This window comes from Streptomyces gelaticus (assembly GCF_014649535.1).
Taxonomy (GTDB): domain Bacteria; phylum Actinomycetota; class Actinomycetes; order Streptomycetales; family Streptomycetaceae; genus Streptomyces; species Streptomyces gelaticus.
In genome coordinates, this window is record NZ_BMTF01000015.1 from 111,188 (window position 1) to 168,624 (window position 57,437).

Annotated in this window: 52 protein-coding genes and 1 pseudogene (2 of these 53 running past the window's edge); 30 read left to right on the top strand and 23 right to left on the bottom strand. The window is 70.0% G+C overall.

The features are described 5' to 3' along the window. Positions 1–832 carry the 5' portion of a mannosyltransferase family protein gene (locus tag IE107_RS21640; RefSeq protein ID WP_189545491.1) on the bottom strand. 371 nt of this gene lie to the left of the window's left edge, so only the first 832 of its 1,203 coding nucleotides appear in the window; the start codon lies at positions 830–832; the stop codon falls past the left edge of the window. A gap of 593 nt (positions 833–1,425) precedes the next feature. Between IE107_RS21640 and IE107_RS21645 the strand changes: the two genes are divergently transcribed. Together IE107_RS21645 and IE107_RS21650 are read left to right on the top strand one after the other, a co-directional pair. Then, positions 1,426–8,358: an RHS repeat-associated core domain-containing protein gene (locus IE107_RS21645; protein ID WP_189545492.1), complete on the top strand. Its 6,933-nt coding sequence runs from the start codon at positions 1,426–1,428 to the stop codon at positions 8,356–8,358. Between the two features lie 42 nt (positions 8,359–8,400). Further along, positions 8,401–8,880: a hypothetical protein gene (locus IE107_RS21650; RefSeq protein WP_189545493.1), complete on the top strand. Its 480-nt coding sequence runs from the start codon at positions 8,401–8,403 to the stop codon at positions 8,878–8,880. 433 nt (positions 8,881–9,313) lie between these two features. On the opposite strand, the pseudogene IE107_RS35185 reads toward IE107_RS21650, so the two are convergent. Then, positions 9,314–9,473 (bottom strand): annotated as a pseudogene (locus IE107_RS35185) (site-specific integrase); the annotation flags it as partial. A gap of 354 nt (positions 9,474–9,827) precedes the next feature. Between IE107_RS35185 and IE107_RS21655 the strand changes: the two are divergent. Then, a complete protein-coding gene (locus IE107_RS21655; RefSeq protein WP_189545494.1) occupies positions 9,828–10,169 on the top strand; it encodes a hypothetical protein in 342 nt (113 codons plus the stop codon). Between the two features lie 248 nt (positions 10,170–10,417). Here the strand turns inward: IE107_RS21655 and IE107_RS21660 are convergent, their stop codons facing one another. After that, a complete protein-coding gene (locus IE107_RS21660) occupies positions 10,418–11,503 on the bottom strand; it encodes a Dyp-type peroxidase (protein WP_229867149.1) in 1,086 nt (361 codons plus the stop codon). A 353-nt stretch (positions 11,504–11,856) separates the two neighbouring features. Between IE107_RS21660 and IE107_RS21665 the strand changes: the two genes are divergently transcribed. After that, positions 11,857–12,330 carry a hypothetical protein gene (locus IE107_RS21665; RefSeq protein ID WP_189545495.1) on the top strand — a complete coding sequence of 158 codons (474 nt, stop codon included), beginning with the start codon at positions 11,857–11,859 and terminating at the stop codon, positions 12,328–12,330. Positions 12,331–12,345: 15 nt separating this feature from the next. On the opposite strand, the gene IE107_RS21670 is transcribed toward IE107_RS21665, so the two are convergent. Both IE107_RS21670 and IE107_RS21675 read right to left on the bottom strand, forming a co-directional pair. Next, positions 12,346–12,546, bottom strand: a complete 201-nt coding sequence (locus tag IE107_RS21670; protein WP_189545496.1) for a DUF397 domain-containing protein — start codon at positions 12,544–12,546, stop codon at positions 12,346–12,348. Then, a complete protein-coding gene (locus IE107_RS21675; protein ID WP_189545497.1) occupies positions 12,503–13,381 on the bottom strand; it encodes a helix-turn-helix domain-containing protein in 879 nt (292 codons plus the stop codon). Before IE107_RS21675 ends, IE107_RS21670 begins: the two co-directional genes overlap by 44 nt. A 117-nt stretch (positions 13,382–13,498) precedes the next feature. On the opposite strand from IE107_RS21675, the gene IE107_RS21680 reads away from it, so the two are divergent. Both IE107_RS21680 and IE107_RS21685 read left to right on the top strand, forming a co-directional pair. Next, entirely contained in the window at positions 13,499–13,720 is a 222-nt protein-coding gene (locus tag IE107_RS21680; RefSeq protein ID WP_189545498.1) for a hypothetical protein, read from the top strand. Beyond that, positions 13,717–14,157, top strand: a complete 441-nt coding sequence (locus IE107_RS21685; protein WP_229867150.1) for an ATP-binding protein — start codon at positions 13,717–13,719, stop codon at positions 14,155–14,157. The genes IE107_RS21680 and IE107_RS21685 overlap by 4 nt, the downstream gene beginning before the upstream one ends. A 6-nt stretch (positions 14,158–14,163) precedes the next feature. On the opposite strand, the gene IE107_RS21690 is transcribed toward IE107_RS21685, so the two are convergent. From IE107_RS21690 to IE107_RS21700, 3 genes are all read right to left on the bottom strand, one after another. Then, the gene (locus IE107_RS21690) at positions 14,164–15,075 is read right to left on the bottom strand and encodes an RNA polymerase sigma-70 factor (protein WP_189545499.1); all 912 of its coding nucleotides are present in this window, start codon (positions 15,073–15,075) and stop codon (positions 14,164–14,166) included. A 55-nt stretch (positions 15,076–15,130) separates the two neighbouring features. Continuing rightward, entirely contained in the window at positions 15,131–16,288 is a 1,158-nt protein-coding gene (locus IE107_RS21695) for an NAD(P)/FAD-dependent oxidoreductase (protein WP_189545500.1), read from the bottom strand. A 118-nt stretch (positions 16,289–16,406) separates the two neighbouring features. After that, positions 16,407–19,697 carry a S41 family peptidase gene (locus IE107_RS21700; protein WP_189545501.1) on the bottom strand — a complete coding sequence of 1,097 codons (3,291 nt, stop codon included), beginning with the start codon at positions 19,695–19,697 and terminating at the stop codon, positions 16,407–16,409. A gap of 188 nt (positions 19,698–19,885) precedes the next feature. On the opposite strand from IE107_RS21700, the gene IE107_RS21705 reads away from it, so the two are divergent. Then, positions 19,886–20,458: a TetR/AcrR family transcriptional regulator gene (locus IE107_RS21705; RefSeq protein ID WP_189545502.1), complete on the top strand. Its 573-nt coding sequence runs from the start codon at positions 19,886–19,888 to the stop codon at positions 20,456–20,458. A 137-nt stretch (positions 20,459–20,595) separates the two neighbouring features. Then, complete coding sequence (locus IE107_RS21710; protein WP_189545503.1) at positions 20,596–22,812, top strand: MMPL family transporter; 2,217 nt, start codon at positions 20,596–20,598, stop codon at positions 22,810–22,812. A gap of 179 nt (positions 22,813–22,991) precedes the next feature. Here the strand turns inward: IE107_RS21710 and IE107_RS21715 are convergent, their stop codons facing one another. Continuing rightward, on the bottom strand, positions 22,992–23,339 hold the full coding sequence (locus tag IE107_RS21715) for an SsgA family sporulation/cell division regulator (protein ID WP_189545504.1): 348 nt from the start codon (positions 23,337–23,339) through the stop codon (positions 22,992–22,994). A gap of 178 nt (positions 23,340–23,517) precedes the next feature. Between IE107_RS21715 and IE107_RS21720 the strand changes: the two genes are divergently transcribed. The 5 genes from IE107_RS21720 to IE107_RS21740 all read left to right on the top strand — a co-directional run bounded on the left by IE107_RS21720 (position 23,518) and on the right by IE107_RS21740 (position 28,185). Beyond that, complete coding sequence (locus tag IE107_RS21720) at positions 23,518–24,576, top strand: energy-coupling factor ABC transporter permease (RefSeq protein WP_189545505.1); 1,059 nt, start codon at positions 23,518–23,520, stop codon at positions 24,574–24,576. 1 nt (position 24,577) lies between these two features. Continuing rightward, a complete protein-coding gene (gene cbiQ / locus IE107_RS21725) occupies positions 24,578–25,339 on the top strand; it encodes a cobalt ECF transporter T component CbiQ (RefSeq protein WP_189545506.1) in 762 nt (253 codons plus the stop codon). Next, positions 25,336–26,112, top strand: a complete 777-nt coding sequence (locus tag IE107_RS21730; RefSeq protein WP_189545507.1) for an energy-coupling factor ABC transporter ATP-binding protein — start codon at positions 25,336–25,338, stop codon at positions 26,110–26,112. Before cbiQ ends, IE107_RS21730 begins: the two co-directional genes overlap by 4 nt. A gap of 112 nt (positions 26,113–26,224) precedes the next feature. Continuing rightward, positions 26,225–27,388 (top strand): serine hydrolase domain-containing protein, encoded by a 1,164-nt coding sequence (locus IE107_RS21735; protein ID WP_189545568.1) that lies wholly within the window; start codon positions 26,225–26,227, stop codon positions 27,386–27,388. Continuing rightward, complete coding sequence (locus IE107_RS21740) at positions 27,385–28,185, top strand: SDR family NAD(P)-dependent oxidoreductase (protein ID WP_189545508.1); 801 nt, start codon at positions 27,385–27,387, stop codon at positions 28,183–28,185. The genes IE107_RS21735 and IE107_RS21740 overlap by 4 nt, the downstream gene beginning before the upstream one ends. 60 nt (positions 28,186–28,245) lie before the next feature. Here IE107_RS21740 and IE107_RS21745 read toward each other — a convergent pair whose 3' ends face one another. Next, complete coding sequence (locus IE107_RS21745; protein WP_189545509.1) at positions 28,246–29,256, bottom strand: glycoside hydrolase family 113 protein; 1,011 nt, start codon at positions 29,254–29,256, stop codon at positions 28,246–28,248. Between the two features lie 116 nt (positions 29,257–29,372). Here IE107_RS21745 and IE107_RS21750 point away from each other — a divergent pair, with 116 nt between their 5' ends. Then, a complete protein-coding gene (locus tag IE107_RS21750) occupies positions 29,373–30,029 on the top strand; it encodes a TetR/AcrR family transcriptional regulator (protein WP_189545510.1) in 657 nt (218 codons plus the stop codon). Positions 30,030–30,089: 60 nt separating this feature from the next. On the opposite strand, the gene IE107_RS21755 is transcribed toward IE107_RS21750, so the two are convergent. From IE107_RS21755 to IE107_RS21775, 5 genes are all read right to left on the bottom strand, one after another. Next, entirely contained in the window at positions 30,090–30,677 is a 588-nt protein-coding gene (locus tag IE107_RS21755) for an RICIN domain-containing protein (protein ID WP_189545511.1), read from the bottom strand. Positions 30,678–30,878: 201 nt separating this feature from the next. Continuing rightward, positions 30,879–31,730, bottom strand: a complete 852-nt coding sequence (locus IE107_RS21760; protein WP_189545512.1) for an EamA family transporter — start codon at positions 31,728–31,730, stop codon at positions 30,879–30,881. Beyond that, positions 31,727–32,227, bottom strand: a complete 501-nt coding sequence (locus tag IE107_RS21765; RefSeq protein ID WP_189545513.1) for a YbaK/EbsC family protein — start codon at positions 32,225–32,227, stop codon at positions 31,727–31,729. The genes IE107_RS21760 and IE107_RS21765 overlap by 4 nt, the downstream gene beginning before the upstream one ends. A 59-nt stretch (positions 32,228–32,286) precedes the next feature. Further along, positions 32,287–33,921: a penicillin-binding transpeptidase domain-containing protein gene (locus IE107_RS21770; protein WP_189545514.1), complete on the bottom strand. Its 1,635-nt coding sequence runs from the start codon at positions 33,919–33,921 to the stop codon at positions 32,287–32,289. Between the two features lie 160 nt (positions 33,922–34,081). Beyond that, complete coding sequence (locus IE107_RS21775) at positions 34,082–35,848, bottom strand: dolichyl-phosphate-mannose--protein mannosyltransferase (RefSeq protein ID WP_189545515.1); 1,767 nt, start codon at positions 35,846–35,848, stop codon at positions 34,082–34,084. Between the two features lie 181 nt (positions 35,849–36,029). Between IE107_RS21775 and rsmI the strand changes: the two genes are divergently transcribed. From rsmI to IE107_RS21800, 5 genes are all read left to right on the top strand, one after another. Further along, on the top strand, positions 36,030–36,917 hold the full coding sequence (gene rsmI / locus IE107_RS21780) for a 16S rRNA (cytidine(1402)-2'-O)-methyltransferase (RefSeq protein ID WP_189545516.1): 888 nt from the start codon (positions 36,030–36,032) through the stop codon (positions 36,915–36,917). 171 nt (positions 36,918–37,088) lie between these two features. Continuing rightward, a complete protein-coding gene (locus IE107_RS21785) occupies positions 37,089–37,457 on the top strand; it encodes a hypothetical protein (RefSeq protein ID WP_189545517.1) in 369 nt (122 codons plus the stop codon). An 80-nt stretch (positions 37,458–37,537) separates the two neighbouring features. Further along, positions 37,538–38,404 carry a TatD family hydrolase gene (locus tag IE107_RS21790; protein ID WP_189545518.1) on the top strand — a complete coding sequence of 289 codons (867 nt, stop codon included), beginning with the start codon at positions 37,538–37,540 and terminating at the stop codon, positions 38,402–38,404. Positions 38,405–38,452: 48 nt separating this feature from the next. After that, positions 38,453–39,376: a 16S rRNA (adenine(1518)-N(6)/adenine(1519)-N(6))-dimethyltransferase RsmA gene (gene rsmA / locus IE107_RS21795; protein ID WP_189545519.1), complete on the top strand. Its 924-nt coding sequence runs from the start codon at positions 38,453–38,455 to the stop codon at positions 39,374–39,376. After that, positions 39,373–40,272: a 4-(cytidine 5'-diphospho)-2-C-methyl-D-erythritol kinase gene (locus IE107_RS21800; protein ID WP_189545520.1), complete on the top strand. Its 900-nt coding sequence runs from the start codon at positions 39,373–39,375 to the stop codon at positions 40,270–40,272. Before rsmA ends, IE107_RS21800 begins: the two co-directional genes overlap by 4 nt. Here the strand turns inward: IE107_RS21800 and IE107_RS21805 are convergent. After that, on the bottom strand, positions 40,260–40,520 hold the full coding sequence (locus tag IE107_RS21805; RefSeq protein WP_189545521.1) for a Txe/YoeB family addiction module toxin: 261 nt from the start codon (positions 40,518–40,520) through the stop codon (positions 40,260–40,262). The two genes, IE107_RS21800 and IE107_RS21805, sit on opposite strands and share 13 nt — an antisense overlap. Then, entirely contained in the window at positions 40,517–40,768 is a 252-nt protein-coding gene (locus tag IE107_RS21810; protein WP_189545522.1) for a type II toxin-antitoxin system Phd/YefM family antitoxin, read from the bottom strand. Before IE107_RS21810 ends, IE107_RS21805 begins: the two co-directional genes overlap by 4 nt. 150 nt (positions 40,769–40,918) lie before the next feature. Here IE107_RS21810 and IE107_RS21815 point away from each other — a divergent pair, with 150 nt between their 5' ends. The 9 genes from IE107_RS21815 (at position 40,919) to IE107_RS21855 (ending at position 54,110) form a co-directional block, all read left to right on the top strand. Beyond that, entirely contained in the window at positions 40,919–42,736 is a 1,818-nt protein-coding gene (locus IE107_RS21815) for an ABC-F family ATP-binding cassette domain-containing protein (RefSeq protein ID WP_189545523.1), read from the top strand. A 108-nt stretch (positions 42,737–42,844) separates the two neighbouring features. Then, positions 42,845–44,605 (top strand): outer membrane protein assembly factor BamB family protein, encoded by a 1,761-nt coding sequence (locus IE107_RS21820; RefSeq protein ID WP_189545524.1) that lies wholly within the window; start codon positions 42,845–42,847, stop codon positions 44,603–44,605. Between the two features lie 246 nt (positions 44,606–44,851). Then, positions 44,852–46,633 carry an outer membrane protein assembly factor BamB family protein gene (locus IE107_RS21825; protein WP_189545525.1) on the top strand — a complete coding sequence of 594 codons (1,782 nt, stop codon included), beginning with the start codon at positions 44,852–44,854 and terminating at the stop codon, positions 46,631–46,633. Between the two features lie 133 nt (positions 46,634–46,766). Next, on the top strand, positions 46,767–48,665 hold the full coding sequence (locus tag IE107_RS21830) for an outer membrane protein assembly factor BamB family protein (protein ID WP_189545526.1): 1,899 nt from the start codon (positions 46,767–46,769) through the stop codon (positions 48,663–48,665). Positions 48,666–48,966: 301 nt separating this feature from the next. Then, positions 48,967–49,659 carry a helix-turn-helix transcriptional regulator gene (locus IE107_RS21835; protein WP_189545527.1) on the top strand — a complete coding sequence of 231 codons (693 nt, stop codon included), beginning with the start codon at positions 48,967–48,969 and terminating at the stop codon, positions 49,657–49,659. Between the two features lie 142 nt (positions 49,660–49,801). After that, positions 49,802–50,845: a galactose-1-phosphate uridylyltransferase gene (galT, locus tag IE107_RS21840; protein ID WP_189545528.1), complete on the top strand. Its 1,044-nt coding sequence runs from the start codon at positions 49,802–49,804 to the stop codon at positions 50,843–50,845. Continuing rightward, a complete protein-coding gene (gene galE / locus IE107_RS21845; protein ID WP_189545529.1) occupies positions 50,842–51,822 on the top strand; it encodes a UDP-glucose 4-epimerase GalE in 981 nt (326 codons plus the stop codon). Before galT ends, galE begins: the two co-directional genes overlap by 4 nt. Beyond that, a complete protein-coding gene (gene galK, locus IE107_RS21850) occupies positions 51,819–52,985 on the top strand; it encodes a galactokinase (RefSeq protein ID WP_189545530.1) in 1,167 nt (388 codons plus the stop codon). The genes galE and galK overlap by 4 nt, the downstream gene beginning before the upstream one ends. Before the next feature lie 327 nt (positions 52,986–53,312). After that, positions 53,313–54,110 (top strand): response regulator transcription factor, encoded by a 798-nt coding sequence (locus IE107_RS21855; RefSeq protein WP_189545531.1) that lies wholly within the window; start codon positions 53,313–53,315, stop codon positions 54,108–54,110. Here IE107_RS21855 and IE107_RS21860 read toward each other — a convergent pair. Continuing rightward, positions 54,069–54,566 (bottom strand): MarR family winged helix-turn-helix transcriptional regulator, encoded by a 498-nt coding sequence (locus IE107_RS21860; protein WP_189545532.1) that lies wholly within the window; start codon positions 54,564–54,566, stop codon positions 54,069–54,071. The genes IE107_RS21855 and IE107_RS21860 overlap by 42 nt on opposite strands. A gap of 88 nt (positions 54,567–54,654) precedes the next feature. On the opposite strand from IE107_RS21860, the gene IE107_RS21865 reads away from it, so the two are divergent. Both IE107_RS21865 and IE107_RS21870 read left to right on the top strand, forming a co-directional pair. Further along, the gene (locus IE107_RS21865) at positions 54,655–55,452 is read left to right on the top strand and encodes a trans-aconitate 2-methyltransferase (protein WP_189545533.1); all 798 of its coding nucleotides are present in this window, start codon (positions 54,655–54,657) and stop codon (positions 55,450–55,452) included. Then, the gene (locus IE107_RS21870; protein WP_189545534.1) at positions 55,452–55,814 is read left to right on the top strand and encodes a VOC family protein; all 363 of its coding nucleotides are present in this window, start codon (positions 55,452–55,454) and stop codon (positions 55,812–55,814) included. Before IE107_RS21865 ends, IE107_RS21870 begins: the two co-directional genes overlap by 1 nt. Positions 55,815–55,901: 87 nt before the next feature. On the opposite strand, the gene IE107_RS21875 is transcribed toward IE107_RS21870, so the two are convergent. The 5 genes from IE107_RS21875 to IE107_RS21895 all read right to left on the bottom strand — a co-directional run. Next, on the bottom strand, positions 55,902–56,252 hold the full coding sequence (locus IE107_RS21875; RefSeq protein WP_189545535.1) for a DUF6247 family protein: 351 nt from the start codon (positions 56,250–56,252) through the stop codon (positions 55,902–55,904). After that, entirely contained in the window at positions 56,249–56,794 is a 546-nt protein-coding gene (locus IE107_RS21880; RefSeq protein WP_189545536.1) for an ATP-binding protein, read from the bottom strand. Before IE107_RS21880 ends, IE107_RS21875 begins: the two co-directional genes overlap by 4 nt. Positions 56,795–56,807: 13 nt before the next feature. Further along, entirely contained in the window at positions 56,808–57,023 is a 216-nt protein-coding gene (locus IE107_RS21885; protein WP_308434248.1) for a hypothetical protein, read from the bottom strand. 70 nt (positions 57,024–57,093) lie between these two features. Further along, positions 57,094–57,258: a hypothetical protein gene (locus IE107_RS21890; RefSeq protein WP_189545571.1), complete on the bottom strand. Its 165-nt coding sequence runs from the start codon at positions 57,256–57,258 to the stop codon at positions 57,094–57,096. Then, positions 57,255–57,437: the 3' portion of a hypothetical protein gene (locus tag IE107_RS21895; RefSeq protein ID WP_189545537.1), read on the bottom strand. Its footprint extends 57 nt past the window's final position; the window shows 183 of its 240 coding nt (coding positions 58–240); the start codon falls outside the window, past its right edge — the gene reads right to left on this strand; it ends in the stop codon at positions 57,255–57,257. The genes IE107_RS21890 and IE107_RS21895 overlap by 4 nt, the downstream gene beginning before the upstream one ends.

Sequence of the window (57,437 nt, forward strand, 5' to 3'; positions counted from 1 at the left end):
TCCGGTTGTTCCAGTCCGCCTGGACGTCGAAGTACGCGAACGGGTGCCCCTCGCGCACGGCCACGAAGGCGATGTACGACAGCCAGCCCAGCGGGGCCAGGCAGGCACCCACCACCATCTGCAGCTGTGTCCGGAGCGGTTCACCTGCGCGCCATGCGGTGAACAGCCGCCATAGCGCCGTGACGCCGATCGCCGCGATCAGCGCGGCCGCGACCGGCCGGGTGAGCCCGGCGCCGACGCACAGCACCCCCGCCGTGATCCACCTGTCGGTCAGAACGGCGTACAACGCCCAGGCCGCCAGCGCCGTGAACAGCGTCTCGGTGTACGCCATGGACTGCACGAACGCCGTCGGGTACGCCCCCCAGAGCACGGCCAGCAGCACTCCTGCCCGGCGCCCGTACAGCCGCGCGCCCACGGCGAAGATGCCCCCGGCGGCGGCGAGCGAGGCGAGCCACGAGACCAACAGGCCCGCGCCGGCCACGCCGAGGGGCGGGATCAGGGCGGACAGCCCCCGCTCCAGCGCGGGCAGGAGCGGGAAGAAGGCCAGATCGGAGTGGAAGGTGCCATCCGGGAGGCGGACCTCGTAGCCGTATCCGTGCTCGGCGATCCGCTGGTACCAGACCGAGTCCCAGCGGCCCGCCAGCCGGTGCATTCCGTCCTTGCCGGTGGCGGAGGCGGCGATCAGGAGGATCGCGACGCCGGTGATCCGTACGGCGACGTAGCCCAGCAGTGCGGGCGCGGCGTAGCGGAGCGAGGCGGCCGACGGACGGGACGCGGAACCCGGCCGCGGGGCGGCAGCCCGGGAGAGGGGGACGGACTTGATCTCGGGCATGTCGGAAGTATCGCGCGTCGACGCCCGTCGGGCCGCACCGGCCTCGACGCGGGCGGCCAGGCTCCGGCCATCACGCCTTCACGCTACGAGGGGAGGGACACCGGCCGCCCGCCGCCTTCGAGATCGACGAGTGGGCGGGTGACATTGCGCCACAGGGCGACGACATCAAACAGATCGTTTTCTTCTCCCTGCCCGACGCCCCACAACGCTGGTGTGGATGTGTTGTGTTGGCGCGATCTCGTCTCTTTCGCTTTTCTGGTGACAGTTTGTGTGTACCTTGTGACCGCTCGCATGGGAAGTGTGGGTGTCGTGAGTCATTCGTGGCTCATGAGGGGGCCCTGGGGAGGGACGGCGTGCGCATGCGCGGCGAACGGTTCGGAACAGGTGTGTCCGCACGCCGACGGGCATTCACGGTGGGGTTGCTGGGACTGGCCTTATCGGTCGGGTTAGTGCCAGCAGAGGCAGCTCCATCCGCCCCCTCGTCGGGAGCGTCCACGCGGATTCAGAGCAGTGCCCTCGACGACGCGACGCCAGTTGGCAGCCCTGCGGGTCCGACTGCGCCCACGGCCGCCGAGCCGACCACGAACAACGCGGTGTATGCCTACGATGCGGCATCCCGCCTCGTCGGTGTCACGGACCCGGACGGCCAGACCGCGCGCTACCGCTACGATGCGGCGGGCAACCGCCTCGGTGTGGACCGTTTCGCATCGAGTGCCCTGTCGGTTCTTTCCTTGGTTCCTGTTCGTGCTGCGTCGGGTGAGAGCGTCACTCTTTCCGGCACAGGGTTCTCGACAACAGCGGCCTCCAATACGGTCTCGTTCGGGACGAAGACGGCTACGGTCACGTCGGCGTCGGCCACCCGGCTGGTGGTGACTGTTCCCGAAGGCGCGGCCAAGGGGCCGGTGTCAGTAACAGTCGGCGGTGCCAGCGCAGCGTCGATAGAGACCTTCACTCCGTCCCCGGGCAAGCCCAGCGTCACCTCGTATGCGCCGCCCTCCGGGCCGCCGGGCACAGAAGTGGTGCTCTCCGGGTCTGCTTTCGCGTCTGCGGCGACGGACAATGTCGTCCGTTTCAACGGTGGCAAGATCGCAGAAGTCGTCGAACGTACTGACACGGCCCTGACGGTGAAGGTCCCCGCAGGCGCTACGACAGGTCGGATCACGATTGAGACCCCTGACGGCCGGGGATCGGCTCCCGGCGACTTCAGTGTTCCCCTGGAGGGAAACGAATTCGAGACAACTGTTCGTACGTCGCCGACCGATGAAGACCCACCTTCAGTTTCGATCTCGGCCTCCGACAAGAGAGCCCGAGTGCTGATCGATGCCGACGCAGACGACTCTCTGAGCTTCCACCTCTCCGGCTCGACGTTCAAAGGCGACCTGCAGCTGAGGATGGTCTCTCCCCAGGACATCGAACTCGACCAGGTCCGGGTGAGCCCCGGCGAGCTCTTCGACTGGGATCTCACCAACCTGCCGGTCTCCGGAACGTATTCCCTGGTCATCGAGCCGTACAGCTCCCGTACCGGGGCGGGAGCCGTCACGGTCACCGCGTCTCAGGCCTTGGCGGTCGGCCGGCTCTCGCCGACCGATGCGGCGCCTGCCAGCATCAGCCTGAACAGGCCAGGGCGACTCGCGAAAGCCACCTTCGAGGCACAGAAAGGCGACGACCTCTCGATCGGCGCGCTCGACAGCACCTTCAGCGGTGGGGCCCACATCACGGTGCAGACACCGTCCGGTGAGCTTGTCGGCTGGGGAGGGACCTACGTCTCCGCCGGAGCCTCCGCAACAGTCGGGCTGGGAGACTTGCCGGAGACGGGAACCTACATCGTCACCGTAAACCCCGACCCAGGGGTCACAGGAACGCTGGGACTTCTCCTGTCGGCGGACGTCAAGGTATCTCTTTCGCCGGACGCGGCATCAGTACCCGTGGTGGTGACGCGGCGTGGGCAGCTGGCGCGAGCGGAGTTCACCGCCCCGCCCGGCGGAATTGTAGGGCTCGGCGTCACTGACGTGACGATCCCGATTAATTCGACCCTCCAGGCATGGGACGCCGACGGAAATATCGTCGAGCGCGCCGGAAACGTCTTCGCGAACAGCGACGGTACTCTGCACCTGAACGACCTGACCCCTGGAGACGACTACACAGCGGTCCTCCAGACGTATGCGGCCTCCACCGGGTCGGTGAAGTTCTGGCTTTCGACTCCGGTGACAACCACGCCCCTCAGAGTCGACAGCCCCAGCGCACAAGCGGAACTGACACGACCGGGCCAGCAGCTCATCGTTCCCGTCCTCGCCGCGGACAACAGCGGGATCTCGACCTTCGTGTCCGGACCGGTCGCACTGAAAGGCATGGCCACGGTCGCAAGGGCCACTCCCGACGGCCAAGTCGTGACAGGCATCGGCACGATAGGTACATCGGGAGAGACTAGGGTTGTTCTTCCCGCGCCCCTGCCCGAGGGAACACACCTGGTTCTGGTCCAACCCTGGCGCACAGCCATGGGCACCGTAACCGCATCACGGATAGCCGGGGTGAACGCCGGAACACTGACGCTGGGCGGGGCCAAACAGGCGGCAGTGATCTCCCAGCCGTACCAGCACGCCTACTTCACCTTCACAGTCGAGTCGGAGGAAGGGGCCCAACCCGATATCGAGGTCGAGGCACCGTCACCGTTCGCCTGGACCGCGACACTGGTTGATTCGTCAGGTGAGAACTGGAGCTCGGCATCCCTGTCCCAGTCGACTCTCTCAGCATCCTTGGACTTCGTCGAGCCAGGCACGTACACGTTGGTGGTCGCGCCGCAAGGCACGTCGACCGGTCAGATCACTCTCGGCCTCAAGGACGGATCCGCCGCCGCGGCGAGCAGCGGTGACGGCACGAGCGATGCAGCGGGGATCGCTCCCGAGGGGGCGGACGCCTGGCAGCCGGGCAAGCAGCAGAAAGCCGGCCGGGACTGGGTGACAGGCCGCGGGCAAGGGCCGAAAGCCCCTCAGAGCCTTCGATCTCCCCCGAACAAAACGGCGTTGACCGGTCACATGCTGAAGCTGGACGGGAAGCCCCTGGCCAAGGTCACTGTCTCCGTCGGCGACAAGACAGCCAGAACCGACTCCCGCGGCAGATTCCTGCTGGCCGGCATCAGTCCCGATGCGAAGACCCTGGTGGTCGACGGTTCGACGGCCAACACGAGGAAGCGACAGTACGGCCGCTTCGACATACACATCGGCCCGAAGCGCGGCCAGAGTGTCGATCTCGGGTTCCCGGTCTGGATGACGCCCCTCGACACCAGGAATACGGTGAGCTTCGCCGCCCCGGCGAAGTCCGACGTCGTGCTGAAGACCCCGAAGATTCCTGGGCTCGAAGTCCGCATCCCCAAGGGTTCGGTGGTCCGGGACGAGAAGGGCAAGCCGGTCACGGAGCTGGGAATCACGGCCATACCCATCGACCGGCCGCCGTTCCCGCTGCCCGAGAACAGCGTCGTGCCCGTGTACTTCACCGTGCAGCCGGGCGGCACATACGTCTTCCCCAAGGGCGCGCAGGTCATCTATCCGAACTACACACGCGAAGCCCCCGGCACCCGCGTGGAGTTCATGGACTACGACCCGAAGAAGAAGGGCTGGTACGTCTACGGGCACGGGAAGGTGTCCGAGGACGGCCGTCAGGTCGTGCCCGATGCCAAGACGCGGATCTGGGCCTTTCACGGCGCGATGTTCAACATCCCCGACTGGCTGCCCTGGGACCTGTCGTGGGTGAAGGACACTGTCGACTGGCTGTCCGGCGACCCCGTCGACCTGTCCACCGGAATGCTCACCGACTCACGTACCGACCTGGCCGTGTCCGACTCCCGCGGCTCGGCCGAAATCACCCGTACCTACTGGCAGGGCGACACACGAAGCCGCGCCTTTGGCATCGGACGCGACCTCTCCTACAACATCTTCCTGCACTCGAAGAAACAGTACGAACAGGTCGACCTGTACCTGCCGGGCGGCCAGTCGGTCCCCTTTGTGCGCACCTCGGACGGCACGGGCTACGCCGACGCAGTCTTCGAACCCTCCGGAACCCCATCCGGATTCCACGGCTCGAAGATTGTGTGGGACGACGGAGCGTGGCACATGAAGTTCCGTGACGGCACTACCTGGATCTTTCCTCAGTACGCACCTCTGAAGGAGATCCGGGACCGGCACGGCAACGCCGTTCAGCTGACCCGAGCCGGCAACAAGGGCGAGATCACACACATCGCCACCCCCGGCGGCCGCTGGATCTCCCTCGCCTACGACACCAAGAAGCGCGTTTCATCAATCCGGGACAACGCAGGCCGCACGACCGAATACACCTACGACACCACCGGACGCCTGTCCACCGTCAAGGACCCGGCAAACAAGATCAGCCGCTACACATACGACGGCACGTCCAACCGCATCAAAACAGCAGTGGACGCCCGCGGCATCACCTACATGACCAACGTCTACGAGGGCGGGCGGGTCAAGGAACAGACGCTCACCGAAGGCGCCAAGTATACCTTCGAGTACACGCTGACCGGCGCGGGCAAGGTGACCTCCACAACGGTCACGCAGCCCGGTGGGCCCCTGAGGCGGGTCGAATTCGACGCCGACGGCTTCGGAGTCAAGGACACCCAGGCCCACGGCAGCACCCTGGCCCGCACCACCCAGTACCACCGGGGGCCTCACCACCGCGTGGACGCGGTCACCGACCCGTATAACCGCCGCACCGAACTCACCTACGATGCCAACGGGTACATCACCCGCACCACCGAGCTCGCAGGCACGCCACAGGCACGCCAGTCCGGCACCGCGGTCTACGACGGTCTGTACGACCAGCCCACCGCCCTCACCGATCCGTTGAACAACACCACCATCCTCGGCTACGACGCCGTGGGCGACCTGCGGAAGATCACCGACCCCGAAAAGAGGGAAACCGCTCTCACCTACACCCCTGACGGGCAGGTGAAGACGGTGACCGACGCCTCCAACGCGGTGACCGAATACACCTACCTGAACGGTGAGGTGACATCGGTCAAGGACGCGGAGGGCCGCACCAGCAGCCAGTTCCTCGACGCGGCAGGACGGCCGTCCGCTCTGACCGACGCAGCAGGATCCCTCACGACTCTCACGTACGACTCTCTCAACCAGACCCGCAAGATCACCGATCCGCTCGGCCAGACCACTGCCCTGGATTACGACGAGAACGGCAACCTGACCACCCTCACCGACGCCCGCCAGAACACCACCATCTGGGAGTACGACAACGCCGACCGGGCCAAGTCGGCGAAGGATCCGCTGGGAGCACAGGCGCTGTTTGCCTATGACGCCGCAGGCAATCTGGCGAAGGTGACCAGCCGCTCGAACCAGGTCGCCACAGCCGAGTACGACCTGCTGGGACGGGCGAAGAACACCAAATACGGCGTGAACGTCGCCGGCACGGCCGAATCCACCGTCACCTACGCCTACGACGCGGTCGACCTACCGAAGACGATCACAGACACCCAGGCGGGGACCCAGACCTTCGAATACGACGCGTACGACCGGCCGAAGACAGTCACCGGACCCACCGGCACGGTCGCCTACGTCTACGACGCTGCGGATCGACGCAAGGAGATGACCGCAGCCGGGAAAACCACGCTCTACGGCTACGACACCTCAAGCATCCTCAAATCCGTTACCTCCGGCGATCAAACGGTCACCTTCGGCCTGGACGCGGTGGGCCGCGAGAAGACGGCCGCACTGCCGGGCGGGATCACCCGTACCACCACCCTGGACAAGACAGGCACCATCAAGAACATCAGCTACGCCAAGGATGCGGCTGACATCGGTGACCTCTCCTACACAAGGGACGTACGCGGCCTCCAGACCGGCCTGTCCGGCACTCTCGCCTCGGTGGCACTGCCGGCGGCAGAGACAGGCGCGGTGTTCGGGAAGGACAACCGGCTCACCACCTTCAACGGCCGCTCCTTCACCTACGACGCGGACGGCCGGCTCAAGACCGACGGGAAACGCACCTACACCTGGAACGCGCGCGGCCAACTGTCCGGGCTCACTGCCACCGGCGGAGCTTCGAGCCTGTTCACGTACGACGCACTGGGCACACGCGCCACCAAAACCCTCGGTGCCACCACCAAAAAGTTCCTGACCGACGGCTCCAACCCGCTCGTGGAACAAGACGCCACAGGAGCCGCAACAGCCACGGTCGCGACATCCGGCCTGGACGAGTACCTGACCCGGACCGAAAACAATGCGACGCAGATTTACCTCACCGACGCGCTGGGCACAGTCGTCGGTCTGGCCGACACCGATGGCACGGTCGTCACCCGCTACACCTACGACCCCAACGGCCAGTCCACCACCTCAGGGGCCGCATCCTCCAACCCCTACACCTTCACCGGACGCGAGTCCGATGGAACGGGGCTCCTGCACTACCGCAACCGCTACTACGACCCCGAGACCGGCCGTTTCATCTCCCAGGACCCGATCGGTCACGCGGGCGGGACCAACCTCTACCAGTACGCGCTCAGTTCACCCACCACCTACACCGACCCCTCGGGCAACAGCCCACTGCTCGCGGGTTGTGTCTTCGGCGGCCTCTCCGAAGCTGGCCTCGACTGGCTCGGCCAACGCCTGTCGGGCCGTAAAGTCGACTGGGGCCAGGTCGGCACCTCCGCCGCCATCGGCTGCGCAACCGGCATGCTCGGCGCCGGGGGCGCGACCAAGTGGGCATCCCTCGGCAAGTGCCGCAAGGTCGGCAACAGCTTCACCTCGGACACCACCGTTCTCCTCGCAGACGGCACCCGTAAACCGATCAAGGACGTTCAGATCGGCGACGAAGTCCTGGCCACCGACCCCGAAACCGGCGAAAGCGGCCCCCGTCCGGTCACGGCCCTGATCAAGGGCACAGGTGACAAACAACTGGTCGACATCACCCTCGACACGGGCGCATCCCACTCCCTGACGGCCACAGACGGCCACCCCTTCTGGGTCCCCGCTCTGAACCGCTGGATCGAAGCTGACGAGCTCACCGCCGGTCAGTGGCTCCAGACGAGTAGTGGCACCTGGGTACAGATCACTGCAGTCACCCGCCGCACCACATCCACCACGGTCTACAACCTCACCGTCGCAGATTTCCACACGTACTATGCGCTGGCGGGCGAGACTCCGGTGCTCGTCCACAACGCAGGCTGTGGGGTTGGCGGTGCCCTGAAGGGGTGGCGGAGCCAGAGCTTTACTTTCGGGGATAATTCCTTCCTTTTGAGAAAGCGGGACCTCACTCACATCCTTGAAGGCCATCACCCTGCCTACCTTCGGGGAAATTCGGGCGATAACACCCTCTTCGGCAAGGGGGTGAGCATTGATGACGTCCAGAGTGCGGTATCCGCAGTGATGAGGCAGAATCAACGCAAGCTGAGTAGTCCCGAATATGCTCAAGGGAAGTGGGGCAAGATATATGGCGAGTACCAAGGGCGCTCCTATGTTCTTGGTTTCGGGGATGGCGTGGTTGGCCAGTTCTTTCCACTTCCGTGATATTACCCCGAAGGCGGGATTGGTGAGATGTGCGGAAGCCTGATGGCAGCGGAAGTGAGAACCTTCGTTGTCTCTGACTCCGGGGAATTCATTCCGATTGAGAGTTGTGGAATCAGTTTCTCTCGAGATCGGCGCATTCAAGGGGCTATTGAGTTCTGTGTCGATGGTGTCCAGATCTTTGGGCGCAACGATATCGACACCATCGATGCTCTTTGGTCTCTGATCCTTACCTACCTCGAACATTTCATAGCAGGTGAGGGCGGGGTGCTAAATTTTCCGGAGCGTAGCTTTATGCTCGACCTGAAAAGAGTGTCTGGTGGAAATGTTGTAGTGAAGTTTGTGGGCCGAGATGAGAAGCGCACTGCTTTGAGTCGCGAGAAGGCCGTTCTAGGGGCCTTGGCGTCAGGTGCCGTAGAGTTCTTTAGTGCAGTTCTTAACTCCTCTCCAAAAGAGGAGTGGAGCTATAGGCGAGATCTCGGTGCGGCGGTTCGGTTGCATGAGGAGTACCCGTATATAGAGTGATCAGCCGGTCACCTCCTCGGCGAGTCTGGTTGGAGCACTTTCCAAGCTGGTCTGGAAACAACAGATCATGGGAGATGGCTGGTTCGATTATCCCCTGGTCGGGCCAGTCTCGGTTCGAGTCTCGGATGTGTCCACTGACGTCCAGTAGATCGACCGAGGAAAAAGCCCAGGCGTTTTCCCCGAGGGAAATCATTTGGCTCCGTAAAGGGGTTCCGTAGGGTGTTTGACGGCAACGTAGTCGGACGCCCGCGGCCCCCACGAGGTTTCTCGTGGGGGCCGCGGACGTCTTCGGTACGTCACCGCGTCGTTGTGGTAAGAGGAGGGTCGTCGGGACGGCCGTGCCCGTCGAGCGCGTTGCTCAGGGTGTCGATGGCTTGGCGTTGGAGGCGAAGCCTGACGTGGGCGTAGGCGCCGGCAGTGACGCCGATATCCGGTACGCGGTCACGCGGCCTTGCGCGGAGGGGACGGGGATGCCGCGGTTGCTGGCGGCGATCTTCTTGGTGAGTTTGGCCAGGGCCTATTTGCGGGTGGTGCCGTAGACGCGGACGCGGCGGCGCGTGCTGCCGGGGGGCGAGGACGTATCCGGCGGTCTGCGTCACCGGCGAAGAGCGCAACTGCGGGGCCACCTCAGGCACGCTGCACACCTCGGACGAACTGACCCTTTGGATCGCCGGACACTGCGCCTGGAGCGGAGCGGCCCGGAGTTCTACGAGCAGACCGTCCGCGCCCTCGTCCGCGCCGAGCCCGGCGCATGGCAGTAACGTCCCCCTGCGCCGACACCACGCCAGCAGTATCGCGACCGTGCGGCCCGAGCCCTTGACGGCAGTAGCGACGGCAACACCCACGGATTTCGCCGCACAACCACGGACACCAGCGGAACCCGAAACACGCGCTGACCTGCAAAGAAGCAGGCGTCGATCGATTAATTAAGGAGGTGAAGGAGATCGGTGTTCGTTGAAAGGTTCAACGTCGTAGCGCGGGCACTAGGCAGGAAAGCTTTGACGCCTAATCGATCTATTGAGTCATGGCTTCAGTTCGTCGAAAGCTGCGAGGAGGGCTACGAAGATAGTCTTGCTGAATACAGGAATGAATTGTCCATTCGGCGCTTCCTGCAAGCGGTGTTCGATGACTCACAGGTTCAGCGAACCTCGGATGCGCAGTGGTTCATCAGGGAAGTCGAGGCCATCGACGCGAAATTTTCATCGCTGCTTGAGGCCGGGTTTCAAGTCGCTGGAAGCTGGGGCTGGTGGGAACGTCGAATTCCCCGCGTCGGCGGTGGGTATTCCTGATCGATGTCCGAGATGCTTATGGCGTGGATTTGGAGCCGATCTGAACTGACGCCAATGTGCGTGTGGCTCAACAGCTCCTTGAGCATGACGAGTTCGATGTCCTGCTTCAGGAGTGGGGCGAGCACGTTCGGGTTGGGTGGCACGCCCCACTCCTGTTCACACGGTGACCGAAGACGGATCGCGGCTTCGTCAGAAGCCCTCTGGTCGGGACCCCGTCCGTCTGGACCCAGATACGGAGAGGGTAGCCGTTAGCTGAACGTGTCAATCCACTTGTTGCCGTGCGGGGGGACGAAGAAGTACCCGCCGCCCGTGGTCAGCAAGTACTTTGCCAGGGGTTCCCCTTCCAGGCGTTTCTGGGCTGCTTCGAACCCTTGGGTCAGATCTCGCTGGAAACAGGAGAAGATGATCCCCGTATCACCGTTGCCCCGGTCGTAGCTGTAACTGCGCCGCACGATCGGTGGGGGAGTGCGGCGGTCAGGGGCTGCGAGGCGTACATGGGAATCAAGCGGGGTGAGCCTGCCGGTCGGATCGGCCGCGAAGTTGGGCTGTTCGTCGGCCGGCGTGCCGTCGAGCCACCCCCCGTCGCGTCGGCGGCCGATGATCCGTTCCTGTTCTCGTACCGAGTCTTTGTCCCATAGGTCGGTCGCGAACCGGATGATGCGCACAACCTGGTAGCTGCCGCCCACAGCCCACTGTGGCTCGTTCTGATCGGCAGAAATGAGTGCGCGGCTGAGGGATTCCCTGTCGGTGCCCGGATTACCGAAGCCCTCGGTGAAGTGGAACGGGTTACGGGCCAGGCCCCTGCCGTCCTCGACCCGGTTGGCGGGACGAGAGCCATTGATGTGCCACCGAATCGTCCAGTGCGGGGAGGTGGTGTTCCTGAGGCGCTCAACGGTCTTCTGTATCGCCGCGGCCTTGTCGCTCGCGACGTGTGCAAGAACGTCTCCATGCGCCATGGCGGGATCAAGAAGGTCGCCGGTGAAGTGCGGCATGGCCTTGAGTCGGCGAGGAATCGACTTCTCAGGTCCGAAAAGTTTCGCCCCAAGGGCGAACCCCACAGACGTGTCCGGCTCGGCGGCGACACGAACCTGTTTCACCAGTTCTCTCAATGCGCCATGTGGCCGTCCGATATCGAGCGCGATCAACGCCACGTACTTTTCCGGCAAAATTCCACGCAACTGGACAGGAACGCCGACCGAGTCGTCAGAGCCGGCACTGTCCCCTGCAGCGCCCCTGTCTGCCAGCCCGTAGGCAGCCGCACCTCCACCTGCTAAAGCAACTGCCACGCCCGAAGCCATCAAGTTCCTGCGCCGTATCACTTCGACCTCGCTCACTTTGATGAGCCCGTTGCTTCATCAACTTCTCATCTTGTCAACCGCAGTACGTCCGCAACAGTCGTGCCCGGAGCCCGAGCTTCGGGAGCCAGGATTCGGATTTCGAGCTTCGGAGCGAGGTCGTTCACTCGTTCGTGGGTACGGGGAGGAGCTCGGGGCCGGGGCTTGATCTTCGGGCTCGGGGGTCGGGGTTCGAGCGCCGGGATTCGAGCGGTGTTGTTCAACTGGTTGGTTGAGGGTTTGGGGAAACCTTCTCCCGCACCTTCTGGTCGAGGGGCGCCCGTGACAACGAGTGGTGGGATGCCTTCCTCGCCGCGGGGGAACGCCGTTCCGCGCCGGGGACCGCAGAGGTCATGGAGACCGTGGAGGCTGCCGTGCCCGCCGTTTCCGTGCCGGTGTCGGTACCGCAGCAGCGCATCGCAGAGCCGGAGCCGCAGCCGGCTGCGGACCAGCCCTCGCCCGCCTTCCTCGTCCTGGCCCGCCTGGGCCGCGCCGACGCCCGTCTGGCCCTTTCGGCGGCGGACTGTGCGGCTCGGGGGGAGTTGGCGGCCGAGTGGTTCGCGCGGGGTGTGGATGCCGACTATCTGACGCGTGCTCTGATCGCCGCGCTTCCCGAGTCTGTGGGCTCGCCCTTCGGTCTCGTACGCCGCCGTCTCCGCGACAAGCTCCCGCCCCGTCTGCCCGGCACAGCCGCGGTCGCGTCGGGAACTCCCGTATGCCGCCTGATGATTGAGTGCACCGAATGCGGGGTGCCCGGAAGGCCGGAAGCCTTCCGCGATGAGTTGTGCGCTCCCTGCCGCCGACCCGATCCCGAACCGGCAGCCTGACCGCTATCCCCCGAACTATGCCTTGACGGCCTCGATGAACGGCGTCCAGGCGGACGCGGGGACGAGGAGCACGGGTCCTTCGGGGCGCTTGGAGTCGCGGACGGGGACGAGGTCCTGGTGACCGTCCGCGACTTCGAGGCAGTCGCCGCCTGAGGTGTTGCTGTGGCTGCTCCTACGCCAGATCGCGGTGCTCAAGTCGATTGGGGTGCACGCCATTTCGGTAGTCCTCTGCCGCTTTCTCGATCATTGCGAGGGACACCTCCGGCGGCAAGGCGGTGGCCCTCAGCAGATCGTACGACCTCCGATACTGCTTCACGAGGCCCGGATCATCGACGGTAACTCCGTGGTGCTGGCCCTCCGTGTAGGCGAGCGGAGGGGCGTCCGCGAAGTCCAGAACCAAGGCGTTGCCCTGCATGAGAGGGTGCGCTCCCGCGTTCCACGGAATGATCTGTGTAAAGATCCGTCCGCGCCTGGTGAGCTCGGCGATGTGGTCGAGCTGCTCGGCCATCTGCTGCGACGGCACGATCGGCAGGCGTAGCAGGGATTCGCTCAGGATGTTCCAGTACTGCGGGGTCCGGTGGTTCTTCTCGAAGAGTTGTGCCCGTGCCAGCCGCGCATCGACCTTGACATCGATCTCTTCCGGCAGGTCCGGCGTCCGTTCGACGCGGAACAGGGAACGTGCGTAGGGCTCTGTTTGGAGCAGCCCAGGGAAGACGGTCGGGGACCACTGCTCGATGGTCTCGGCGCGCTTCTCCGCGTCCAGTACACGCTCGAAGTACTCCGCATGCCCCTTCCGCCGGGCTTTCCGTACGTCCTCACACCGCCGCCCGAAGAACCCGTCCGTCTTCAGTACCCGGTCCACGTGCTGGGCCAGGTCGAGGGGCATCCGGCGGTGACCGTGCTCGATCTCGCTCAGGTACGTGATGCCGTAGAAGCTGCCGTCCGACAGCTTCTCCAGGGTCAGGCCCGCCTCCTCCCGCTTGAAGCGGAGTTCCTTGCCGTAGAACTGCGGGACGCCCGCCGAACCGTCGATCTCCTTGCATGTGGCCACCGTTGACCGCCTTTCGCGCTGTGCGTTGTGGAGCGGGAAGTCCTTTCACGGTAGAGGCCGATGCGGCAGCGTGTGAGGCGTTCGTCACAGTCGGCAACGAAAGGTGGACTTCCCCCCATGGACGACACGTACGACCTCGCCGCCCACGACATCGGCCCGGACATCGACGCGCTCCGTGCCGCGCTCGCCGTGCACGGCATCGCTCTGCCGTCGCTCGGGGTCGATCCGCTGACCCTCGCCGCGAGGACGACCCGGCCGCCGCTGGTGGCGCTCGGGAACTGCGATGTGGCGACCGCGCGCCGGATGGCCGAGGTGCTGCGTTCGGCGGCCGGTGGATGACTCCGCTGCCGTTCACGGTGGATCTGCTCGCCGTGCCGAAGGCCGTACCGGAGATGCGGCACACCCTGCGGGAGCGGTGCGGGGGTGTGGATTCGCCCGAGCTGCTGCTCTGTGTCAGCGAGTTGCTGACCAATGTGATCGTGCACCTCGGGGAGGGGACGCCGGTCACGCTCCGGGTCAGCGGTACGTGCACCGGCCGGGTCAGGGTCGAGCTGAGCGATCCCGAGCCGTGCGCCTGGCCGACGCAGCGCACCGCCGGTCCCGGCGACGAGTCGGGGCGGGGGCTGGTGCTCGTGGACGCGCTGGCGCTGCGGTGGGGCGTCGAGCAGGGGCCGTACGGGAAGACGGTCTGGTGCGAGCTGCGGGCGCCCGCCCGGCGGGGGCCCAAGGCGGCGGTCCGCCCCTCGGGCCCGTGGGGGCGAGGGGCGGACAGGTGAAGGAGGTCAGTGCAGGGTGAGCGGGGTCTCGGACTCGACGCGGGTCAGTTTCTCCGGGTTGCGTACGTAGTAGAGGCCGGTGATGAGGGTGTCCTCGATCCGGAACGCCACGACGCCGTCGATCTCGTCGTCCAGGCGCAGCACGAACGCCGGGTTGCCGTTGACCGGGGTGGGGCTGATGGTGATCGTGGCGGTGGTCTTGCCGGAGCTGCCGATGAGGTAGCGGGCCACCTTGTCGGCGCCGATGATCGGCCGTCGGGCTGCCTGCTTGATGCCGCCGCCGTCGCCGAGGAGGACGACGTCGGGGGCGAGTACGTCGAGGAGGCCCTGGAGGTCCCCGGTCTCCAGGGCGCGCCGGAACGAATCCACCGCCGCCCGGGAGACGCTCGCCGAGACCGCCGCGCGGGGGCGGCGGGCGTCGACGTGCCGACGGGCGCGGTGGGCGATCTGGCGGACGGCTGCCGGGCTCTTGTCGACGGCGGCGGCGATCTCGTCGTAGTCGACGTCGAAGACCTCCCGCAGCACGAAGACTGCGCGCTCCGTCGGCGACAGGGTTTCCAGGACGAGCATCAGGGCCATCGACACGCTTTCGGCGAGTTCGACATCTTCGGCCACGTCCGGCGAGGTGAGCACGGGTTCGGGAAGCCAGGGGCCGACGTACGCCTCCTTGCGGCGCGACAGCGTGCGCAGCCGGTTGAGCGCCTGGCGGGTGGTGATCCGGACCAGGTAGGCGCGCGGGTCGCGGACCTGTTCCGGATCGACCTCGACCCACCGCAGCCAGGTCTCCTGGAGGACGTCCTCCGCGTCGGCCGCCGATCCGAGCATCTCGTAGGCGACGGTGAAGAGGAGGTTGCGGTGGGCGACGAAGGCCTCGGTCGCCGGGTCGGTGGTGGCGCGCTCGTCGTGGTCGTCGTTCACGGCTGGCCTCTCTGCGGCTGTCGGCTATCGGTTGTCGGCTATCGGATTCCGGTCCTCAGGCCGTTTGTCCGGCGGCGGCCGGTGCCTTGTCGTGTGCGGGGCGCGGGCCGTTCTTGTGCGCCTCGTTCGCCAACTGCTTGACGGTGGTCCTGCAGACGAACTCCTTGAGCTTCCCACCGGGGCTGCCGGTCAGGAGCACCGGGATCGCGTGGTCGTTCATGGTGGCGAACTGGAAGATTCCGGCGCGGCGGCCCAGGCTGAGGCACTGGCCGGCGAACCGCACCTTGAGGGGCGCGGGTCGCTCGCCCGCGATCCGGCTGAGCACCGTGCGGGCGGCGCGCGCGCCCAGCTGGCCCGCGGCCTGGCAGCTCATCCGGAACGGCACGTCCACCGGTGCCGCCGCGTCCCCGGCCGCGATGATCCGCGCGTCGTCCACGCTCGTCAGCGTCCCATCCGTGAGCAGGCGGCCCACGGCGTCGGTGCTCAGCCCGCTGCGGGCGGCCAGGTCCGGTACGCCGAATCCGGCAGCCCAGACGGTGACCTTGCTGGGGAGTTCGCGGCCGTCGTCGAGCCGTACGGCGTCGCCGGTCACGGCTGCCACCCTCGCGCCGGGGCCCTCGACCACGGTCACGCCGAGTCCGGCGAGGGTCCGGGCGACCGAGCGGCGGCCCCGGGGGTGCAGATACGGGCCGAGTTCCTGGCCGCAGATCAGGGTCACGGCGCGGCCGTCCTCCGCCAGTTCGGCGGCGGTCTCGATGCCGGTCGGGCCGGAGCCGACGACGGTCACCGGGGCCGTCGCGGGTGCGGCGGCGAGGACCGGACGCAGCCGCCGCGCCTCCTCCAGGGTGGCGATCGGGTGGGCGAACTCCGCCGCGCCGGGCACGTCCGGTTCGGCGCTGCCGCTGCCCACCGCGTAGATCAGGTAGTCGTAGCCGACCGTGTCGCCGCTCGTCAGTTCCAGGCGGCGCCCGGCCGCGTCGATCGTCGCGACGCTGTCGACCACCAGCCGGATGTTCCCGGCCAGGACCTCCCCGTAGTCGACGACCGCGTCATGGTTGCCGCCGACCAGCTGGTGCAGGCGGATGCGCTCGACGAAGTCGGGGCGCGGGTTGATCAGCGTCACCTTCACGCCTTCGTCGTGCGCCAGCCGGTTGGCCGCGGTGACGCCCGCGTAACCCCCGCCGATGACGACGACATCGGTGTTCCTGTCCATGATCTCTCTCCGTCCGTTGCCCGGTTTCGGCATCAAGACACCGGACGGTGGAGTGCTGTGACGCGGCGTGAGGCAGATCACTCGCGAGGGCGCGGGGGCGGCCCGTGCCCACCCCGTACTACCGCGGCGGCAAGGGCGGACGCCGCCGGTCCGGGACGTCGTCGTACGTCGGCGGGGTCGCAGCCGGCTGGGCGGCCAGCAGGTCCAGGGCCACCCGTACCGCGTCGTCCAGCACCGCGTACCGGCCCTCCGCCCAGTCGAGGGGGGTGCGCAGGGCCTCCAGGTCCGGTTCGACGCCGTGGTTCTCGATGGACCAGCCGTAGGTGTCGAACCAGGCCGCGTTCATCGGCACCGTGATCACCGTGCCGTCGCCCAGCCTGGTCCGGCCGGTCATGCCGACGACGCCGCCCCAGGTCCGCTGGCCCACCACCGGGCCGAGCTTCAGCAGGCGGAACGCGGCGGTGATCATGTCGCCGTCGGAGGAGGTCGCCTCGTCGGCCAGGGCGACCACCGGGCCGCGCGGGGCGTTGGAGGCGTAGCTGACCGGCTGGGCGTTGCGGGTCAGGTCCCAGCCGAGGATGGTGCGGGTCAGCTTCTCGACCACCAGCTCGCTGATGTGGCCGCCCGCGTTGCCGCGCACGTCGACGATCAGGGCCGGCCGCGACACCTCCAGGCGCAGGTCCCGGTTGAACTGGGCCCAGCCCGATCCGCCCATGTCGGGGATGTGCAGATAGCCGCACTTGCCGCCGCTCAGCTCCCGTACGACCTCCCGGCGTTTGGACACCCAGTCCTGGTAGCGCAGCGGCCGCTCGTCGACCAGGGGTACGACGGCGACGCGGCGGGGGAGGCTCCCGTCCCCGGCCGGGCGGAAGGTGAGCTCGACCGTGGTGCCGCCCGCCGCGGTGAGGAGGGGGTACGGGCCGGCGACCGGGTCGACGGGGCGTCCGTCGACATGGGTGAGGACGGCGCCCTCCCGGACGCCCGTACCGGCCAGCGGGGAGCGGGCCTTGGAGTCGGAGGAGTCGCCGGGCAGGATGCGCCGGATCGTCCAGTCGCCGTCCCGGCACACCAGGTTCGCGCCGAGCAGGCCGATCGCCCGCTGGTAGTGCGGCGGGCCCTCGTTGCGGCGGGCGGGGGTCACGTACGCGTGGGAGGTGCCCAGTTCGCCCAGGACCTCGCGCATCAGGTCGGCGAACTCGTCGGGGGAGGCGACCCGTTCGACCAGCGGGCGGTACTGGTCGAGCACGGCCGTCCAGTCGATGCCGGACATGTCCGGGTCCCAGAAGTAGGAGCGGATGATGCGGCCGCCCTCCTCGTACGCCTGGCGCCACTCCGCCGCCGGGTCGACCTCGTGCAGGATGCGGCGCAGGTCGAGGTAGACCGTCGAGTCGCTGTCGGCGGGCTCGGTGGCGGGGACGGCGCGCAGCTCGCCCTCGTCCATGACGACCAGCCGGGTCGCGTCGCCGCTGACCGCGAACCAGTCGAGATGGCCGACCAGTTCGGTCTTCCTGGCCTTGACGATGTTGAAGTGTTCGAGGGTGGGCCGGCCCGACATGTCCGCCGGGTTGGCGAAGGTCTCGCCGAGCGCGCCGGAGATCGGCCAGCGCAGCCAGACCAGCCCGCCGCCGCTCACCGGGTGCAGGGCGGAGTACTTGGACGCGGAGACCGGGAAGGGCGTCACCCGGCTCTCCAGGCCCTCGAACTCGACGGTGACCGTCGAGGGGCCCTCGCCCGTGACGGCTTCGGGAATGTCGTCGGCCGGGTCGAGTCCGCCCGCCGCCGGGCGCCCCTCCGGGGACAGGGCGAACGGGGAGGGGGTGGCGGAGGAGAGCGGCACCAGGTAGGGGCGGCAGCCCAGGGGAAAGGAGAGGTCGCCGGTGTGGACGTCGTAGACCGGGTCGAAGCCGCGCCAGGAGAGGAAGGCGAGATAGCGTCCGTCGCCCGTGAAGACGGGGTTCTCGTCCTCGAAGCGGCCGTTGGTGACATCGACGATCACGGGCGAGCCGGTGCCCAGGATGCGGGCCAGCTTGATCTGGCGCAGCGAGCGGCCGATGCCGGGGTGCGACCAGGTCAGCCAGGCGCCGTCCGGGGAGAACGCCAGGTCGCGGACCGGGCCGTTGATGGAGCGGATCAGCTCGGTGGGCTCCCCGGTGGAGAGCTCCTCGTCGGTGTCCAGGAGCAGCAGCCGTCCGTCGTTCGTCGCGATGGCCAGCCGCTCGCCGTCCGGGTCGGCGATCAGCTCGTGGACCCGGCCGAGCTGTCCGGAGGCCAGCCGGCGCGGTGCGCGGTCGCCGCTGGCGCGCGGCAGGTAGGCGATCTCGATCGCGTCCTCGCCGTCGGCGTCCGTGACGTAGGCGACCTGGCCGCCGCTGCCGAGCATCTCGGGCAGCCGGACCCGGACCCCGGGGGTGTCGGCGATGGTGCGGGCGGGGCCGTCGCGGTGGGTGAGCCAGTACAGGCTGCCGCGTACGGTGACGGCGCTGGCCCGGCCCGTCTCGTCCACGGAGAGCGAGTCGATGTTGCTGGCGGCCGGGACCTGGTGGACGCGCCGTCCGGTGCGCGGGCCGCCGAGCCGGACGGCGAGCTTCCGCGGGACCGCGTCCGGCGAGGCCAGGTCGTCCACCAGCCAGAGATCGCCCGCGCACTGGTAGACGATCCGGTGGCCGTCGCTGGAGGCGTGCCGGGCGTAGAAGGCGTCGTGGTCGGTGTGGCGGCGCAGGTCGGTGCCGTCGGGGCGGCAGGAGTAGAGATTGCCGACGCCCTCGTGGTCGGAGAGGAAGGCGATCCGGCCGGCGACGAACATCGGGGAGGCGAGATGGCCGCCGATGTCCGGGAGCAGCCGCTTGCCGTGCAGCCAGAGCCGGCCGGTCGCGCCGCCCCGGTACCGCTTCCAGGCGGCGGGTTCGTGCGGGGGCGTGCCGGTGAGGAGCAGGGTGCGCCGCTCGCCGTCGATGTCGGCGACCGCGATGTCGGAGACCGGGCCCCAGGGCAGCTTGCCGCCGGGGCTGCCGTCGGTGGGGACGCTGTAGGCCCAGGAGACGTGCGAGAACGGCTGGTTGTGCGAGGAGACCGCGAGGATGTGGGCGGAGTCCTCGGGGTCGGGGGTCCAGCTGCAGACCCGGGTGTCCGTCGAGCCCCAGTAGGTGAGCCGGCGGGCCGGGCCGCCGTCGACCGGTGCGAGATGGATCTCGGGGTCGAGGGTGCGCCAGGTGGTGTACGCGATCCGGCTGCCGTCGGGGGAGAAGCGCGGGTGGCTGACCCGGGTCCGGTCGATGGTCAGCCGCCAGGCGCGGCCGGGCCGCTCTCCCTCGGGCGTGAGGGGGGCGACCCACAGGTCGTCCTCGGCCGCGAAGCAGAGCAGGTCGTCGTGGAGGTGCGGGAAACGGAGATACGCGACGTCGTCACTCACCCTCCAATGCTTTCCGCGCCGGAGGGCCCCGGCAACTCGTGGTGCGATACCAGTTGTGGCGCGGAACACAAGCGAAACGATTTCGTTTCGCTCGGCGGTCGGGGTACGGTCGATGTGTACGAAACAGTTTCGTTCGATTGACTGGCGTACGAGCAGCAGAAGTACGAGCACCGGAACAGGAGATCGACATGGCACGCACCCGGCTCACGCCCGAGCGCGAGAGCGAGCTGTACGCAGCCGTGCTCGACCTGCTCCGTGAAGTCGGTTACGACGCCCTGACCATGGACGCCGTCGCCGCGCGCACCCGTTCCAGCAAGGCGACCCTCTACCGCCAGTGGGGGAGCAAGCCCGAGCTGGTCGTCAAGGCCCTGCGGCACAACAAGCCGGTCACCCTCGCGGAGATCGACACCGGATCGCTGCGCGGCGACTTCCACGCCGTGCTGAGCGGTACCGACGACTGCCAGATGGAGAAGGACTCCGCGCTGATGCGGGGGCTGACCCATGCCGTCCACGAGAATCCCGATCTCCACCAGGCCCTGCGCGAACTGCTCATCGAGCCGGAGATGACCGGCCTCGACCTGATGCTGCGCCGAGCCGTGGACCGGGGCGAGGTGCGTCCGGACAACCCGGCGCTGAAATACGTGTCGCACATGGTGGTCGGCGCCTTCGCCGCCCGGCAGCTGGTCGAGGACCGCACGGTCGACCAGGCGTTCCTCATCGACTACTTCGACTCCGTGGTTCTCCCCGCACTCGGAGTCTGACCCCCCGGACCGCCCCGCGCGGCCCGTTCCCACCCGCACGGCCCCCTCCCCAAGCCCCACCTGACACGCCGCTCTCGTCGTCGGGCTGGTTCCTCACGCCCTTTTCCACTCACGACCCGACCCGGGAGTACCCCTCCGTGGCCACATTCCTCTACAAACTCGGACGGCTGTCCTTCCGGCGCCGCCGCTATGTCGCCCTGATCTGGGTGGCACTGCTGGCGCTCGCCGGATTCGGCGCGGCCTCCGCGTCCACCGCCACCTCCAGCTCCTTCTCGATCCCGGGCACGGAGGCGCAGCGCGCCTTCGACCTGCTGGAACAGCGCTTCCCCGGGGCCAGTGCCGACGGCGCGAGCGCCCGGGTCGTCTTCAAGGCCCCCGGCGGCGAGAAGATGACCGACCCGGCGAACAAGGCCGAGGTCGACAAGGTCATCGGCGAGCTGAAGTCCGGCTCGGACCAGATCGCCTCGGTCACCGACCCGTACACCGCGGGCGCCGTCAGCAAGAACGGCTCGACCGCGTACGTCTCGGTCTCCTACAAGGTCAACTCGATGGAGCTGACCGACGAGACCCGGGAGGCCCTGCAGGACGCGGGCCACGCGGCGCAGAAGAGCGGGATGACCGTGGAGATCGGCGGTGACGCGCTCATGGTGATCCCGGAGACCGGAGCCACCGAGATCATCGGTATCGCCATCGCCGCGGTGGTGCTGGTCATCACCTTCGGCTCGCTGATCGCCGCCGGGCTGCCGCTGCTCACCGCCCTGATCGGGGTCGGCATCGGCGTCTCCACGATCACCGCGCTGGCGAACGTACTGGACCTGGGCTCCACCACCGCCACCCTCGCGATGATGATCGGCCTCGCGGTCGGCATCGACTACGCGCTGTTCATCGTCTCTCGCTACCGCGCCGAGCTGGCCGAGGGCCGCGAGGGCGAGGAAGCGGCCGGACGGGCCGTCGGCACGGCGGGCTCCGCGGTCGTCTTCGCCGGTCTCACCGTCGTCATCGCGCTGGTCGGCCTCGCCGTCGTGAACATCCCGATGCTGTCGAAGATGGGCTTCGCCGCGGCCGGCACGGTCGCGATCGCCGTCCTCATCGCACTCACCCTGGTCCCGGCGGTGCTGGGCTTCGCCGGGAAGCGGGTCCTGGGACGCAAGGCGCGCAAGGCGGCCGAGGTCCCGGCCGGGACCGAGGGCAAGCCGAACATGGGCACCCGCTGGGCGCGGTTCGTGCTGCGCAAGCCGGTGTGGGTGCTGCTGGTCGGCGTCATCGGCCTCGGCACGGTCGCCGTACCGGCCGCGTCCCTGGAGATGGGCCTGCCCGACGACGGCTCCCAGCCCACCAGCACCACCCAGCGGCGCGCCTACGACCTGCTCTCCGAGGGCTTCGGCCCGGGCTTCAACGGGCCGCTGATGGTCGTCGTCGACACCGCGGACAGCTCCGACGGCAAGGCCGCCGCCAAGCAGGTCTCCGACGAGATCTCCGGCATGAAGGGCGTCGTCGCCGTCACCCCGGCCCAGTTCAACAAGGCCGGCGACACCGCGATGATCACCGTCGTCCCGAAGGACCGGCCGAGCTCCGTCGATACGGAGAACGTGGTCCACGCGATCCGTGACGCGGGCAAGGACATCGAGTCCGACACCGGCGCCGAGGTCCTGGTCACCGGCTCCACCGCGATGAACATCGACTTCTCGCAGAAGATGAACGACGCGCTGCTGCCGTATCTGGCGCTCGTGGTCGGACTCGCCTTCCTGCTGCTGATGGTGGTCTTCCGGTCGGTGCTGGTGCCGCTGAAGGCGGCCCTGGGCTTCCTGCTCTCGGTCGTCGCGGCCCTGGGCGCGGTCGTCGCGGTCTTCCAGTGGGGCTGGCTCGGCTCGCTCTTCGGGGTGGAGCAGACCGGTCCGATCATGTCGATGATGCCGATCTTCATGGTGGGCGTGGTCTTCGGCCTCGCGATGGACTACGAGGTCTTCCTGGTCACCCGGATGCGCGAGGCGTACATCCACGGCGAGAAGCCCGGCCAGGCGATCGTCACCGGCTTCCGGCACGGCGCACGGGTCGTCACGGCCGCGGCCGTGATCATGATGGCGGTCTTCGCGGGCTTCATCGGCTCCAGCGAGCAGATGGTCAAGATGATCGGCTTCTCGCTCGCCATCGCCGTCTTCTTCGACGCCTTCGTGGTCCGGATGGCGATCGTGCCCGCGGTCCTGGCCCTGCTCGGCCGCCGCGCCTGGGCGCTGCCGCGCTGGCTGGACCGGATCCTGCCGAACGTGGACGTGGAGGGCGAGGGGCTGCGCGAGCAGCTCGACGAGACGCCCGGCGGCGACGCCGGGGGCGAGCGCGAGCTGGCCCGGGTCTGAGCCGCCCGGTCCGGGGCCTGCCGGGCCGTGGAAGGGCCTGCGGGGTCCGCGCCTGAGCGGGGCGCGGCCCCGGACGCGCCGGTTGCCTGTGGGGGACGGGGCCGGGGCAATGAGAAGCCCCCGTACGGGTCTGCTGCCGTACGGGGGCTTCTGTCATGCGGGCGGGGTGTGCGCCTTCGTCACGCGTGCGCGGGTCTGGCGCTCTCGGTGTGTGTGCGGTGCAGAAAGCGGACCAGCGGCGCGCTGTCGAACTGCACCACCTCCACACCCTCCTTCGAATGGACCTCCACGACCAGCTGCGTCCGTCCGCAGGGCCATACACGGACGCCGCCGCGCTCGGTGGGGGAGTGCAGCCCGCCCTCCAGCAGATCGCGGTCGAAGGCCCATTCGTCGCCACCGGGGAAGGCGACGTGGACGGCGCGCGGGTCCTTTTCGGAGTCGTACAGCAGGTCGACCGGGACGGCGGGGAGGTCGGGGGTGTCGTTGACGAGCCAGGCATCTGCCTGTTCATGGATCACGGGGGGCATGGAACGACTCCTCCTGTGCGTACTGCTTCGCCCTCCAATGTCCCATATTTTCCGCAAACAGCACGAGCGGCAGTTGTGACGCAGTCGCTCTTGCGAGGTGTTTGCAACAAGGTCCTATCATTGAGCGGTTCACGACATTGTCCGCAGCAACGCAGGACCGCAGGAAGCGGAGCCCCCCATGCATGTACCCGACGGATTCATCGACGCGCCCGTCTCCGCCGCCGCCGGAGTCGTCGCGGCCGGTGCGGTCGCCGTCAGCCTGCGGGGCGCCCGGCGCGAGCTGGACGAGCGCACCGCGCCGCTCGCCGGTCTCGTCGCCGCGTTCATCTTCGCCGTGCAGATGCTCAACTTCCCGGTCGCGGCGGGCACCAGCGGGCATCTGCTGGGCGGGGCGCTGGCGGCGATCCTGGTCGGGCCGTACACCGGTGTGCTCTGCGTCACCGTCGTCCTGCTCATGCAGGGCATCCTCTTCGCCGACGGCGGCCTCACCGCGCTCGGCGTGAACGTGCTCGACATGGGCATCGCCACCACCGTCGTCGCGTACGCCCTCTTCCGCGGGCTGCTCGGGGTGCTGCCGAAGACCCGCCGCTCCGTGACCGTCGCGTCCTTCGTCGCCGCCCTGGTCTCCGTGCCGGCCGCGGCCTGCGCCTTCACGCTGATCTACTGGATCGGCGGCACCACCGACATCCCGATCGGCAAGGTCTTCACCGCGATGGTCGGGGTCCACGTCCTGATCGGCATCGGCGAGGCCGTGATCACCGCGCTGACCGTCGGTGCCGTCATCGCCGTACGCCCCGACCTGGTCCACGGCGCCCGCGGGCTCACCTCCTCGCTCAAGCTCCGGGTCGACGGCGAACTCGTCGACGCCCCCGCCCGGCAGCCGGCCGCCCCGGCCGCCGCCCGCTCCCACCGGGGCATCTGGGCCACCGGCCTGGTCACCGCCCTCGTCCTGGCGGGCTTCGTCTCCTACTACGCCTCCGCCAGCCCCGACGGCCTGGAGAAGGTCGCCGCCGACCAGGGCATCGACAAGAAGACCGAGGAACACGCGGCCAAGGACTCCCCGCTCGCCGACTACGGCGTCAAGGACGTCTCCGACGCCCGGATCTCCGGCGGCCTCGCCGGAGTGATCGGCGTCGGCGCCACGGTCGTGGCCGGCAGCGGGGTCTTCTTCGTGGTCCGCCGCCGTCGCACGCCGGACGCCCCCACGGACACCACGCGCGACAAGGAATCCGTCTGACATGGGCGCCGGGCACGCACACAAGCTCTACCGGCACGGCCACTCGCCCGTCCACGACCTGCCGCCGCACTGCAAGATCGCCGCCGCCTTCTGCTTCGTCGTGGTCGTCGTCTCGACACCGCGCGAGTCGGTATGGGCGTTCGGGCTGTACGCGGTGCTGCTCGGCGCGGTCACCGCGCTCGCCCGCATCCCGGCGGGCTTCCTGCTCAAACGGCTGCTCATCGAGGTGCCGTTCGTCGCGTTCGCGCTGCTCATGCCGTTCGTGGTGCCCGGCGAGCAGACCCAGCTCCTCGGCCTCTCCGTCAGCGTCCCCGGCCTCTGGGGCGCCTGGAACGTCCTCGCCAAGGGCACCCTCGGCGTCGCCGCGTCCGTGCTCCTCGCCTCCACCACCGAACTGCGCGCGCTGCTGCTCGGCCTCCAGCGGCTCAAACTGCCGCCGCTGCTCGTCCAGATCGCCTCCTTCATGATCCGGTACGGCGACGTGATCACCGACGAGATGCGCCGGATGTCGATCGCCCGCCGCTCCCGGGGCTTCGAGGCGCGCGGCGTGCGGCAGTGGGGTGTCCTGGCCAAGTCGGCGGGCGCGCTCTTCATCAGGTCGTACGAGCGCGGCGAACGCGTCCACCTCGCCATGGTCAGCCGCGGCTACGCCGGTGCCATGCCGGTGATCGACGAGGTGACGGCCTCCCGGACCCAGTGGGTCCACGCAGCCGTACTCCCCGTGCTCGCCCTCGCCGTCTGTCTGCTGGGATGGACCCTATGAGCCAGCCCACCGCCCCCGCGCCGTCCCTGGAAGTCAACGGCCTCGCCTACGCCTACCCCGACGGCCACCAGGCGCTCTTCGGGGTGGACCTCACGGTCGGCCGGGGCGAGCGGGTCGCCCTGCTCGGCCCCAACGGCGCCGGCAAGACCACCCTCGTGCTCCACCTCAACGGCATCCTCGACGCCGGCGCGGGCACCGTCCGGGTCGCGGGTCTCCCCGTCGAGAAGCGCAATCTCGCCGAGATCCGCCGCCGCGTCGGCATCGTCTTCCAGGACCCCGACGACCAGCTCTTCATGCCTACCGTCCGCGAGGACGTCGCCTTCGGCCCCGCCGCCTGTGGGCTGCGCGGCGCCGAACTGGAGGAACGCGTCACCGAGGCCCTGAAGCAGGTCGGCATGGAGGAGTACGCGAACCGGCCGCCGCACCACCTCTCCTTCGGCCAGCGCCGCCGCGTCGCCGTGGCCACCGTCCTCGCCATGCGACCGGAGATCCTCGTCCTGGACGAGCCGTCCTCCAACCTCGACCCGGCCTCGCGGCGCGAACTCGCCGACATCCTGCGGTCCCTGGACGTCACCGTGCTCATGGTCACGCACGATCTCCCCTACGCACTGGAGCTCTGCCCGCGCGCGGTGATCCTCAGCGAGGGCGTCATCGCCGCCGACGACCGCACCCAGGACCTGCTCTGCGACGAGAAGCTGATGCGGGCCCACCGCCTGGAGCTGCCCTTCGGCTTCGACCCGCGCTCGGTGACGCCGGCCATTCCGCGACTGTGAGCGTTTTCGCGTCCGTTGACGTTCCGCGACTGCGAACATGAGGTGACCCGCCACACCCGCCACCTGCGACGGGATGCACCATGGGGGGATGAGCGGGAGCGCAGGAGCAGGCGTGGACGTACGGGGCACGGTGGCGGCCGGATTCGAGCCGGTCCGGGATGCCTTCATCCGTAACTTCGAGCAGCGCGGCGAACGCGGCGCCGCCGTCACGGTCTACCGGGACGGGCAGAAGGTCGTCGACCTCTGGGCCGGTACGAGAGACGTCGACGGCGCCGAACCATGGGCCGTGGACACCGTGCAGATCGTCCGCTCGGCGGGCAAGGGCATCGCCGCCGCCGTACCGCTGCTGCTGCACCAGCGCGGCCAGGTCGACCTCGACGCCCCGGTCGGCACGTACTGGCCCGAGTTCAAGGCGGCCGGCAAGGAACGCGTGCTCGTCCGCCACCTCCTGTCCCACCGGGCCGGGCTCACCGCGCTCGACCGCCCGCTGACCCCCTCCGAGGCGGCCGACGGGATCTCCGGTCCACAGGCCGTCGCCGCGCAGCGGCCCCAGTGGGAACCCGGCACCGACCACGGCTACCACGCCCAGACCTACAGCTGGCTCATCGGCGAACTGGTGCGCCGGGTCACCGGCCGCACCGTCGGCCGCTGGATCGCCGAGGAGATCGCCCGCCCGCTCGGCCTGGACTTCTGGTTCGGCCTCCCGGCGGACGAGGCGCACCGGGTCGGCCGGATCGGGCCCGTCGAGCCGCCCGCCGTCGCGGGCAACGGCGGCACCCTGAAGGTGCGGCCCAAGCGGTCCGTCGCCGAGGCGTACCGCGACCCGCAGTCCCTCACCCGCCGCGCCTTCGGCGCCATCGACCCGCTCCCCGACGAGAACGACCCCGGCTACCGGGCGGCCGAACTCCCCGCTTCCAACGGCATCGCCACCGCCCGTGCGCTGGCCCGTTGTTACGCCGCGATGATCGGTCCGGTCGACGGGCACCGCCTGTTCGCCCCGGCCACCCTCACCCTCGCCCGCACCGAGGAGTCCGCGGGGCCCGACCGGGTCCTGGTCGTCAACACCCGGTTCGGCCTGGGGTACATGCTGCACGGCCCGGCGTCCCCGCTGCTCGCCCCCGGTTCGTTCGGTCACCCCGGCCGGGGTGGCTCGCTCGGCTTCGCCGACCCCGAATCCGGCATCGCACTGGGCTATGTGACGAACGGTCTGCAGAAGGGAGTCACCGCCGACCCCCGTGCCCAGGCACTGGTCAGGGCAGTACGGTCGGCGCTATGACTCCTCCTCACTCTGCTGGTTCACGGTTCGACGGATACGGCGTGCTCATCACCGGGGCGGGCCAGGGCATCGGCGCTGCCACGGCCCGCCGGCTGGCCGCGGAGGGCGCGCGCGTCCTGGTCACCGACCTGGACGGGGACCGCGCCGAGAAGGCCGCCGCGGCGATACGCGGGACGGGCGGGGCCGCCGAGGCTCTCGCCTGCGACGTGGCCGACCGGGCGGCCGTCGAGGCGGCGGTGGCCCACGCGGTCGCCGCCTTCGGCTCCCTCGACGTGCTGGTCAACAACGCGTACTCCTGCACCAGGGACGTCCCGCTCTTCGAGGACGAGCCCGACGAGGCCTGGCAGCGCGACCTGGACGTCACCCTCACCGGCCCGTACCGCTGCGCCCGAGCGGCCCTCCCGCACCTGGTGGCCTCCGGCCGGGGCGCGATCGTCAACATCGGCTCGGTCAACGGCGAACAGGACTTCGGCAACCACGGCTACAGCGCGGCCAAGGCGGGCCTGGCCAGTCTCACCCGCACCCTCGCGGGCCACGCGGGACCGCGCGGCGTACGCGTCAACCTGGTGGCGCCCGGCACGATCCGCACGGACGCCTGGGCGGGCCGGGACGCGGAACTGTCCCGGGTGAGCGGCCTCTACCCGCTCGGCCGGGTCGGCGAGCCGGAGGACATCGCGTCCGCCGTCGCCTTCCTCGCCTCGCGCGACGCGGCCTGGATCACGGGGACGACGCTGCGTGTGGACGGCGGGCTGACGGCCGTCAACTACGGCTTCCAGCAGGCGGTTTCGGAACAGTGACCCGGCGCGTGGCCGACGCATGCGCCCCGCCCGCCCCGTGGTCACCGTGCGTGAGGCCATTCACCTCCGATACCGCTGCGCCACTGCCGCGAAGGCGGCCTTGGGTTCCCATTCCGTGTCGGGGTAGGTCTGCCCCCGCCGCCCTTCGAGGAGTTTGACGATGCCCAGGCCGGCCCGGTCCAAGTCGTCCCTGGGGTCGCCGTCCGGGCGGTGCGGGTAACCAGGCAGGGCGAACAGGAACACGAACGCGCTGTTCACGCCCTCGGTCTCGAAGATCTCCAGCAGTTCGCTCAGATACGCGGCCTGGCCGGCCTCGTCGCGCTCGTACATGCCGTCCAGCCGTACAGGGGCCTTGGTCTCCGGGTCGTACTCGACCACTTCCAGCACCCGCCCACCGCGGTCTCCCGCGCCGCGGTAGGCCGCGGTGCCGAACCCGGTGATGGCGAGCGGCTTCGGGCCTCGGGCCAGGGTGCGTACCGCGTCCCGGAACCGGTCGGCGACCTCGGCGGAGCGGATCAGCTCGTACGTCACGAAGTCGAAGGGAGTCCAGTCGACCTGCTCGAACTGGATGGACGCGTAGGTGAGCTCGCCCTGGAAGCGCTCGCGGACCGTGGCCGCGGCGTCGCGGAGGAATGCGTTGATGCGCACGCCGAGCCCGCGCATCGCTTCGGCCCGCTGTTCGGGCCGGCCCATCAGCTGCTCGACCCGTTCCTCGGGGCTCTCTCCGGGCAGGAACCCACGGCTCATCACGCTCAGCTCCACACCTGCGACGAACACGACCTCGGCGCCGTTGCGCCGGAGCCGTTCCGCCCGCTCGGCGCAGTCGCGGAAGAGTGTGAGGATCTGCTCCGGGTCCAGCTCCAGCGGATAGGGCGAGAACCAGACCTCCAGCCCGAGCTCGGCGGCGGCGCCGGCGGCCAGCTCCAGTCGGTCCGGGTCGCCGCCGATGATCTGGACCGCGTTGCAGTGCAGGTCGTCGCGGATGATGGCGAGTTCGCGCCGGACGACCTCCGGGTCGAAGTTCTCGCGGGATATCCGACCGTGCACGACAAACCCGGTGTCGTAGGTCATTCCTCTTGCTCGCACGGTGCCGCCCTCTCTGTCGGTCTCGGTCGGATCGAGGCTGACAGGAAACATGCGTGCACGCAAGTTTGCGTGCACGCAGTTCTGTGTGGCACGCTGACACCGTGACGACACCACCACCAGGTCTGCGGGAGCGGAAGAAGCAGGCCACGCGCGAGGCGCTGCGCGAGGCGGCCCTGCGCCTGGCCGTGGAGCGCGGACCGGACCATGTGCGGGTCGAGGACATCGCCGAGGCAGCCGGAGTCTCGCCGCGCACCTACAACAACTACTTCGCCAGCCGCGAGCAGGCGATCGTCGCCGCCGTCACCGCGGACCGGGAGGCGCGGATCGCGGCGGTGGTCGCCGCCCGGCCCGCAGGGGTGCGCCTGGCTGACGCCGTCACCGAAGCAGTGGTCGAGCAGTACACGAACACCGGTGAGCGCGAACACGAGGCGCTGCTGCTGATCACCACCCGGACCGCGTTGCGCGACGCGTTCCTCGACGCCACCGCCGGCATCGAGCCCCCTCTCACGGTGGTGATCGCCGAACGCCTCGGTGACGCCGGAGCGCACACGGCCCGCGTTCTCGCGGCGAGCGTGGCCGCGGCCGTTCGCATCGCGTTGGAAGGCTGGCTCCGGCCGGCCGGGAACGCAGGGGCCGCCGAGGGTTTCGGTGCCGGAGGGCTGGTCGTGCCCTCCGGCTCACTGCCCGACCGGCTCCGCGCGGCGCTGGCCCCGCTCGCGCCCGCGTTCGACGCTGCCGAGCGACGCACCCAGCCGTGAGGTCGACCCGACCGAGGCCGTGGATGACGCTGTGTCAGATCATGATCTGTGGCTGGAGCACTAGCCGTTGGCCACGGGGGTGTCGTTGACCGCGCTGCGCCACAGCCGGTCGGAGCTGGGCTGTGCGATGTTCAGGTAGAGGGTGTCCCAGCTGCCGTCGTGGTACCTGTTCAGGCTGAGGGCGAGCTTCTTGTCGACCACGGGCCGGTACATCCACCAGCCCGTGTAGCTGTCACCGACCTTTTCGGGGTAGATGCTCCACTTCTGCAGCCGCGAGCCGTCACAGGTGCGGACGACGACCGTGGTCCCTCGCTGCGGCGTCGCGGCACTGGGCTGGAGGCACTTGTTCGCGGCCTCGTTCCTGAGGACGACCGTGTAGGTGTTGGGGGCGTCCGCCTGCCAGGCGGATACGTCACGCTCCCACCGCTCGGTGCTGTAGTTCCATCCGGGGTCGCGCAGGGTGATGGCGGTGGCGCCTTCGCCGGTGCTGTTGCTGAGCAACGCCAGTCGGCTCCCGTCCATCTTGTTGATCAGGTCGGTGTTGGGGGTGGGGGCGGCAGAGGCCGGTGCCGCGCCGGCCGCCGCGACGGCAGTCGCAGTGAGAAGGGCCGCGGCGAGAACCCTTGCAGGATGATTGCGCTTGGACATGGAGAGGTGTCCCTTTCGGTGCATGGACGTCTCGGTGCATGGACGTCCGCGGGTGCGAGACGTGCGCATCCAAGCAGTCCGGTATCCCGCAGAAACGATCAAGCTCGGGTGCACCGGCGCCTTTTCACTCCATCGGTTCTTTCCCGCCCGGAACGCCTTGCACAACGGTCGCAGGCTCGGTAACCAGATGCGTCGCACCGCTCAACTCGCGTGCAGCATCAGCCCGATGCCAACCACCATCAGCCCGGCCGCCGCGATGCGCGGTGCGCCGAACCGCTCCTTGAAGAACAGCGTCCCGATGGCCGCTCCGACGATGATCGACGACTCGCGCAGGGCCGCGATCGGGGCCAGCGCCGCCCGCGTCTGGGCCCACAGGACGAGGCCGTACGCGGTCACCGACAGGGCCGCGCCCAGCAGCCCGCGGGCGGCGTACGGCTTCAGCTGTGCGACGAGTTCGCCCCGGCGCCGGTACAGCGCGCAGGCGGGGATGGCCAGCCCCTCCAGGATCATCAGCCAGGCGATGTAGCCGAGCGGGCTGCCGGAGGCGCGTACTCCGACGCCGTCCACCGTGGTGTACGCGGCGATGGCCAGGCCGGTCGCGAGGGCGGCGAGCAGGGCCGGCCAGTCCGGGCGGCGGCCCGAGCCCCGGATGCCCCAGAGGGCCAGCCCGACGAGCCCCGCCGAGGCCACCGTGACCCCGGCGGTGGCCCAGCGGTCCGGGCGCTCGCCGACGAAGACCGCGGCGAGGACCGTCACCACCAGCGGCGCCGTACCCCGGGCGATCGGGTACATCTGCCCGAAGTCGCCCAGGGTGAACGACCGCATCAGCAGCAGCATGTACGCCACATGGAGAGCGGCCGAGACCAGCAGATACGGCCAGGCCGCGGCCGCCGGGAACGGCACGAGGAGAGCGCCCGACGCGCCGATCAGCAGCCCGCCGCCGGAGATCAGGGTGAAGGAGAGGAGCTGGTCCTTGATCGCGTGCGCGATCGCGTTCCAACTGGCGTGCGTGACCGCCGCGATCAGGACCGCGAACGCGACCAGCGGTGTCAATTCGACTGCTCGCGCACGTCCACCACGATTCCGCCGGCGTGCCCGATCAGCGACTTGGGGTCGAGCGGGAAGACGGTGTGCGGGGTGCCCGCCGCCGCCCACACCACGTCGTGGTCCAGCAGCCCGCGGTCGGCCAGCACCCGGGTCCTCGTACGGTGCCCGAAGGGCGGTACGCCGCCGATCGCGTACCCGGTCGTCTCCCGGACCAGTTCGGCCCCGGCCCGCTTGACCTTCCCGGCGCCCAGCTCCGCGCGTACGAGCTCCACATCGACGCGCGAGGAGCCGTCCATCAGGACCAGCACGGGGACCCCGTCGGCCTCGAAGATCAGCGACTTGGCGATCTCGCTGAGCTCGCAGCCGATCGCGGCGGCGGCCTCGGCGGCGGTACGGGTGGCCTCGGGGAACCGGCGGACCTCGACATCGAGTCCCAGCTCCCGCAGGGCCTCGGCGAATCGGGGGTGGGCTTCGGCGGCGGTGGTGGCGTCAGGAGTGCTCATGCCCCCGCACGCTAGCGAACCCCGCACGGAGCACGCGACGTGATTCCACGGGCCGTGTCTCACGGTCCTGCGCGCAGCACCGCCGCGACCACCGGGCCCGCCGCGTCGCCGCCGTGGCCGCCGGACTGGACCACCGCGGCGGCGGCCAGGTCGTTGCTGAAGCCGGTGAACCAGCTGTTGGACGTGGTCTGTCCGTCCACCTCCGCCGAGCCGGTCTTGGCGCCCTTGTCGCCGCCGACCGACGCCATCGCGGCCTTGCCGGTGCCCCAACTCGCGGTCTGGCGCATCATGTCGGTGAGCTGCTGCGAGACGTACGGGGGCAGTGAGCGGGAAGCGGTGGCGATCGGCCGCCCGTCGAGCTCCTGGGACACGATGACCGGCTGGCGGAAGGTGCCGGTCCTCGCGGTGGCGGTGATGGACGCCATGTTGAGGGCGTTCATCTGGACCGTGCCCTGGCCGATGTACTGCGCTGCCGCCTCGCCCTGGGTCTCCTCGGGCACGCTGCCGTCGAAGGACACGACGCCGGTCTGCCAGTCCAGGCCGATCCCGAAGACCTCGCGGGCCTCCTTGGCGAGCGCCGCGTCGTCCTTCGTGTCGTCGATCAGCTTGATGAAGGCCGTGTTGCAGGAGCGCGCGAAGCTGGTCGTCAGGGTGCCGGCCGGAATGGAGAAGCCGTCCAGGTTCTTGAAGGTGCGGCCGTAGTACGTCGCGGTCGGCGGGCACTCGATCTTCTGGCCGGACGACGCCAGGCCCTTCTCGATCAGCATCGCCGCGGTCACGATCTTCAGCGTCGAACCGGGCGCCTGCTTGCCCTGCATCGCCGCGTTGAAACCGGTGGCGGGATTGTTGGCGACCGCGCGGATCGCGCCGGTGGACGGCTGGACCGCGACCACCGAGGCCTGGCTGTACTTCTTCACGGCCGCCTCGGCCGCCGCCTGGGCGCCGGCGTCCAGGGTGGTCCGCAGCTCGCCCGGCCTGCCCTTGGTGAGGGTCAGCAGGGTCTTGTCCGGGCTGCCCGCGTCCGCGCTCTCGATCCGGGTCTCGATGCCCGCGGTGCCGCCGGCCTTCTCGCCGTACTTCTCGCGCAGTGCGTCCAGGATCGGGCCCAGGGAGGGGTACTTCTCCTTGGTGAGCTCCTTGCCGCTGTGGTCGAGGGCCTCGATCGACGGGGCCGCCGCCTCGCCCGTTCTGAGCGACGCGCCGTCCGTCAGGTCCGGGTGGATCACGGTGGGGGACCAGTCCACCAGGGGCCTGCCGGTGGTCAGTCCGCGCACCACGCTCAGCTCGGAGGAGTACGACCAGGGCTTGGACCTGCCCTCGAAGGAGACGGTCGCCCGCACCGTGTACGGCACCTTCGAGCCGACCGCGGGGCCCGGGGTGATCACCGCCTCGGTGACATGGGCGCTCTCGCGATAGCCCGTGAGGGCCGCTTCGGCCTCGGCCGCGTTGTTGGTGAGCTGGGACGCGGTGTCCGGGTCGCCGCTCGCCCAGGCCTTCAGGAACTCCTTCGACGCCTCGTCGATCTCCGCCTCGGTGACCGGGCCCGTCCTCACCTCGGCGGAGGTGGGCTTGCCGTCCGTACCGCCGCCCCCGCCGCCCAGTCCGTCCAGGACGTTGTACGCCCCGTAGCCCACCCCGCCGACCACGACCGCGAACACTCCGCCGACTATCGCAACCTTCGCTCCACTGCGCATGCCTGCAGTCCCCCTCCCCAGGAGCCCCCTTGAACGCGTTCAAGGGGATGCTGCTGCGCACCCTACGGGACGGTGATGAGGGCCGGGACAGTTGTTATCGGAACGCGATATGTGCGGCGTGAGCACGTCGATCCGGACACACCCGGACGACGCGCTCCCGTCAGATCCAGGTGTCCAGCCACATCCGGTCCCGCCACGACCCGTCCGGAATCGGTGTGCCCGTGTAGATCGGCCAGAAGTAGATGAAGTTCCAGATGATCAGCAGGACCAGGACGCCCGCCGCGATCGCGCCCAGCGTCCGCCGGCGCTCCCCCGAGGGATCGCCGCTCATCAGGCCCAGCTCCCGTTTCGTCCCCGTCCCGGCCGCCGGGCCCAGCATCGCGCCGATCATCATCGTCACCGCCAGACACAGGAACGGCACGAACACGACCGCGTAGAAGAGGAAGATCGTCCGCTCCTGGTAGAAGAACCAGGGCAGCCAGCCCGCGGCGACCCCGCAGGCGATCGCGCCCGCCCGCCAGTCGCGTCGGAAGAACCACCGCCACAGCACGTACACCAGGGCGAAGCACGCCGCCCACCACAGCAGCGGCGTCCCGATCGCCAGCACCTCGCGCGCGCACTTGCCGGTCTCCGACGCCTTGCAGCCCGACTCCTCCTCCCAGAAGTACGAGACGGGCCGGCCGAGCACGATCCAGCTCCAGGGATTGGACTGGTACGTGTGACCGGACGTCAGGTGCACATGGAATTCGTAGACCTGGTACTCGTAGTGCCACAGGCTGCGCAGCCAGTCCGGCAGCCACGTCCAGTTCCCGCCCCGGCCGTCGGTCTGCGCCCAGTTGCGGTAGTAGCCCTTGCCGGTGACGATCCAGCCGGTCCACGAGACCAGGTACGTGAGGATCGCGACCGGGACCGTCGAGACGAAGGCCGGCAGCAGGTCCCGCTTCAGCACCGCCAGATACGGATGGACCGCGCCCGCGGTGCGCCGGGCGCCCGCATCCCACAGCACCGTCATCAGCCCGAACGCGGCCAGGATGTACAGGCCGTTCCACTTGGTGGCGAAGGCCAGCCCCAGCATCAGGCCCGCGGTGATCCGCCACGGACGCCAGCCGAGCCGCAGCCGCTCCGCGATCTCCGCGTCGGGGCGCAGCACCCCCTCCTCGTCGACCGGCAGCGCCGCGGCGAATCTGCGCCGCGCCCAGTCGCGGTCGATCAGGAGCGCGCCGAACGCCGCCAGCACGAAGAACATCAGCACCAGGTCGAGCAGCGCGGTGCGGCTCATCACGAAGTGCAGACCGTCGACGGCGAGCAGGGTGCCCGCCAGGCAGCCCAGGAACGTCGAGCGGAACAGCCGCCGGCCGATCCGGCACAGCATCAGCACCGACAGCGTGCCGAGCACCGCCACCATGAACCGCCAGCCGAACGGCGTGAACCCGAAGAAGTGCTCACCGAGCCCGATGATCCACTTGCCGACCGGCGGGTGCACCACATAGCCCGGCTCCACCGGGACGTGCACCTTCGACGGGTCCTGGAGGATGAGTTTGTCGATGTCCTTGGGCCAGTCGCCCTCGTACCCCTGGTTGATCAGGGCCCAGGAGTCCTTGGCGTAGTACGTCTCGTCGAATATCAGCGCGTGCGGGCTGCCCAGATTCCAGAACCGCAGCACCCCGGCGACCAGCGCCACCAGCAGCGGACCGCCCCAGGCCGCCCACCGCGCCAGCCGCCCGGCCATCGGCGGGGAGATCCCGAGCACCGCCCACAGCTGGGCGCCGGGCCGGGTGTACGGCGGGACGAGCCGCTCGCGCAGCCCGATCCCGGGCCGGGGCGAATGGCCGAAGCGGCGCAGCCGCTGCTGCCAGGAGGTCGGTTCTTCGCCGTGCGGTTCCCCGGCGTCTTGGCCCGGCCGGGCTTCGGGCGCTGTACTCGTCACCGCGCCATCGTAGGGAACGCATCTGTGCGAGTGGCCTTCCCGGCAAGCCTTGCCCCGTCGCGCCGCCCAGCACGCACGCTTTCGTCCGCCTTGTGCTCGTACGCACCGGACGACGCTCCTTCCGGGCAAGCATTGCCGGTCACGGCACCAGCACCGTCGCCCGTGCTGGGAGGATGGCTCCGTGACTGGAACGACTGGAACGCTGGTACTCGCAGGAACCCCCATCGGCGACGTGGCGGACGCCCCGCCGCGCCTCGCCGCCGAGCTGGAGACGGCGGACGTGGTCGCCGCCGAGGACACCCGGCGGCTGCGCCGCCTCACGCAGGCGCTCGGCATCCACACCACGGGGCGGGTCGTCTCCTACTTCGAGGGCAACGAGTCGGCCCGTACGCCCGAACTCGTCGAGGCGCTGACCGGCGGCGCCCGTGTCCTGCTGGTCACGGACGCCGGGATGCCGTCCGTCTCCGACCCCGGTTACCGGCTCGTGGCCGCCGCCGTGGAGAAGGACATCAAGGTCACCGCGGTCCCCGGCCCGTCCGCCGTGCTGACGGCGCTCGCCCTGTCCGCGCTGCCCGTCGACCGTTTCTGCTTCGAGGGCTTTCTGCCCCGCAAGGCGGGCGAACGGCTCGGCCGGCTGCGCGAGGTGGCCGACGAGCGCCGCACCATGGTCTTCTTCGAGGCCCCGCACCGGCTCGACGACACCCTCGCCGCGATGGCCGAGGTCTTCGGCGCCGACCGCAGGGCCGCCGTGTGCCGGGAGCTGACCAAGACGTACGAGGAAGTGAAGCGCGGCCCGCTGGGCGAGCTGGCGGCCTGGGCGGCCGAAGGGGTGCGCGGCGAGATCACCGTCGTCGTCGAGGGCGCGGCCGAATCCGGGCCCGAGGAACTGGACGCCGAGGAACTGGTGCGCAGGGTGCGGGTGCGCGAGGAGGCGGGGGAGCGGCGCAAGGAGGCGATCGCGGCCGTGGCCGCCGACGCCGGGCTGCCCAAGCGCGAAGTGTTCGACGCGGTCGTCGCGGCAAAGAACGCGGCGCGAACCGGTCCAGCGGAAGGCAAAGGACCGGCGTGAAAAGCAAAGCGAGAGCCGCGTATTGGGCCTTTCTGCCACGAGCAGGCCAAAAGCGCTCCAACAGTCGACAGGGCCCGATGCGTTCCTGCCGGTAAAGGCGTCCACTGGGGCAGGGACGCATGCTCCGGAGCGATGGCCCGGAGTGCCTGTCCGGCGGACAAAGGAGCGGGCATGAGCGAGATCGCAGCAACCACCGCACACGAGGCGTACGCCTTCGCCTGCATGAGGTGCGGACACGGCTGGGAACAGGCCTACGAGATAGAGCACCACGTCGACGGTTCCGACAACGCCTTCGTCATATACAAGGCGGACGGGGAACGGGTTCCCTCCCCCCTGTCCAGGCCCAGCTGCGCGAACTGCGGCGGACACGTGATCCGGATCATGCGGGCCGGCCGGGTCTCGACCGTCCAGCAGCTGCTCCACAACTCCCGGCCGGCCCGGCCGGCGGTCCAGGACGGCGAGGGCGCGGACGCCGCTCCCGCGGGCACGGGACACCACTGGCACCTGTCCGACCTCCTGCACCCCTTCCACCGGAGGTAGGCCCACCGGTCACCGGAGGCAGGCCCGCCGGTCGAACCGCGGGCCGGGCGCACCGGCGCGGCCCTCGTACGATCGTCGTCATGAGCCGTACCGAAGCCCCGCCGCTGCCCGAACCCCTCCGGGTACCGGTCGCCGATTCGCACACCCACCTGGACATGCAGGACGCGACCGTCGAGGAGGGCCTGGCCAGGGCCGCGGCGGTCAATGTGACCACGGTGATCCAGGTGGGGTGCGACGTGCCCGGCTCCCGCTGGGCGGCCGGGATCGCCGCCGCGCACCCGAACGTGCACGCGGCGGTCGCCCTGCACCCCAACGAGGCACCGCGCATCGTGCACGGAGATCCCGACGGCACCGCGCGCCAGGGGGCGCGGGCAGCGGGGGGCACGGCGGCGCTGCACGACGCGCTCGCGGAGATCGACGCGCTGGCCGCGCTCGACCACGTACGCGGTGTCGGCGAGACCGGGCTCGATTACTTCCGTACCGGTCCCGAGGGCATCGCCGCCCAGGAGGAGTCCTTCCGGGCCCACATCGAGATCGCCAAGCGGCACGGCAAGGCGCTGGTCATCCACGACCGCGAGGCACACGCGGACGTGCTGCGCGTCCTCGCCGACGCGGGCGCCCCCGAGCGGACCGTGTTCCACTGCTACTCCGGCGATGCCGACATGGCCCGGATCTGCGCGGACGCCGGGTACTTCATGTCCTTCGCGGGCAACGTCACCTTCAAGAACGCCCAGCCGCTGCGGGACGCCCTGGCCGTCGCCCCGACGGAGCTGGTCCTGGTCGAGACGGACGCGCCGTTCCTGACGCCCGCGCCGTACCGGGGGCGGCCCAACGCGCCCTACCTCATCCCCGTCACACTGCGTGCGATGGCCGAGGTGAAGGGGATCGACGAGGACACCCTGGCGGCGGCGATCGCGGACAACACGGCACGGGCCTTCGACTACTGAGCGGCAGGGGCGGCGGGCGCGAACCGCGAGGGCCCTTACGCTTTACAGGTGAGCACCACTGAGCCCGATGCCCTCCTGGGCCCCGCAGACATCCGCGAGCTGGCCGCCGCGCTGGGCGTACGCCCGACCAAGCAACGCGGTCAGAACTTCGTCATCGACGCCAATACGGTCCGCCGGATCGTACGGACGGCTCAGGTCCGCCCGGACGACGTCGTCGTCGAGGTCGGCCCCGGGCTCGGCTCGTTGACCCTGGCGCTGCTGGAGGCGGCGGACCGGGTCGTCGCCGTCGAGATCGACGACGTGCTGGCGGGTGCGCTGCCGTCCACCGTCGCGGCCCGGATGCCGGGGCGCGCCGACCGGTTCGCCCTGGTGCACTCGGACGCGATGCTGGTCCGGGAGCTGCCCGGACCGGCGCCGACCGCGCTGGTCGCGAACCTGCCGTACAACGTCGCCGTGCCGGTCCTGCTGACCATGCTGGAGCGTTTCCCGTCCATCGAGCGCACCCTGGTCATGGTCCAGGCCGAGGTCGCCGACCGGCTGGCCGCGCGGCCGGGCAACAAGGTCTACGGCGTGCCGTCGGTGAAGGCCAACTGGTACGCGGAGGTCAAGCGGGCCGGTTCCATCGGCCGCAACGTCTTCTGGCCCGCCCCGAACGTCGACTCCGGCCTGGTCTCCCTGGTCCGGCGCACCGAGCCGATCGCGACGAAGGCGAGCCGGGCCGAGGTCTTCGCGGTCGTCGACGCGGCCTTCGCCCAGCGCCGCAAGACGCTGCGGGCGGCCCTGGCCGGCTGGGCGGGCTCCGCGCCCGCCGCCGAGGCGGCCCTGGTCGCGGCCGGGATCCCGCCGCAGGCCCGCGGCGAGTCGCTGACGGTCGAGGAGTTCGCCGCCATCGCCGAGCACAGGCCCTCCGGGGCTGCCGGGACCGAGCCCTCCGGGGCTGCCGAGAACAAGCCCTCCGGGAGTGGTGAGTGAGCGTCACCGTCCGCGTACCCGCCAAGGTCAACGTCCAGCTCGCGGTCGGTGCCCCGCGCCCCGACGGCTTCCACGACCTGGCCAATGTCTTCCTCGCCGTCGGCCTGTACGACGAGGTCACCGTCACCCCCGCCGACGGGCTGCGGATCACCTGCTCCGGCCCGGACGCCGCCCAGGTCCCGCTGGACGCGACGAACCTCGCCGCCCGCGCCGCGATCGCGCTGGCCGAGCGGCACGGCATCGCACCCGATGTGCACATCCACATCGCCAAGGACATCCCCGTCGCGGGCGGCATGGCGGGCGGAAGCGCCGACGGCGCGGCGGCGCTGCTGGCCTGCGACGCCCTCTGGTCCACCGGCGCCGGCCGGGACGAACTCCTCGCCATCTGCGCCCAGCTGGGCAGCGACGTCCCGTTCAGCCTGGTCGGCGGCGCCGCCCTCGGCACCGGGCGCGGTGAGCGGCTGACCCCGGTCGACGTGGGCGGCACCTTCCACTGGGTCTTCGCGGTCGCCGACGGCGGGCTCTCCACCCCGGCCGTCTACGGCGAGTTCGACCGGCTCACGGCGGGCACCGACGTCCCCGAGCCGGAAGCCTCCCCGGTGCTCCTGGCCGCCCTGCGCGCCGGTGACACCACCGCGCTCGCCGAGGCGCTCTCCAACGACCTCCAGCAGGCCGCGCTCTCCCTGCGCCCCTCGCTCGCCGACACCCTCGCCGCGGGCACCGCGGCCGGCGCCCTGGCCGCCCTGGTCTCGGGCTCCGGGCCGACCACCGCGTTCCTGGTGGCGGACGAGGAGTCGGCCCGCAAGGTCGCCGAGGCCCTGCTCACCTCGGGCACGTGCAGGAACGCACGGACCGCGGTCTCCCCGGCGCCGGGGGCGACGGTTCAGCGGCCGTAGTGGTAGCGGCACGAGACGATGCGTACCTCGTCCTCGACCACGCGGTAGATGAGCCGGTGTTCCTCGCTGATCCTGCGGGACCAGTAGCCGTGGAAACCATGCCGCAGGGGCTCCGGCTTGCCGATGCCCTCGTTCCCGTTGCGGACGACGTCCTGGAGCAAGGTGTTGATCCGCTTCAGGACCTTCCGGTCCTGGGTCTGCCACCACACGTAGTCCGCCCATGCGGATTCGTGCCAGATGAGCTTCATTCGAGGAGCTCCCGTACCTCGCCGCCACCGTTCTCGAGATCGTCGATTGCCGCCAGGACGCGACGCGCGTTCTCCGGGCTGCGGTACAGGTAGGCCGTCTCCTTGAGGGACTCGTACTCGTCGAGAGCCACGATCACCACGGGCTCGTGGCCGGCGCGCGTCACTATGACCTCTTCGCGGTCGTTGACGACAGCGCTCAGGGTCTCCGCGTACTTGGCGCGCGATTCCGTGTAGGTCATGGTTCGCATACTCGCCTCCCGGCATGAGTCCGCGTACAGGAAGTTGTACGTACAGAAAAATGTACGTACGAGGTGACCGGAAGGCAAGGCCGCCCGAGGAAACCCGCCCCCGGGCCCCGTACCCTGGGAAGTCGATCGATCCTTCCGGGCAGGAGTGAAATGGCCGTCAATCTGGTCAATGTCGAGCAGGTCAGCAAGGTGTACGGCACCCGTGCCCTGCTCGACGGAGTGTCCCTCGGGGTGTCCGAGGGAGACCGGATCGGTGTCGTGGGCCGCAACGGCGACGGCAAGACGACGCTCATCCGGATGCTCGCCCGGCTGGAGGAGGCTGACAGCGGACGCGTCACCCACAGCGGCGGGCTGCGGCTCGGCGTCCTCACCCAGCACGACTCGCTCGACCCGCGGGCGACCATCCGCCACGAGGTGATCGGCGATCTCGCCGACCACGAGTGGGCGGGCAGCGCCAAGATCCGCGACGTGCTCACCGGGCTCTTCGGCGGGCTGGCCCTGCCGGGCTTCGAGCACGGCCTGGACACCGTCATCGCCCCGCTCTCCGGCGGCGAGCGGCGCCGGATCGCGCTGGCCAAGCTCCTCATCGCCGAGCAGGACCTCATCGTCCTCGACGAGCCGACCAACCACCTCGACGTCGAGGGCATCTCCTGGCTGGCCGGCCATCTGCAGGCCCGCCGCTCCGCGCTCGTATGCGTCACCCACGACCGCTGGTTCCTCGACCAGGTCTGCACCCGCATGTGGGATGTCCAGCGCGGCACGGTCCACGAGTACGAGGGCGGCTACAGCGACTACGTCTTCGCACGGGCCGAGCGGGAGCGGATCGCCGCGACCGAGGAGGCCAAGCGGCAGAACCTGATGCGCAAGGAGCTGGCCTGGCTGCGCCGCGGCGCCCCCGCCCGCACCTCCAAGCCGCGCTACCGCATCGAGGCCGCCAACGAGCTGATCGCCGACGTGCCGCCGCCGCGCGACACCAGCGAGCTGATGAAGTTCGCCAACGCCCGGCTCGGCAAGACCGTCTTCGACCTGGAGGACGTGACCGTCCAGGCCGGCCCCAAGACGCTGCTCACCCACCTCACCTGGCAGCTCGGCCCCGGCGACCGGATCGGCCTGGTCGGGGTCAATGGCGCGGGCAAGACCTCGCTGCTGCGGACGCTCGCCGAGGCGGCCCGCACCCAGGGCGACGCACAGCCCGCCGCCGGGAAGGTCGTCGTCGGCAAGACCGTCAGGCTGGCCTACCTCTCCCAGGAGGTTCACGAGCTGAACCCGAACCTGCGGGTGCTCGAAGCGGTGCAGCAGGTGCGGGACCGGGTCGACCTCGGCAAGGGCCGCGAGATGACCGCGGGCCAGCTCTGCGAGCAGTTCGGCTTCTCGAAGGAGAAGCAGTGGACCCCGGTCGGCGACCTCTCGGGCGGTGAGCGGCGCCGGCTCCAGATCCTGCGCCTGCTGATGGACGAGCCGAACGTCCTCTTCCTCGACGAGCCCACCAACGACCTGGACATCGAGACCCTGACCCAGCTGGAGGACCTCCTCGACGGCTGGCCCGGATCGATGGTCGTGATCTCCCACGACCGGTTCTTCATCGAGCGGACCACGGACCGGGTGATGGCGCTGCTCGGCGACCGCACACTGCGGATGCTGCCGCGCGGGATCGACGAGTACCTGGAGCGCAGGCAGCGGATGGAGGAGGTGGCCACGCCCTCCGCCGCACCCGCCCCGGCCAAGGAGACGGTCGCACCGGTCTCGGCCCTCTCCCCGCAGGCCGCCCGCGCGGCGAAGAAGGAGCTCCAGAAGGTCGAGCGGCAACTCGACAAGATCTCCACCCGCGAGACCACGCTGCACGCACAGATCGCGGAGCACGCCACGGACTTCGAGAAGGTGGCCGGGCTCGACGCCCAGCTGCGCGAACTGGTCGCCGAGCGGGACGAGTTGGAGATGCGCTGGCTGGAACTGGCCGAGGACGCCTGACCGTTATGGCACGTCAGGTGTGACGGCCGGGGCCCGTGGGGCGGGTGATAGAAAGAAACCTTGCCCGGCGCGGAAGCCGGACCCGTCCGCACGAAGGGGGACGTGCTGATGACCCAGCCGCCCGGCCAGCAACCGCCGCAGGGAGGCTTCGGGGCTCCGTACGAACCCCAGCCCGGTTCGTACGGGCCGCCGGCCCAGCCATCCGGCCAGACCGCCGGTCCGTACGGCACGCAGCCCCCGGGCCCGTACGGCCCGCCCGCGCAGCCGCCCGGTCCGTACGGGCCGCCGCCCGCCCAGCCCGGTCCGTACAACGCTCCCGCCCAGCCCGGTCCGTACGGCGTGCCCTCGCAGCCCGGTCCCTACGGAGTGCCGTCGCCACCGCAGCCCGGTGGTCCAGCGGGCGGCGGTGGCGGAGGGTTCTTCCGGGGCAGGCGCGGGGCGGTCGTCACGGCCGCGCTCGCGGTGGTGCTGCTGGCCGGGGGTGGCGTCTGGCTGGCCACTAGCGGGGGCGGCGACGGGACGGAGCCCACGGCGAAGAAGAGCGCCACCCCCGGGCCGGACGTCTCGCCCACCGGCAGTGGCAAGTCCAAAGGCAAGGACCAGGGTCCGAGAGACCTCCGTCCGGAGGCCGACGCACTCAACGCCAAGCGCAAGCCGGGCGAGTCGAAGGTCCTCTGGCTCCAGGAGGGCGGCGTCGACCTGCCGCGCAACGGCTCGGACGTGTACGGCCCCTGGATCGTCGGCGACACCATCGTCAAGGCCATGTTCCACACGCTCTCCGGTTACTCGGTCACCGATGGCCGCCAGAAGTGGAGCCTTCGCATGCCGGCGGAGCTGTGTGCGGCGCCCTCGCAGCCCACCGCCGACGGCAAGATCGTCCTCGGGGTCAAGTCCGGCCATGGGAACCAGGCGTCCTGCGACGCGCTCCAGATGGTCGACCTCACGACCGGCAAGGCCGGCTGGCACAAGACGTACAAGCGCCTGGGCGCCTGGGACGGGCTCTCCGACGTCGCGATGGCGATCAACGGCGACACCGTGACCGTGGGGCGCACCAGCAGGACGGATGCCTTCCGGGTCGCGGACGGCAAGGCGCTCTTCGGGAAACTGCCGGGAAACTGCCAGCCGTTCGGCTTCGCGAGCGGTCCCGTGGCGATCGCCGCCACCAGCTGTCAGACGGCGGCCGACGACCACAAGGAACAGCAGGTGCAGCGGATCGACCCGGTCACCGGCAAGGTCCAGTGGACGTACCCGGTCAAGAAGGGCTGGCAGGTCGCGCAGTTCTACTCGGTGAGCCCCCTGGTCGTCTCGCTGAAGCAAGAGGACAAGTGGGCGATCGTCGTGCTCAACGAGAACGGCACCTACCGCTCCCAACTGGTCGGTGGCACCGAGGACTACGTGACGGCGTGCGACGACGACCTCATCGCCGTGAACAAGAATCTCGACAACTGCATCGGTGTCGCGGCCGACGACCGGGCGGTGTACCTGGCGACGAAGCCCGATGTGGCGGCCCGCAACCCCAGCAACAAGGTCGTGGCCTTCGATCTGGACACCGGCCGGGCCAAGTGGAAGGCCGCGGCGCCGGCCGGTCAGACGCTGATGCCGATGCGGATGGAGGGCGGCAGGCTGCTGATGTATCTGTCGGCGGCGAAGAACAAGGGCGGGGGAATCGCGTCCCTCCCGCCGACCGGTGGTACGCCGCAGATGGTGCTGCGGCACCCGGCGGCCGCCGACGACGTCGAAAGGGGCTTCTCCTCCTTCTCCCGGGTCGCCTATCGGGACGGGCGCAGTTTCCTCGTGGCCACGAGGATCAGCGGGATCGACGACGAGGCGGAGAAGACGATGAAGTCGATCGTGGCCTTCGGCAACTGACGGGTACTGAGGCGTAACGGAGGCATTACGGGGCGGTTCTCCCTTGGGAACAGGGGGTGGACCGACCCGGTGCCCGAGGTGTTGCGGGTGGTACAAAGAAGCCCCGCTCGACTGTCGTAACACCGCGGGATCCATGCCCGATTCGCTCCTTTCCGGGAAGTTCAGGGGGTTTCGGCCCCGTGGGGTTCCGCGGAATCGCGGGGGAGAACGGAACGGGTACCGGACCGCACGAAGGGGGACGTGCTGATGACCCAGCCGCCCAGCCAGCAACCGCCGCAGGGAGGCTTCGGCGCGCCGCAGGAACCGCCGCCGGGTAGTCCTCAGCCGCCCCAGGGCCCGCCGCCCGCCCAGCCGGGCTACGGCTACCCGCAGGCCCCCGGTCAGCCGCCGGGCCAGGCCCCCGGCTACGGCTACCCGCGGCAGCCGGGCCAGGCGCCCGGACCGTACGGCCAGCAGCCGGGGCCCTACGCCCAGCAGCCGGGCCCGTACGGTCAGCAGCCGGGCCCGTACGGTCAGCAGCCCGGTTACGGCCACCCGCAGCAGCAGTACCCCGGCGCACCGGCCCCCGGCGGTCCGGGCGGTGGCTCCTCCAAGCGCAAGCCCGCCCTCGTCATCGGTGCCGCGGCCGCCGCGCTCCTGGTGATCGGCGGCGGGATCTTCCTCGCCACGAGCGGGGGCGACGACGACAAGAAGCCGATCGCGAAGGAGAGCGGGGACGCCGAGCCGAGCACCTCGCCCTCCGTCAACGAGGGCAGCGGCGAGGGCGACGGCGAGGGCCGCGGCACCGGTGACGACCTCAACGCCGGGCGCAAGGCCGGCGAGGCGAAGGTCCTCTGGCTCCAGAAGAACGACATCGACCTGCCGCGCAACGGCGCCGATGTGTACGGCCCCTGGGTGGCCGGCGACACGATCGTCAAGGGCATGTACCGCTCGGTCTCCGGTTACTCGGTGGCCGACGGCAAGCAGAAGTGGACCCTCAAGCTGCCCGCCGACCTGTGCGCGGCGCCCGCGCAGACCGCGGACAACGGCAAGATCGTCATCGGGGTCAAGAACGGCACCACCGACAAGGCGGACTGCGCGGATCTCCAGATGATCGACCTCAACACCGGCAAGGCCGGCTGGAAGAAGTCGATCAAGAAGAACGGCACCTGGGACTTCCTGTCCGACATCTCGCTGGCCATCAGCGGCGACACCGTGACGGTCGGGCGCACCGGGAACTCCAACGCCTACCGGGTCAGCGACGGCAAGGAACTGTTCGGCAAGCCGTCGGGCAACTGCCAGCCGTTCGCCTTCGCCGGCGGGGCCAAGCTGATCGCCGCCTCCAACTGCCGCACCGGCGACGTCGACAATCCGCAGCACCAGATCCAGGAACTCGATCCGGCCACCGGCAAGCCCCGGTGGACGTACCAGCCCAAGCGCGGCTGGGAGATCGACCGGGTCTACTCGGTGAACCCGCTGGTGGTCTCGCTGAAGAAGGACAAGGAGTGGAGCGTCCTGTCGCTGAAGCAGAACGGAACCCTCCGCTCGGGCATCGTCAGCGACAAGGGTGACAAGTTCGCACCGGACTGCGGCAGCGCCTTCGCCATCTTCGGCAAGTCCCTCGACGGCTGCACCGGGGTCGCCGCCGACGCCAACACCTTCTACATGGCGACCGCTCCGGACTCCAGCGGCACCGCCCGTACGAACAAGGTCGTGGCGTTCGACCTGAACACCGGCAAGCCCAAGTGGAAGGCCGCGGCCCCGGCCGAGCGCACGGTGAAGCCGCTGCGCATGGAGGGCGGCAACGTGCTGCTCTACGTGGAGTCCGGCTACGAGAAGGGCGGCGGCATCGCCACCCTCGCACCGACCGGCGGCGCCCCGCGGATGCTGCTCCAGCACCCCGCGTCGACGGCCGAGATCGAGAACGACTTCTACAACTCGAAGATCGTCTACGCGGGCGGCCGTTCCTTCATCGCGAGTGGCCGGGTCAGCGCCAGGAACGACAAGGAAGAGCTGGAGACGAAGACCATGATGGCCTTCGGCAACTGACGGCTCACAAAGCCTTTCGACGGCAGTTCCCGGCCGTCGGAGCCCCACGGCCCATGACCGGCGGCGGCCGGAGTACGACCGACCGCCGCCGGTCCCGTCCCACCGACTCCCTTTCCCCAGAGGTACGTACGCCATGACGCAGCCGCCCCAGCCGCCCAACGATCCGCCCCAGGGCGGATTCGGCGCCCCGCAGGATCCCCCGCCGGGTGGATTCGGCGCCCCGACCCCGCCGCCCGCCGACCCGTTGGGCAAGCAGCCGGCCACCCCGCCCGCAGGCGGATTCGGCGCTCCGACACCACCGCCCGCGGACGCCCAGCCGCCCGCCGGGGCCCCGCAGCAGCCGGGTCCCGGGTACGGCTATCCGCAGGGTGGACAGCCGGGCTACGGCTACCCGCAGAACCAGCCCCCGCAGCCCGGTTACGGCTACCCGCAGGCACCCGTGCCCGGCAATCCGCAGCAGGGCTACGGATTCCCGCAGGGCCTGCCGCCCGGCCAGCCGCCGCTGCAGGGCTACGGCTACGCGACCACGCCGATGCAGCAGCCGCCGCAGCCGCCGCAGAACGGGAACGGCGGCAAGAAGCTCTCCACCCAGATGCAGATCATCGTCGCCGCTTCGGTCGCCGTGGTGCTGATCGTCGGGGGCGGCATCTGGTACGCCTCCTCCGGCGACGGCGACAAGAAGGACCAGGCCTCCTCGTCCAGCGGCTCCACCGAGGGCAAGGACGGCGAGAACGAGGGCGGTGCCGCCCCCGACGGCGCCGGCACGGAGAAGGCACCCGCGGACCCCAAGTCCAAGGTCGCCTTCCAGCTGCCGCTGCCGAAGGTCACCGACGTCACCAAGGTCGACGGCTCCTGGCTGACCGACAAGGCGTACGTGAAGACCGGTCTGAACGAGATCGTCGCCTACGACCCGGCCAAGGGCACCAAGCTCTGGTCCATCCCGCTGGCGGGCCAGGTCTGCGCCGCCTCGCGGCACATGTCCAAGGACTACAAGACCGCGATCGCCTTCGAGCAGAGCAAGCCGAGCAAGGCGGCCAAGTACCCGCCGTGCAACCAGGTCGGCGCGATCGACCTGAAGACCGGCAAGCTGATGTGGAGCAAGTCGGTGACCGCGGCCACCAGCGGTGACGCGGCGGTCAGGTTCGACGAGATCACCCTCAGCGGCACCACGGTCGCCGCGGGCGGAACCGAGGGCGGCGCCGCCTTCGACCTGAACACCGGCGCCGAGCGCTGGAAGCCCAAGGCCACCACCGACGGCTGCTACGACAAGGGGTACGGCGGCGGCGAGGCCCTCGCGGTGGTCCGCAAGTGCGGCACGTACGACGACCCGCAACTCGTCGTCCAGGCGCTGAACCCCACCACCGGGGCCCCGCTCTCCTCGTACAAGATGCCGCCCGGCGTCGACTACGCGAGCATCGTCTCCACCAAGCCGCTGGTCGTCGCGGCCGATGTCGGCGACACCGCCGGTGACGGCAGCGGCATCTCGGACTTCTTCTCCATCGACGCCTCCACCGGCAAGCTGCTCACCAGGATCGCGGCGGACGGCGAGAAGTACGCGGCGCGCTGTGCCTCCACCGAGGTCGAGAGCTGCAGCCAGCTGGCCGTCGGCAACAACCGGATCTACGTGCCGACCGAGGATCACGAGGGCACCGGAGAGTACGGCAACACCAACGAGATCGTCTCCTTCGACCTCACCACCGGCAAGCCGACCAGCGACCGGGCCGACGCGGGCAACCGCTACACGATGTTCCCGATCGGCATGGACGGCGGCGACATCATCGCCTACCGGGTCCCCCCGTACGACAAGGGCGGCCAGGTCGTCTCCATCGACGGCGCCACGTTCAAGCAGACGGTGCTGATGGAGAACCCGAGCGACGGGTCCATCCGGGACGCGGAGACCAGCTTCACGCCGGACTACTCCGAGTTCCGCTACCGCGACGGGCACCTGTACCTGGCCAGCACGATGGTCAGCAAGCCCCACGGCTCGCTCGACGAGAGCCGCCGACTGGTGGTCAGCTTCAGCAGGGACTGAGAACGAGCCGCATGTGCGCGGGGGTGGTGTCCGGTCTGCGGACACCACCCCCGCGCGCGTTCGGGAACTCGGGCGCCTGCCTACCCCCCGGAAAGCGATCCGTGACGGCCGACGGGCAGATCGCAACGGTGACAGTCGGGCATGACGACATGACGCACCATCAACCGGGCCTGAACGCACGCGGATTCGACGTTCCGGAGCCTTTTGGCGCTAAGGCGCCCATGGCGTCGAGCAAGCGTGTAGCTTGCCGGGTCAGGAAGGCCGGGGGGCCCGGTGTGCCGGTGCTACGGGGGTGTGCTCGATGGGCGTGCGGCTGATGGTGGTCGATGATCACAGACTGCTCGCCGAGGCGCTGGCCTCGGCACTGAAGCTGCGGGGCCATCGCGTCCTCGCGGCGGCCGCCCCGACCTCGGGCGCGGCGGAGCTGGTGGTCAGCAGGGCCCCGGAGGTCTGCCTGTTCGGCACCTCGGCGCCCGCCGAACCCGGCGCCTTCGACCCGATCGTACGGATTCGGCGCGAGCGCCCGCAGGTGGCCGTGGTGGTGCTCGGACCGGTGCCCAGCCCGCGCGGGATCGCGGCGGCCTTCGCGGCCGGCGCCGCGGGATACGTCCGCCACGACGAGCGCATGGAGGGCGTGGAACGGGCGATGATCAAGGCGCGCGCCGGAGAGGCGGCGGTGGCGCCGCAACTCCTCCAGGGTGCCTTCGCCGAACTGCTCAATCCCACCGCGGCCCCGGACGACGAGGGGCAGCGGCTGCTCCAGATGCTCACCCCGCGTGAGATCGAGGTCCTGGTGCGGGTCGCCGAGGGGGAGGACACCCGGCTGATCGCGGCCGGGATGCGGATCGCGCCGAGCACCGCGCGCACGCATGTGCAGCGGGTGCTGATGAAGCTGGGCGTCGGCTCCCGGCTGGAGGCAGCGGCACTCGCGGCCCGCACGGGGCTGCTGGACCGCGCGGCACCGGCCGACGGGCCGGCGCGGCCGACCCGCTGAGCCACCCCTCCCCTCCACTCCACACGCAACCGGACACCTGAACGCCGGACGAGCGACGGTCCATGCCGCCCGGCGGGGATCACTCGTTGACGCGTTTGTTGAGTTGTGGTTCATTGTGTTTGGTTATGTTTGGAGGAATCTGGTGAAGAAGACGGTCACGACGCTCGCCGACGGCCGGGAGCTGCTCTATTACGACAGCCGTGACGATGTCGTACGGGATGCCGTCGACCGGCGCCCCCTCGACGCCGTCTCGACCTCGTCCGAGATCCGCCGCGACCCCTTCCTCGGGGACAGCGTCGCCATCGCCTCGCACCGTCAGGGCCGCATCTACCACCCGCCGGCCGACGAGTGCCCGCTCTGCCCCTCGCGGGACGGGCGGCACAGCGAGATCCCCGAGGCCGACTACGACGTCGCCGTCTTCGAGAACCGCTTCCCCTCGCTCGCCGGTGACTCCGGCCGCTGCGAGGTCGTCTGTTTCACCTCCGACCACGACGCGTCCTTCGCCGACCTCACCGAGGAGCAGGCCGCCCTGGTCCTGGAGGCATGGACCGACCGCACCGCCGAACTTGCCGAACTCCCGCAGGTCAAGCAGGTGTTCTGCTTCGAGAACCGGGGCGCCGAGATCGGCGTCACGCTCGGCCACCCGCACGGCCAGATCTACGCGTACCCCTTCGTCACCCCGCGCACCGAGCTGATGTTCCGCTCCATGGCGGCCCACCGCGCCGAGACCGGCGGAAACCTCTTCGACGACGTGGTGGCCCGCGAGGAGGCGGACGGCTCCCGGATCGTCATCGACGGCGAGCACTGGGTCGCCTTCGTGCCGTACGCCGCGCACTGGCCGTACGAGGTCCACCTCCACCCCCGCCGCCGCGTCCCCGACCTGCGGGAGCTCGACGAGGCCGCGCGCACGGAGTTCCCACAGGTCTATCTGGAACTCTTGAGGCGATTCGACCGGATCTTCGGCCCCGGCGAGCCGCCGACCCCGTACATTTCGGCCTGGCACCAGGCCCCGTTCGGGGTCCCCGGGCGGGAGGACTTCGGGCTCCATCTGGAGCTTTTCACCATCCGACGTACCTCCGGCAAGCTGAAGTTCCTCGCGGGTTCCGAATCCGGCATGAACGTGTTCATCAACGATGTGCCGCCGGAGGCCGCGGCCCAGCGACTGCGAGAGGTAGCGAGCGAGTGAGCAAGCCCCAGAAGAAGTACCTGGTCACGGGCGGCGCGGGATACGTCGGCAGCGTGGTCGCCCAGCACCTGCTGGAGGCCGGGCACGCGGTCACCGTTCTCGACGACCTCTCGACCGGGTTCCGGGAGGGCGTCCCGGCCGGGGCCGAGTTCATCGAGGGCCGGATCCAGGACGCGGCGAAGTGGCTGGACCGCTCCTACGACGGGGTGCTGCACTTCGCCGCCTACTCCCAGGTCGGCGAGTCCGTCACCGACCCGGAGAAGTACTGGGTGAACAACGTCGGCGGGTCCGTCGCGCTGCTCGCCGCGATGCGCGACGCCGGCGTGCGCACCCTGGTCTTCTCCTCCACCGCCGCCACCTACGGCGAGCCGGCCACCACCCCCATCACCGAGTCCGACGCGACCGCGCCCACCAACCCCTACGGCGCCACCAAGCTCGCCGTCGACCACATGATCACCGGCGAGGCGGCCGCGCACGGACTGGCCGCTGTCTCGCTGCGCTACTTCAACGTGGCCGGTGCGTACGGCAGTTGCGGGGAGCGGCACAGCCCCGAATCGCACCTCATCCCGCTGGTCCTCCAGGTGGCACTCGGCCGGCGCGAGTCGATCTCGGTGTACGGCGACGACTACCCGACCCCCGACGGCACCTGCGTCCGCGACTACATCCATGTCGCCGACCTCGCCGAGGCCCACCTGCTGGCCCTGGACGCGGCCACCGCGGGCGAGCACCTGATCTGCAACCTCGGCAATGGCAACGGCTTCTCGGTGCGCGAGGTCATCGAGACCGTCCGCGAGGTCACCGGCCACCCCGTCCCGGAGACCGCGGCCCCCCGCCGCGCCGGTGACCCCGCCGTGCTGGTCGCCTCCGCCGCCACGGCCAGGGAGCGGCTCGGCTGGTCGCCGTCCCGCGCCGATCTCACCGGAATCGTCACCGACGCCTGGACGTTCGCCCGCCGAGAGGAGCCCACCGCCCCATGACCGAGAACAGTGAACTGACCGCCTCCTTCACCGAGCTGTACGGGCGTGCGCCCGAAGGTATCTGGGCGGCCCCCGGCCGGGTCAACCTGATCGGCGAGTACACCGACTTCAACGACGGCTTCGTGATGCCGCTCGCCCTGCCGCACACCGCACGCGCGGCCGTCGCCCGCCGCGCCGACGGCGAGCTGCGGCTCCACTCGACGGATGTGCCCGGCGGCGTCGTCCGGCTCCGGATCGACGAGCTGGCCCCGCAGCAGGGGCACGGCTGGGCGGCGTACCCGGCCGGGGTCGTCTGGGCGCTGCGCGAGGCCGGCCACCCGGTCACCGGCGCGGACATCCAGCTCACCTCCACCGTCCCCACCGGCGCGGGCCTGTCCTCCTCCGCCGCGCTGGAGGTCGTCACCGCGTTCGCCCTGAACGACCTCTTCGAACTCGGGCTCTCGGCACAGGAGTTGGCGGTTCTCGGCCAGCGCGCGGAGAACGCCTTCGTGGGTGTGCCGTGCGGGATCATGGACCAGATGGCCTCCGCCTGCTGCACCGAGGGCCACGCCCTCCACCTGGACACCCGCGACCTCACCATGCGCCAGGTCCCCTTCGACCTGGCCGCGGGCGGGCTGCGGCTGCTCGTGGTCGACACCCAGGTCAAGCACGCCCTCGGCGACGGCGCGTACGCGGAGCGGCGGGCCGGCTGCGAGGCGGGCGCGGCGGCGCTCGGCGTACGGACGCTGCGCGAGGTGCCGTACGACAGCCTCGGCGCGGCCCTGGACACCCTGGCCGGGTCCGGCGTCGACGAGTCCGTGGTGCGCTACGTACGCCATGTGGTCAGCGACAACCAGCGGGTCGAGCAGGTCATGGCCCTGCTCGACGCGGGTGACGTGCGGGCCGCGGGCCCGGTCCTCGACGCCGGGCACGCCTCGCTCCGCGACGATCTGCGGGTCTCCTGCCCGGAGCTGGACCTGGTGGTGTCGGCGGCGGTCGCGGCCGGGGCGCTCGGCGCGCGGATGACCGGAGGCGGATTCGGCGGCTCGGCGATCGTGCTGGTGGAGGAGGAGCAGGCGGACATGGTCGCCAAGTCCGTCCTGGAGGCGTTCGCCGCGGCGGGCCACGCGACACCGCGGATCTTCCCGGCCGTGCCCTCGGCGGGTGCCCGCAGGCTCGGCTGAGCCCCGTCGGCCCGGCGCGGTGCGCCGCTCTGCGCCCACTCCTGTCGCAGGACGGAACACGCACCACACCTCGGGGGCGGCCGGAGTCGGTCAGTTCTGCGAATTGCCTTCCGCCACGGCCCGTCGGCCGTACCCTGATGCACAGCACCGGTGGGGGCCGGTGCTGATTCAGGGGTACGAGACAGTCGGGTGCGGCGCCCGGGGCGGGTGGCGGCCGGGACACGGCGGCGGCCGTGGAACCGCGGTCCACCTCCTCGATCCGGGCGCCGCACTCGAACTGGCCGGTCCCTTTCGGAGGGCCGGGGGTGGCCCAGGAACAGACGCGGCATGGGGGTGCCTGTGGTTCGTATCCGGGTTCTCGTGGTGGACGACCACCGGATTTTCGCCGAGTCGCTCGCGGCGGCGCTCGCGGCCGAGCCGGACGTCGAGGTGTCGGCGACGGGCAGCGGCCCCGCCGCGTTACGGTGCCTGGAGCGGGCCGCCGCCGAAGGGCGCGGCTACGACGTGATGCTGGTCGATGCCGAACTGGGCATCCTGGGCACGGCGGTGGACCGCCGGGCGCCCGTCCCGGTCCCCAGCGGCGGGGAGAACGCCCCGGTGGACGGCATCTCCCTGGTGGCCGGGGTCCGTTCGGGCCGGCCGTCCGTGCGCACGGTCGTGCTCGCCGAGAAGGACGACCCGGTGCGGGCCGCGCTGGCACTGCAGGCCGGGGCCTGCGGCTGGGTCGCCAAGGACTGTTCGCTGCAACGGCTGCTCGCCGTCGTGCGGGGGGTGCTGCGGGACGAGACGCATCTGCCCCCGGCGCTGCTCACCGGCGTACTGCGGGAGCTGACGGCGGCGCGCAAGCACCGCACCGAGAGCGAGCAGCTGGTCGAGTCGCTGACCCCGCGCGAACGCGAGGTGCTGCGCTGCATGGTGGCGGGACTGGGCCGCAAGGCGGTGGCCGAACGGCTCTTCCTCTCCCCGCACACGGTCCGTACCCATATGCAGAACGTGCTGGGGAAGCTGGGCGTGCACTCCACCCTGGCCGCGGTCGCCCTGGCCCGCCGGGCGGGGGTCGGCCCGGTCGATCCGGCCCCGGTCCTAGCCGGGAGTGTTGTCGAACGGGGCGGTCAACTGGCGTAGCAGCCCGGCCAGTTCGCCCCGCTGCTGAGTGGAGAGCTCTCTCAGGATGGCGCGCTCCTGGGCGAGCAGGCCGGCCAGCGACTGGTCGGCCTTGTCCCGGCCCTCGGCGGTGAGCCGGACGAGCACACCGCGGCGGTCGCTGGGGTCGGGGAGACGCTCGACGAGGTTCTTCTTGGTCAGCCGGTCGATGCGGTTGGTCATCGTGCCGGAGGTGACCAGGGTCTGCGTGAGGAGCTGGCCGGGGGAGAGCTGGTAGGGGGCACCGGCGCGGCGCAGGGACGTCAGTACGTCGAACTCCCAGGGCTCCAGGTTGTGCTCGGAGAAAGCGATCCGGCGGGCCCGGTCCAGATGGCGGGCCAGGCGGGAGACGCGGCTGAGCACCTCGAGTGGTTCCACGTCGAGGTCGGGGCGCTCGCGGCGCCATGCAGCGACCAGTCGGTCGACCTCGTCCTCCATGTGGATCAGTGTAGAGGGTCTGTCGACATGAAGTCTCTTGAATTCAAGTGTCTTGACATCAAGATATATCTCCCGTGATCCTGACCCCATGACCACACCCACCTGGGACCCGCAGCAGTACCTGCGCCACGCCGACCACCGCACCCGTCCCTTCCTCGACCTCCTCGCCCGCATCCCCGGCCTCCCGGGCGCCCCCGCACCCCGCATCGCCGACCTCGGCTGCGGCGCGGGCAACGTCACCGTCCTGCTTGCCGACCGCTGGCCCGAGGCCCGGATCACCGGCTACGACAACTCCCCGCAGATGCTCGAACGGGCCCGCGCCCACGCCGGTCCCCACCTCGACTTCGCCGAGGCCGACGCCGCGACCTGGACCCCCGCCGAACGTCACGACCTGATCGTCTCCAACGCCCTGCTCCAGTGGGTCCCCGGCCACGTCGCCCGCTTCCCGGCCTGGCTGGACGCGATCACCCCCGGCGGCACCTTCGCCTTCCAGGTCCCCGGCAACTTCGACCAGCCCAGCCACGTACTCATGCGGGAACTCGCCGGCTCCCCGCGCTGGCGCGACCGCCTCGCCGGCCGGCTGCGCCACGCCGACGCGGTGCTCACCCCCACCGCCTACCTCGACGCGCTGACCGCCCCCGGCGTCACGGCGGACGTCTGGGAGACCACGTATCTGCACCTCCTGCACGGCCGGGACCCGGTCCTCGACTGGGTGAAGGGCACCGGCCTGCGCCCCGTCCTGACCGCCCTCGCCGACGACCCCGAGGCCCGCGGCGCCTTCCTCACCGAATACCGCCACCTGCTCCGCACCGCCTACCCCCAGGGCCCGCACGGCACGGTCTTCCCGTTCCGCCGCATCTTCGCCGTGGCCCGCAAGGAGAAGTGATGATCGCCGCTCTCGACCACGTCCAGCTCGCCGCCCCGGCAGGCTCCGAGGACGCCCTGCGCGCCTACTACGCCGACATCCTCGGCATGACGGAGCTCGCCAAACCCCCGGCCCTCGCGGTCCGCGGCGGCTGCTGGTTCCGGGCGGGCCCGGTCCAGCTCCACCTGGGCATCGAACAGGACTTCCGCCCGGCACAGAAGGCCCACCCCGGGCTGCGCGTCACGGACATCGATGCGTACGCGGCCCGGCTGGAGGCGCATGGCGCACCGGTGCAGTGGGACGGCGACCTGCCCGGGCACCGGCGCTTCTACAGCCACGACCCGGTGGGGAACCGGCTGGAGTTCCTGGAACCGGCCACCTGACGAGCAGCCGGGCTCAGCCGTACCAGGTGACGTTCAATCCACCGGTGATGTATTCCGCGCTGGGGTTGTAGTCCCACGTCCAGCCGCTCACCGCAGTCCGGCCTCCGCTTCCGCTGCCTCATGGATACGCCGTATCTCGGTGATCGCTTCGGTCGGGTCTTCTTCGCCCCCGCCCACGATTCGCTCCAGCGCATGCAGCCGGGCGGCTTGCCCGGGATGCCGCTCGATCGCCACGAACACGGCCCAGGAGTGGATGAACGCCCTCAGCGGAGCGAGGCTCTGTGTCTGCTGCGCGTTCGTCGTGGCCTCGAAAAGATGCTGAGTGAGCGCGGGAATGCGGCTGGGGGCGATCCGCGCGACCGCAGCCCGCAAGGCGTCGGGCGTGAGCTCAGGCATGGGGATCAGCGGTCCGTACGGGCTGTCGGGCTGTGCGCTCACGGTGACCTCCGGTGCGGGTGATTCGCCCTTCGTTCGTACGGTACCGGCAGCGGCACCAAGGGGATGTCCGCCCGATGCGGCCGACCGGGCGGAGCCTGTCCGTGTCCGGTGTCGACCTCGGCCCAGACGAGCAGACCGCCGCATACGCGCCGCTGGCCCCAGTCGGTGGCCAGGGCGTCGACGATCAGCAGCCCGCGTCCGTCCTCCCGGTCCGGCGATGGCGCGCCCGTCGCGGTCGCACGGCCCTGCCCCTCGTCGAGCACTCCGACGACGGCCGTCCGAGCGGCGCGGAACAGCGCAACGGTGATGGACCGGCTCGCACTGTGCTCCAGGGCGTTGGCGGCGAGTTCTCCGGTGATCAGTTCCAGAGCGTCCACTGTGTCCGACGGCAGACCCCAGGACCGGGCCGTCGTCGTTGCGTAACAGCGGGCCGCGCTCGCCGACGCGAGGGTTCCACCGGGTAAGGAGACGAGGCCCAGGGCCTGTGGAGTGGTGGCGCAGTGCGCGAGGGCGTTGTGGACGATTTCGATGAGCGGCGGCATGACCGCACCTCCTTCACCGGCCCTCATCGGTGTCCGGCGGGGTGAGGCGGGCGCCGCGGCTCTCGGCGACGCGCAGGGTGCCGCGCAACGCGTCAGTCAACTCGGCGCTCAGGAGCTGGAGTTCATAGGAGTTCAGGGCGGGGCCGGAGAGCGCGCCCTGTGCCTGATCGAGGAGCTTGCCCGCGAGACTGAGCTGCGCCTGCTCGACCCGGTCGGCGAGCCGGGACAACGGGCCGGTGCCGTCCGTGGAGAGAGGTAGCAGGGCTTCCCGTCCGCCCCGGCCCAGGGCAGCAGCCGGATCACCGGGCCACCTCGATGCCGTGGATGCGACGCGGGCCTACGTCGATGCCGTACGTTGCGAGCCAGAGTGCTCGGCGCCGTTGCCGTTGTTCGGCGTGGGGTCGACTGTGTGGGGCCAACAGGGTACGCAGCCAGGCGGCGAAGCGGGTGGCGAGGTTGGTCATGACCTCAATTCACTTTCCTGGGAGGGGTGGACGGGGCAGTTCGCGCAGACCTTCACGGTCCAGCCGAGACGTCCGCCATCGGGGCTGTGGGTGTACGCGTGGCCGCCGGGCCGGAGGGATTCGGTGCTGCCGCAACGGGCGCAGGCGAGTCCGGCGAGGCGGAGGCGGGTTTCGGGGGT

Bases quoted from the DNA above. Each gene is read 5' to 3' on its own strand.
- IE107_RS21720 (WP_189545505.1), top strand. From the start codon at position 23,518: ATGCATGTACCCGACGGATTCATCGACGCGCCCGTCTCCGCCGCCGCC.
- IE107_RS21805 (WP_189545521.1), bottom strand. From the start codon at position 40,520: ATGAAGCTCATCTGGCACGAATCCGCATGGGCGGACTACGTGTGGTGG.
- IE107_RS21855 (WP_189545531.1), top strand. From the start codon at position 53,313: ATGGGGGTGCCTGTGGTTCGTATCCGGGTTCTCGTGGTGGACGACCAC.
- IE107_RS21890 (WP_189545571.1), bottom strand. From the start codon at position 57,258: ATGACCAACCTCGCCACCCGCTTCGCCGCCTGGCTGCGTACCCTGTTG.
- IE107_RS21835 (WP_189545527.1), top strand. From the start codon at position 48,967: ATGGGCGTGCGGCTGATGGTGGTCGATGATCACAGACTGCTCGCCGAG.
- IE107_RS21745 (WP_189545509.1), bottom strand. From the start codon at position 29,256: ATGACCTACGACACCGGGTTTGTCGTGCACGGTCGGATATCCCGCGAG.
- IE107_RS21870 (WP_189545534.1), top strand. From the start codon at position 55,452: ATGATCGCCGCTCTCGACCACGTCCAGCTCGCCGCCCCGGCAGGCTCC.
- IE107_RS21730 (WP_189545507.1), top strand. From the start codon at position 25,336: ATGAGCCAGCCCACCGCCCCCGCGCCGTCCCTGGAAGTCAACGGCCTC.
- IE107_RS21825 (WP_189545525.1), top strand. From the start codon at position 44,852: ATGACCCAGCCGCCCAGCCAGCAACCGCCGCAGGGAGGCTTCGGCGCG.
- IE107_RS21830 (WP_189545526.1), top strand. From the start codon at position 46,767: ATGACGCAGCCGCCCCAGCCGCCCAACGATCCGCCCCAGGGCGGATTC.
- IE107_RS21860 (WP_189545532.1), bottom strand. From the start codon at position 54,566: ATGGAGGACGAGGTCGACCGACTGGTCGCTGCATGGCGCCGCGAGCGC.
- IE107_RS21665 (WP_189545495.1), top strand. From the start codon at position 11,857: ATGGAGACCGTGGAGGCTGCCGTGCCCGCCGTTTCCGTGCCGGTGTCG.
- IE107_RS21790 (WP_189545518.1), top strand. From the start codon at position 37,538: ATGAGCCGTACCGAAGCCCCGCCGCTGCCCGAACCCCTCCGGGTACCG.
- cbiQ (WP_189545506.1), top strand. From the start codon at position 24,578: ATGGGCGCCGGGCACGCACACAAGCTCTACCGGCACGGCCACTCGCCC.
- IE107_RS21695 (WP_189545500.1), bottom strand. From the start codon at position 16,288: ATGGACAGGAACACCGATGTCGTCGTCATCGGCGGGGGTTACGCGGGC.
- IE107_RS21765 (WP_189545513.1), bottom strand. From the start codon at position 32,227: ATGAGCACTCCTGACGCCACCACCGCCGCCGAAGCCCACCCCCGATTC.
- IE107_RS21815 (WP_189545523.1), top strand. From the start codon at position 40,919: ATGGCCGTCAATCTGGTCAATGTCGAGCAGGTCAGCAAGGTGTACGGC.
- IE107_RS21810 (WP_189545522.1), bottom strand. From the start codon at position 40,768: ATGCGAACCATGACCTACACGGAATCGCGCGCCAAGTACGCGGAGACC.
- IE107_RS21880 (WP_189545536.1), bottom strand. From the start codon at position 56,794: ATGCCGCCGCTCATCGAAATCGTCCACAACGCCCTCGCGCACTGCGCC.
- IE107_RS21705 (WP_189545502.1), top strand. From the start codon at position 19,886: ATGGCACGCACCCGGCTCACGCCCGAGCGCGAGAGCGAGCTGTACGCA.
- IE107_RS21740 (WP_189545508.1), top strand. From the start codon at position 27,385: ATGACTCCTCCTCACTCTGCTGGTTCACGGTTCGACGGATACGGCGTG.
- IE107_RS21785 (WP_189545517.1), top strand. From the start codon at position 37,089: ATGAGCGAGATCGCAGCAACCACCGCACACGAGGCGTACGCCTTCGCC.
- IE107_RS21715 (WP_189545504.1), bottom strand. From the start codon at position 23,339: ATGCCCCCCGTGATCCATGAACAGGCAGATGCCTGGCTCGTCAACGAC.
- IE107_RS21650 (WP_189545493.1), top strand. From the start codon at position 8,401: ATGGCAGCGGAAGTGAGAACCTTCGTTGTCTCTGACTCCGGGGAATTC.
- IE107_RS21670 (WP_189545496.1), bottom strand. From the start codon at position 12,546: ATGGCGTGCACCCCAATCGACTTGAGCACCGCGATCTGGCGTAGGAGC.
- IE107_RS21755 (WP_189545511.1), bottom strand. From the start codon at position 30,677: ATGTCCAAGCGCAATCATCCTGCAAGGGTTCTCGCCGCGGCCCTTCTC.
- IE107_RS21820 (WP_189545524.1), top strand. From the start codon at position 42,845: ATGACCCAGCCGCCCGGCCAGCAACCGCCGCAGGGAGGCTTCGGGGCT.
- IE107_RS21685 (WP_229867150.1), top strand. From the start codon at position 13,717: ATGACTCCGCTGCCGTTCACGGTGGATCTGCTCGCCGTGCCGAAGGCC.
- IE107_RS21680 (WP_189545498.1), top strand. From the start codon at position 13,499: ATGGACGACACGTACGACCTCGCCGCCCACGACATCGGCCCGGACATC.
- IE107_RS21865 (WP_189545533.1), top strand. From the start codon at position 54,655: ATGACCACACCCACCTGGGACCCGCAGCAGTACCTGCGCCACGCCGAC.
- galK (WP_189545530.1), top strand. From the start codon at position 51,819: ATGACCGAGAACAGTGAACTGACCGCCTCCTTCACCGAGCTGTACGGG.
- IE107_RS21770 (WP_189545514.1), bottom strand. From the start codon at position 33,921: ATGCGCAGTGGAGCGAAGGTTGCGATAGTCGGCGGAGTGTTCGCGGTC.